We start from the raw sequence: 56077 nt of genomic DNA, 5'->3' as shown, positions 1-56077 counted from the left end.
AGCAGCAGCGCGCCCGACGACACGGCCTTGCCCGGCTTGGGCGAGAAAGAGAGGGCGGCATAGAGCGCGCCGAAGAAGAGCAGCAGGAAGAGGAGGACGAGGCCGTCCTTGATCGCGACCAATATGCGCCAGGCGCCCTTCACAAATGCCAAGTTGCTGCTTCCTTTTCGTTGGTCCGCCTGTGGCTATCGCATCGGCGGATCGACTGCAATGTGGGCGTCGCGCGACCGCTCGCAAGGCTTGCGCGCAGGATTTTGCCCGTTATGGGAAACGCATCATTCGCCGTTATCGTGCAGGAGACGCGCCCTATGCCCACTCTCGTCCTTATCCGCCATGGTCAGTCGACCTGGAATCTGGAAAACCGCTTCACCGGATGGTGGGACGTCGACGTGACCGAAAAGGGTGTCGAGGAAGCGCGCGCGGCCGGGCGCCTGCTGAAAGAAAAGGGGCTGGATTTCGACCAGTGCTATACGTCGGTGCAGAGCCGCGCGATCAAGACGCTGAATTTGGTGCTGGAAGAAATGGGCCGTCTGTGGCTGCCGGTCGAGAAGGACTGGCGCCTGAACGAGCGTCATTATGGCGGCCTTACGGGCCTCAACAAGGCGGAGACGGCGGCCAAGCACGGCGACGCGCAGGTCAAGATCTGGCGCCGCAGCTTCGACATTCCGCCGCCGGTGCTGGAAGCGGGCAGCGAATTCGATCTGGCGGCCGACCGCCGCTATGCCGGCATCCCCATCCCGTCGACCGAGTCCCTGAAGGACACGATCGCGCGCGTGCTGCCCTATTGGGAATCGACCATCGCGCCCGACCTGAAGGCCGGCAAGCGCGTCGTCATTTCCGCCCATGGCAATTCGCTGCGCGCGCTGGTGAAGCATCTGTCGAACATTCCCGACGATGAAATCACCGAACTGGAAATCCCGACCGGTCAGCCGATCGTCTATGAACTGGCGGACGATCTGAGCGCGATCGAGCGCTATTATCTGTCGGAGCGCTAAAGACAGCGCCGTTCGGTTCGAGCAGTTTCGCGTTTGGTCGAGAAGCCTACGCTGAGAACATTGTTTCAGCCATGGTTCTCGACACGCTCGAACTGAACGGTGGATGTGCATTTATACGCAATGCGTGATTGCCCCCTGGCGGCCCGGCCGCTAAGGGGCTTGGCTTTCCGGGCGGGTGCCAAGGCCGCCCTGTCAGGGGAATAGGCTATGAGCGGGGCAGTGACAGTCGGCATCATCATGGGGTCGCGGTCCGATTGGGACACGATGCGCCATGCGGCCGAGACGCTCGAAGCGCTGGGCGTCGCCCATGAATGCAAGGTGGTTTCCGCCCATCGCACCCCGCAACGCCTCTATGATTATGCCACCGGCGCGGTGGATCGCGGACTGAAAGTCATCATCGCCGGTGCCGGCGGCGCGGCGCATCTGCCGGGCATGGCGGCGTCCATGACCCGCCTGCCGGTGCTGGGCGTGCCGGTCGAATCCAAGGCGTTGAAGGGCATGGATTCGCTGCTGTCCATCGTCCAGATGCCGGGCGGTATTCCCGTCGCCACGCTGGCGATCGGCAAGCCCGGCGCGATCAACGCGGGCCTGCTGGCCGCCGCGATCCTGGCCACCAACGATCCCGAATTGGCCGACCGGCTGGACGCCTGGCGCAAGCGCCAGACCGATGCCGTCGCCGAAACCGTCGAAGACTGATAGAATTAGAGAGATATGACGACCATCGCGCCCGGTTCGACCATCGGTATTCTCGGCGGCGGCCAGCTTGGCCGGATGATCGCCATGGCGGCGGCGCAGCTGGGCTATCGCACCAGCATCTATGCGCCCGAAGACAGCGGCCCGGCCGCCGACGTGTCGCCGCTGTGGACGCGGGGCGCCTATGAGGACGCGGCTGCGCTGGCCGCCTTTGCCGATGGCGTCGATGTCGTTACCTATGAATTCGAGAATATCGACCCGTCCGCTGTCGAGGTGCTGGCATCGCACGGGCTGGTGCGTCCGGGCGCTCAGGCGTTGCGCGTGGCGCAGGATCGTCTGGCGGAGAAGCGTTTCGTCTGCGATCTTGGCGGCCTGACCGCGCCGTTCGCGCCGGTGGAAAGCCTGGACGATCTGGAAAGCGCGATCGAGCAGGTGGGCAGCCGCGCGATCCTGAAGACCAACCGCATGGGCTATGACGGCAAGGGGCAGGCGCGCCTGTCGGAGCCGGGCGACGCGGTGGGGGCGTGGAACGCCATCGGCCGGCAGAGCGCGATCCTGGAAGGGTTCGTGACGTTCGATCAGGAATTTTCCGTGATCCTGGTGCGTGGGGCTGACGGCGAAGTGCGCTTTTGGGATTCGGCGGCCAATGTGCATGTCGATGGCATCCTTGCGACGTCGACCGTGCCGGCGGGGGCGCTGATCGAGGGGCAGGTGGCGCAGGCGCGCGCCATGGCCAAGCAGATCGCCGATGCGCTGGACTATGTCGGCGTGTTGACCTGCGAATTTTTCGCCAGTGCCGATGGGCCGGTGTTCAACGAAATGGCGCCGCGCGTGCATAATAGCGGCCACTGGACGATCGAAGGCGCGGTGACGAGCCAGTTCGAGAACCATGTGCGCGCCATTTGCGGCCTGCCGCTGGGCGACACGGCGCTGGCGGCGAAGGGCGTGGATATGCGCAACCTTATCGGCGACGATGCGCATGAATGGCCGGCAATCTTGAGCGATCCGGCGAACCATCTGCATCTATATGGCAAGCATGAAGCGCGGCCCGGCCGCAAGATGGGGCATGTGACGCGGTTGAGCCTGTGAGTACTGCCTTTGCTGCACCTTTTGTCATTCCCGCCTTCGCGGGGATGACGAAGGGTTGGGAAGAATGAGCCGCGCCGGAATAACCCTGGTTCTCGCTCGCGCCGATAATGGCGTGATCGGCAAGGATGGCGACCTGCCCTGGCGGTTGCCGGCGGATTTGAAGCATTTCAAGGCGGTGACGCTGGGCCATCCGATGCTGATGGGGCGCAAGACGTTCGACAGCCTGCCGGGCCTGCTGCCCGATCGCCGCCATATCGTGCTGACCCGCGACCGGAACTGGCACGCGGAAGGGGCGGAGGTGGCGCATGATGTCGAAGCGGCGATCGCGCTGGCCGATGGGCCGACCATGATGGTGATCGGGGGGGCGGAGATATATCGGCTGTTCCTGGATCGCGCGGATCGGATCGAATTGACCGAGGTGCATGTCGATGCGGAGGGGGATGCGAGCATCGCCTATCCCGATCCGGCGGACTGGCGGGAAAGCGCGCGGGTGGACCATCCGGCGGTGGATGGGCGACCGGCCTATAGTTTCGTGACACTCGTGCGGCGATGACGATGGGGCTAGGGCATCGCGTCCATTGCCACGCCCTGTCCGCCCCCCTATAGGCCGCGCCATGGAGCGGCTTTCTAGCAGCGCCCCGATCCCCGCGCATTTGCGTGGGAGCGTCATGGCGCTCGGCAATTTCGATGGCTTTCATGCCGGTCATCAGGCGGTGGTCGGACGCGCCATCGCGTGTGCGCGGGCCGAGGGACGGCCGGTGATCGTCGCGACCTTCGACCCGCATCCGATGCGGCTGTTCCAGCCCGATACACCCAATTTCCGCCTGACCACGCTGGACCAGCGGGAGGCGCTGTTCGCCCGCGCGGGGGCCGACGCGATGCTGGTGTTCGATTTCACTGCCGCATTGGCCGCGCTCGATCCTGCCGCCTATGTCCGGTTGCTGACCGATCAGCTGGGCGTCAGCGCGGTGGTGACGGGCGAGGATTTCACCTTTGGGCGGGCGCGCAGCGGCACCATCGCCAGCTTTGCGCAGCTGGGCCTGTCGGCCGAAGCGGTCGCGCCGGTGACGGACGCGGAGGGGGTGATTTCCTCCAGCCGTATCCGCACCGCCTTGCAAGAGGGCGATTGCGCCACCGCGACGCGGCTGCTCACCCGGCCGTTCGCGGTCAGGGGGATCGTCCAGCATGGCGACAAGCTGGGGCGGACGATCGGCTTTCCAACGGCCAATATCGACATGGGCCCTTATTTGCGGCCGGCCTATGGCATTTATGCGGTGCGCGGGTTGCTGCCCGATGGGCGGGTGCTGGATGGGGCGGCCAATCTGGGCATAAGGCCCAGCTTCGATCCGCCCAAGGAATTGCTGGAGCCGCATTTCTTCGATTTTGCCGAAAGCCTGTATGAACTGGCGATCGAGGTGCAGCTGATCCACTATCTGCGGCCGGAGGCGAAATATGACGGGCTGGATCCGTTGATCGCACAGATTGCGGTGGACTGCGCCGATGCGCGGCAAATCCTTGCGGGAACGCCCCGGCTCGCTTAAGGCACGGCCCTGATTGACCCATCATCCGTTCGGTTCGAGCTTGTCGAGAACTGATCTTGAAGCCCCGTTCTCGACGGACGCTTCTCGGCTTCGCTCGAAGCTGCTCGAACCGAACGGATCTAGTATAAGCGCGCCCATGACCGACCAGCCCGATTACAAGTCCACCGTCTTCCTGCCCGTCACCGACTTTCCGATGAAGGCGGGCCTTGCGCAGAAGGAACCGGCGATCGCCGCGAAGTGGGCGGCGATGGACCTCTATGGCCAGCTGCGCGAGAAGCGCGCCGGGCGTGAACGTTTCATCCTGCATGACGGCCCGCCCTACGCCAATGGCGACATCCATATGGGCCATGCGATGAACAAGGTGCTGAAGGACATCATCGTCCGCAGCCAGTCGCTGCTGGGCAAGGATGCGCCTTATGTGCCCGGCTGGGATTGCCACGGCCTGCCGATCGAATGGAAGATCGAGGAGGAATATCGCAAGAAGAAGCTGAACAAGGATGAGGTGCCCGCCGCCGAATTCCGCGCCCAGTGCCGCGCCTATGCCGACAAATGGGTGGACGTGCAGAAGGAGCAGTTCAAGCGTTTGGGCGTGATGGGCGATTGGGCCGATCCGTACCTGACCATGAAGTTCGATGCCGAAGCGACGATCGTGGGCGAATTGCTGAAGTTCGCGGAAAGCGGCCAGCTCTATCGCGGCGCCAAGCCGGTGATGTGGTCGCCGGTCGAAAAGACCGCGCTGGCCGAAGCGGAAGTCGAATATGAAGATGTCACGTCGACCCAGATTGACGTGGCATTTGAGATTGTAGACGCGCCAAATGCGCCGGAACTGGTCGGTGCGCATGCGGTAATCTGGACGACCACGCCCTGGACGATCCCGGTTAACCAGGCGATCGCTTATGGCGAAGAAGTTGATTACGTAGCCATGCGGGCAGGTGGTCGTGTGATCCTGACGGCCGCTGACTTATGGAATGATTTTGCTGGGCGTGCCGGAACAAGTCCTTGGCTTTCCGAAGGATCGGGCTGGACCGTGATATGGGCTGGCAAAGGCACTGACCTCGCCGGCGCCATCGCGCGTCATCCGATGCACGCGCTTGGCGGTTTCTTCGCCAAGCCGCGTCCGCTGCTGCCGGCTGATCATGTCACGACCGATGCGGGTACCGGCCTCGTCCATATGGCGCCCGACCATGGTGAGGAGGATTTCATCGCCTGCAAGAAGCTGGGCATCGACCCGGTCTTCGCCGTGAACGATGCGGGCTTCTATCGCGACGATTGGGACTGGCTGCCGGGACAGGGCAGCGTCATCAACACCAAGTTCAACGGCGCCGAAGGCCCGATCTGCACCGATCTGCGCGCCGCTGGCGCACTGCTGTCGGCCAGCGACTTCCGCCACAGCTATCCGCACAGCTGGCGGTCGAAGGCGCGCATCATCTATCGCTGCACCCCGCAATGGTTCATTCCGATGGATAAGCCGCAGGAAGGCGGGGTCGCCGATGTCGATGGCGGCGTGATGCCGACCGCTGTGGTCAGCGGCAATGGCCCCACGCTGCGCGAAATCGCGGTCGATGCGATCGAACATACCCGCTGGGTGCCGGAGCGCTCGACCAACCGCATCCGCTCGATGGTGGAAGGGCGACCGGACTGGGTCATCAGCCGCCAGCGCGCCTGGGGCGTGCCGATCGCCCTCTATGTCCATCGCAAGAGTGGCCAGTATCTGATTGATCCGGCGGTCAATGCCCGCATCATCGCCGCGTTCAAGGGTGCGGGCGCGGATGCATGGTTCGGCGCGGATCATCAGGCGCTGCTCGGCCCCGATTACGATCTCAATGACTATGAGGTCGTGAATGACATTCTGGACGTATGGTTCGACAGCGGCTCCACCCACAGCTTCGTGGTCGAGGGCCGCTATGGCGAGGGGACGCGCGCCGACCTCTATATCGAGGGTTCGGATCAGCATCGCGGCTGGTTCCAGTCGTCGCTCCTCGAAAGCTGCGGCACCCGTGGTCAGGCGCCCTATAAGGCGGTGCTGACCCATGGTTTCGCGCTGGACGGCACGGGCAAGAAAATGTCCAAATCGCTGGGCAATGTCGTCGATCCGCTCAAGATCATGGCGGAGAGCGGCGCGGACATCTTGCGCGTCTGGGTCGCCAGCACCGACTATTTCGACGACGTGCGCATCGGCAAGGAAGTGCTGGCCGGTTCGTCCGACGCCTATCGCAAATTGCGCAATACATTCCGTTACATGCTGGGCGCTCTTTCCGACTATGATGAAGAGAGCGAAGCGGTGTCCTACGCCGACATGCCGGAGCTGGAGCGCTACATGCTCCATCGTCTGGCGCAACTGGACGCAGAGCTGCGCGCGGTGGTGGACAAGGCGGCGAAGAGCGAGAATTGGCTGGAGTTCAGCCGCTATACCCGCGCGATCTTCGATTTCGCCAATAGCGACCTTAGCGCCTTCTTCTTCGATATTCGCAAGGACTGCCTCTATTGCGATGCGAAGTCGGACCCCAAGCGGCGGGCCTATCGCACGCTGCTGGACACGCTGTTCCATGCGCTGGTGCGCTATGTGGCGCCGATCATCCCATTCACGGCGGAAGAAGTGTGGCAGAGCCGCTTCCCCAATGAGGAAGAGAGCGTCCATTTTCTGGAATGGCCGGAGATCGACACGCACTGGATCAACGGCGGTCTGGACGACAAATGGACGGAGCTGCGCAACCAGCGCGAGCAGGTGAACGAGGCGATCGAGCCGCTGCGCCGTGAGAAGATCGTGCGGTCCAGCCTGGACGCGGACGTCACCATGGGCGAATTGCTGCCGGTGGGCGACGTCGATTTTGCCGAAGTGGCGATCGTCGCGCGGGTGACCATGGGCGAAGGCGACGGCATCGTCGTGACGCCGAGCGAATGGCATAAATGCGGTCGCTGCTGGCGCAAGCTGCCCGAAGTCACCGAAGACGGCACGTTGTGCGACCGGTGTGACGAGGTGCTGAAGGCATGAGTGCCGTCAATCATCGTCCGCTGGGCCTGACCGTCGCGATCGTGACGCTGGCGCTGGATCAGCTGGTCAAATATAGCGTGACCTATCCACTGGCTCTGCAAAGCCGGTTGGAAGGCATTGATATATTGCCGTTCTTCCGCTTGCGCTGGCTGGAAAATCGCGGCGTTTCCATGGGCTTCTTCCATGCCGACACGGACGTGATGCGCTGGGCGCTGGTGGGCATGACCATCCTGATCGCCGGGTTCGTGGGCGTGTGGATGTGGCGTGAAAAGGCGCGGCAGGATGTCACGGCGCTCGGTCTGGTGCTGGGTGGGGCGATCGGCAATATCGTGGACCGGATGCGGCTGGGCTATGTCGTCGATTATGCGGACCTGCATTTCGGCGAGTGGCGGCCTTTCCTGATTTTCAACCTGGCGGACGCCGCCATCACCATCGGCGTGTTGATCCTGCTTGCGCGGGCGTTGCTGCTGCGCGACAAGGGCGCAAAGACGGAGACTTTGAAGTAATGCGTAAACTGATCCTCGCCGCTGGTCTGGTATCCACCCTGTCCGCATGCGGCGGCGGCGGCGGGCTGTTCAATCGCCAGCGCCCCGACGAATTCGCCGTTTCGCGCCAGGCTCCGCTGGTGATCCCGCCCGACTTCGCGCTGGTGCCGCCGGCGCCGGGCACGCCGGCCGCCGCATCGGTCGATTCGAGCAAGGCCGCGATGGACGCCATGTTCGGCGGCCCCGCCGCGCGTAGCGCGAGCGAAAGCGCCACGCTGAACGCGGCCGGCCGTGGCAATGCCGCCGCCGGCATCCGTTCGTCGGCGGGCGATCCGGGCACCGAAGTGGTGGACAAGGGTGCCACCACTCGCGACATCATCGCCGCGCCGGAAGGCGACGGTCAGGATGCGCGCGCCGCGACGCCGCAGCAATAATCATAGCGGCCGATAACTGATCTGTGCCTTGCCCGTCGCACGAACGGGCAGGTGCAGACCTTGGCCATAGGCATGGATCTGGCCGATGTCGAACCGGTCGGCACGGGCGTGGATGACGAAGTCGCCTTCCCGCTTTTGCGCGATCGCACGGCCGATCTTGCCTTTCAATTCCTCTATATCCTTGGCGAAATTCTGGCCCAGCGCGCTGGCGATCAGGTTGGAGAAGCCGGGACTTTGCCCGATCGCCAGCAATATCTCGCCGCTCAGCCCGTCGCTATTGCCGGTGATGACCGGATCGACGAAGCCCACGCGGGCGGAGTTGGCGGCATTGACCGGGCGCGCCGCCAGCCAGATGCGGCCATGAACCTCCTTCTGTGAATCGACGGGCCGCGCGGCGATATCGACGCCCACGGCAATGCGTCCGCCGGTCGCCCCATAACAGGTCACATTGGAAAAGCGCGCCGACACCGGGCCGATCCCCGGCAGGGCGAAGGGCCGAGACGCGCGTTTCGACAAGGCGCGCTGAATGACGGGTTGCAACTGGCGATAATCGGCCGTTACCGGCAGGTAGAAGGACAGGCGGTTGCGCGCCGGTGCCTGATCGAGCGGGGGCAGGGCCGTCGGCTTGGGTGGGGCTGGGCGATCGCCGACGAATGTTTCCGTTATCGCTTCCATGCCCAGATCCAGCCGGATCGTGCGGCCGCGCATCGTATAGCCATTGTAGAAGATCTTCTGCGGGCTGACGCGCATCCAGACTGGCGGGTTCTCCTTGTTCAGCGCCAGCGTGGCGAAGGCCTGACGCCATAGTTTTTCCGCCTCGCCGCGCAGGTTCATCTTGCTCAGTTCGCGCGGGAGGTCGCGCTCCAGCTTCGCGACGATGGGGCGCAACTTCTGATCGGCTTCGTCGGTGAAGCGGATGCGCTGGCCCAGGAAATCGATGCCCGGCGGCGTGGTCCAGTCATAATGGAGCCGCACCCGTCCCTTGGGCGTCCAGTCGCGCGCCAGATCGACGGTGATGCGCGCCTGTACCATGGCCGATCCGGTGGCGGTTTCTCCTTTCAGCACGCCGCCCACGTCGCGCGCGCTGATGCTGGCATGGATGGGGAGGTCGGCGATGATATCCCGCCCTTCGCCGCGCAGGCTGACCGCGCCGCGCGTGACGGTGCCCACGATGGTGCAGCCGATGGGCGGCGTGACCTTCACCGCGCTGCCGAATATCTTGACCTTTTGCGGGGCGACGCAGCGCGGCTCACGGCGGTTGATGGTCCACAATATGCGCGGCACCGCCTGCTCGATCGCTTCGCGCAGGGCGCTGGCGTCGGCATCGACCGGCACCGCGATCAGGGATTTTTCCTGCGGCGCCGGCACCGGATCGGTTGCGCGGGGCGGCGCGACGTCAGCGGGCTTTTGCTGGCATGCGGCGCAGAGGATGAGCGTAAGAAGGACAGGCGCGGTTTTATGCAAAGCCCGCAATGTCGCCTGATGATGCGCCGCCAACCGCTCCCTCCGCTCCTAATGGTCCGTGCCGTTCAACCTGATGACGGCACGGTTGATCCATTACGCTTGCGGAGGGAATTTGGTTCCTGAACGGTGCCAAGGCCCCGTCAGGCCCGCGCTTCCGTGCCGACGCTGTTGTGGCGGAGCGCGGTCAGGACCGTATCGACGATGGCGTCGGCGTCCAGCCGGGCATCGGCATATTGTTTTTCGGGCTTGTCCTGATCCTGGAAGATGTCGGGCAGGCGCATGGTGCGCAGCTTCAGGCCGTTGTCGATCAGGCCGAGGTCGCTGGCCAGCGTCAGCACATGAGCGCCAAGGCCGCCGATCGCGCCTTCCTCGATCGTGACGGCGATGTCGTGGCTGGTCAGCAGCTTGCGGATCAACGCTTCGTCCAACGGCTTGGCGAAGCGCAGGTCGGCGACGGTGGTGGTAAGGCCCTTGGCCTCCAGCACTTCGGCGGCCTTGAGCGCTTCTTCGAGACGGGTGCCGAGCGAGAGGATGGCGACCTGACGCCCTTCGCGCAACGTGCGGCCCTTGCCGATCGGCAGCGCTTCGGGGACGGTCGGCATGTCGACGCCGGTGCCGTTGCCGCGCGGGTAGCGCACGGCGATCGGGCCGCTGTCATGCACGGCGCAGGTGTGGACCATATGGACCAGTTCCGCTTCGTCCGCCGCCGCCATCACCACCATGTTGGGCAGAGTGGCGAGATAGGTCACGTCGAAACTGCCCGCATGGGTGGAGCCGTCGGCGCCGACCAGGCCTGCGCGATCGATGGCGAAGCGGACGGGCAGATTCTGGATCGCGACATCATGCACGACCTGATCATAGGCGCGTTGCAGGAAGGTCGAATAGATGGCGCAGAAGGGACGCATCCCCTCCGCCGCGAGGCCGGCCGCGAAGGTGACGGCATGTTGTTCGGCGATGCCGACGTCGAAGGTACGGTCGGGGAAGGCGAGTTCGAATTTGTCGAGGCCCGTGCCCGACGGCATGGCGGCCGTGATGGCGCACACCTTGGGGTCGCGCTGCGCCTCTGCGATCAGCGCCTGGGCGAATACATTGGTGTAGCTGGGCGGTCCGGGCGGGGCCTTTGCCTGCGTACCGGTGATGACGTCGAATTTCTGGACGCCATGATATTTGTCCGCCGCCGCTTCGGCCGGGCCGTAACCCTTGCCCTTTTGCGTGACGACATGCACGAGGCACGGCCCTTCGGCGGCATCGCGGACATTTTCGAGGACCGGGATCAACTGGTCCAGATTATGACCGTCGACCGGGCCGACATAATAGAAGCCCAGTTCTTCGAACAGGGTGCCGCCCATGGCCATGCCGCGGGCGAATTCGTCCGTCTTGCGGGCGGCATTGTGGAGCGGGCGGGGCAGTTTGCGGGCGAGGCGCTTGGCAAGGTCGCGCAGGCCGAGAAATTCGCGGCTGGAGACGAGGCGGGCGAGATAGGCGGACAGGCCACCGACCGGCGGCGCGATCGACATGTCATTGTCGTTCAGGATCACGACCAGGCGATTGCCGGCCGCGCGGGCATTGTTCATCGCCTCATAGGCCATGCCTGCCGACATGGCGCCGTCACCGATGACGGCGATGCCCTTGCCCGGACGATCCTGCATCTTGTTGGCGACGGCAAAGCCCAGCGCCGCGCTGATGGAAGTGGAGCTGTGCGCCGCGCCGAACGGGTCATATTCGCTCTCGGCCCGCTTGGTGAAGCCGGACAGGCCGCCACCCATGCGCAGCGTGCGGATGCGGTCGCGCCGCCCGGTCAGGATCTTGTGCGGATAGCATTGATGGCCGACGTCCCAGACCAGCTTGTCCTGGGGGGTGTCGAACACATAGTGAATGGCGGTGGTCAGTTCGACCACGCCCAGCCCCGAACCCAGATGGCCGCCGGTGACGCCGACGGCGGCGATCACTTCCTGCCGCAGCTCGTCCGCCAGCTGGCGCAGCTGTTCGGGCTTCAGGGTGCGCAGGTCCGACGGCCAGACGACCTGGTCGAGGAGCGGGGTTTGCGGGCGATCATTCATGAAAGACATAGACTCCCGAGGCCCTAGCGCCGTTCCGGATCAAAGCAAAGGCCGCTAGGCCGTTCGGCACGCAAGCGCAACGTTCCATCAGGCTGCGCATTTCGCGCACAGGCCCAGAATTTCTATCACCGGCCGTTCGGGATTGAAGCCTTCATGCTTCGCGACGGCCCGCACCTGGTTCGTCACCTTGTCGTCATCGACATGGGTGGCCTGCTTGCAGTTGCGGCATACCAGGAAGATGCAGTCATGATGACAGCCCGGATGCGCATTGGCGATATAGGCGTTGGCGCTTTCGACACGCATGGCGATGTTGTTGGTCACGAACAGGTCGAGGATGCGGTACACGCTGTTGGGCGCGACCCGCTTGCCGCGCGCCTTAGACACGGTATCGGCGATGTCATAGGCCGATGCCGGGCGTTCCTCCGCCGCGAGCGCGTCGAAGATGGCGGCGCGCATCGGCGTCCATTGCTCATCCTGCGCCTCCAATGTGGTGCGGGCGGCGTCGGCGAGGTTGGTGCCGGTCGGTTCGTGATGATGATGGTGGTCGGCCATGGCGTCAATCTAGGCTGGAGGGCGCCCAGGAGCAAGGGCAGGGGCAAAGGCGGCGCGCAAAGGCTCAGCGCTGGGCGAAGGTCCAGGCGGCCCAGAGCCAGCCCGCGATCATCAGCGTGCCGCCGATCGGGGTGATAGCGCCCAGCCATTTGGGACCGCCCAGTGCCATGACATAGAGGCTGATCGCGAAGATGGCGGCGCCGGCGAGCAGCAAGGCCGCCGCGCCGCGCGTGACGCCGGTGATCGCCAATGCCGCGACGGCATGGATCAGCTGATAAAGGCCGCCGGTGCGCAGCCATTCGGCCGCTTTGGGATCGGCGACGCCATGGGCGCCGAATGCGCCGGCGCCGATGGCCAGCGCCGCCGACAGGCAGGCCAGTATCGCGATCATGCTTCTTCTCCATCCCCTCTGCTGAGCAGGCGCATGCCCTTGCCCGGCCGATACATCAAGTCCTTGGCCGCGAGCAGATTGCCATGTTCGGTCTGAAGCGCGAGCCGTTGGGCGTCGTTGGCGCGATATTGACGCTCGACTTCCTCGACCTCTCCGTCGGGGACGCCCAGCGCCTGCATCGCCTGCACGCCCATGCAGATGGCCGATTCATAGACTTCGCGAACGGTGCCGGCGAGGTTCATGTCGTGCAATTCCAGCAATTGCCGCCGGTCGAAGACGCGGACCATGAGCGCCGCCTGCGGGAAGGCCTCCGCGATCGGCTGGAGCACGCGCGAATCGAGGGCGGGATCGTCGATGCAGAAGGCGATCAGGCGGGCCTCTTCGGCGCCGGCGCGGTGGAGCAGGTCCATGCGGGTGCCGTCGCCATAATAGACCTTCATATCGAAGCGGCTCGACACCTCGATCTGGGCGGGCTTCTTGTCGATCAGGGTGACGCCGAAGCCATGGCCCATCAACATCTGCGCCACGGTCTGACCGAAGCGGCCATAGCCCACGATGATGGCGGAGCCGCGCGGCGCATCCTCCGGCCCCGGCAGATCGTCATGATCCTTGGGTTTGGCGAATTCGAAGCGGCGGGCGAACAGCATCAGGAAAGGCGTCGTCGCCATGGAGAAGGTGACGATGGCGCTGAACAGGCTGGCGGCCTGCGGTGCGATCAGCAGGGCGTTCTGCGCCTGGGCGAAAAGGACGAAGCCGAATTCACCGCCTTGAGAGAGCAGCAGGCCCGCGCCCAGCGCCTGTTGCCAGGCCATGCCGAACAGGCGGGCAAGGCCTGTGATGATCGCCGCCTTGGTCGCGACGAGGATCGCGGCCATGGACAGGACGAACAAGGGGTTGGCGGCGACGGTACGCAGGTCCAGCACCATGCCCACGGCCAGGAAGAAGAGGCCGAGCAGGATCGAGCGGAACGGCTCGACGTCGGCCTCTATCTCATGCCGGTAGGGCGAATCGGCGAGCATCACGCCCGCGACGAACGCGCCGAGCGCGGTCGAGAGGTGCAGGCTGTGCATCAGCGCGGCGGCGGCCAGCACGGTGAAGAGGCCGACGGCGACGAACAATTCGCGCTCGCCCATGCGGCCGACGAGGCCGAGCAGCGGGCGCAGGATGAAGCGGCCGGCCAGGACAAGTCCGGCGATGGCGGCGACGGTATAGGCGGCCATCATCCATCCGGGCGGGCCGCCGGCATCGGCGGGATTGCGCGAAAGGGCGGCGACGATGGTGATCAGCGGGACGATCGAGAGATCCTGGAACAACAGGATCGAAAAGACCTTCTCACCAAAGGGCGAGTTGATGCGGCCGCTGGATTTGAGGCCCGGCAACACCTGCGCGGTGGAGGATAAAGCGAGCGGCAGGCCGAGCGCGATCGCCGCGCCCCAACTGAAGCCGGTCGAATAGAAGATGACGGCGGTCAGGACGCAGCCGCACAGCACCACCTGCGCCAGGCCGAGCGCGAAAATGTCTCGCTTCAGACGCCAGAGGCGCGAAGGGTGGAGTTCCAGGCCGACGAGGAACAGCAGCAGCACGATGCCGATTTCGGCGATGGCGAGCTTCGATTCCGCACCGCCGACAAGGCCGAGGCCCTGTGGCCCGACCAGCGCGCCGGCGACGAGATAGCCAAGGACCGCGCCCAGGCCGAAGCGGCGGAAGAGCATCACGAAGAGGACGGCGGCGCCAAGCAGGATGACGCCTTCGGAGAGCAGCACGTCGGTGGCGCTGATGGGTGCATGCGCCTCCATCAGGCGTCTGCCTGCCGGGCGGCGTCGGCAATGGCTTCGAAGCCGAGGCGGATCGAGGCGTGGCGGGCGGGATAGCCGCGCGCCGGGGCCAGCACGGCAAGGCCGGGCCAGAAGGCGAGATCTTCGCTCGTCCCCGCCAGATAGGCGGCGAGCTTGTCGCGGGCGTCGGCTAGTTCGTCTGCTGTCAGGCCGATCGCATGGCCGGCCATCAGGGCCGCCGACGCCTGGCCCAGGGCGCAGGCCTTCACGTCCAGCCCCATGTCGGACAGGCGGCCGCCTGTCATCTGCACATCCGCCGTCACCCGCGATCCGCAGGTGGGGGATCGCTTCTCCACGCTGGCCTGCGGGTCGGGCAGACGCTGGTGATGCGGGATGCTGGCCGCGAGCCGCAATATGTCCTTGTTATAGAGGGGGGCGTTCATGCCGACCATGTAGGGCAGGATGGAGGCGGGGTGAAGGCGGCGAATGACGATGTGAGAAAATAGACGGCATTGGGCCACTTTCCGGCCTAGCAGGTAGGCGTTCCCCGGCGAGGGCTGGGGGCCAGTTCTGAGGCTTGAGCTGGACCCCGGCCTTCGCCGGGGAATAAATTACCGGTTCGGGTGGCCGATTATCCTTTTGCAATCAGCAGCCGAGCCATTGTCTCAACCTGCCACCCGGCCTATCGCCCACGCCATGAAGATATTGGTCGATGCCGATGCCTGCCCCGTGAAGGAGGAGATCTACAAGGTCGCCTGGCGGCATGAAATTCCCGTGACGATCGTGAGCAACAGCCCGATCCGAATCCCTGCGCACCCGCTGCTGGACCGGGTGGTGGTGAGCGACGGGTTCGATGCGGCGGACGATTGGATCGCCGAGCGGGCGGATGGAGGGTCGGTGTGCATCACTGCCGATATCTTGCTGGCGGACCGGTGCCTGAAGGCCGGCGCGGTGGTGATCGCGCCCAATGGCAAGCCCTTTACGCTGAGTTCGATCGGGGCGGCGGTGGCGACGCGGGCGATCATGGCGGACCTGCGCGCAGGGGCCGTGGGCGATCCGATCGGCGGGCCGCCGCCATTCGGCAAGCTCGATCGATCGCGCTTTCTTCAGGCGCTGGACGAGGCGCTGGTGCGTTTGAAGCGGGGGCGGTGATGGCCGAATATGATGCAATAATTCTTGGCGCAGGCGCCGCCGGGATGATGTGCGCGGCGACCGCTGGGCAGCGGGGCAAGCGCGTGCTGCTGGTCGACCATGCCGAAGCGGTGGGCAAGAAGATCCTGATTTCCGGCGGCGGTCGGTGCAATTTCACCAATATCCACACCGCCGCTGATCGTTACCTTTCGGCCAATCCGCATTTCGCCAAGTCGGCGCTGGGGCGCTATAGCGCGCAGGATTTCATCGGGCTGGTCGATCGCTATGGCATCGCCTGGCATGAAAAGACGCTGGGGCAGCTATTTTGCGACGGGTCGGCAAAGCAGATCGTCGCGATGCTGGAAGAGGAATGCACCAAGGGCGGCGTGACGCTGGCCTTGGGGCAGGCGGTTGCCGATATCGATCATGGCGATGGCCTCTATCGAGTGACGATCGGCGGAACGGTGCATCGCGCGCCAGCGCTGGTGCTAGCGACTGGTGGGCCGTCCATCCCCAAGATGGGCGCGACCGGCTTTGCCTATGATGTGGCACGGCATTTCGGCCTCTCCATCGTGCAGCCGCGTCCGGCGCTGGTGCCCTTCACCCTGGGGCCCGAAGAGCAGTTGTTCCAGTCGCTCTCGGGCGTGTCGGCCGATGTGGAGGTGCGGTGGAACAAGACGCGCTTTCGCGAGGCGGCCTTGTTCACCCATCGCGGGCTGTCAGGACCGGCGATGTTGCAGATATCTTCCTACTGGCAGCATCGCACGGCCATTCAGGTGAATTTCCTGCCGGATCGAGCAACGGACTGGTTGCTGGCCGAAAAGGCGGAGCGGCCGCGCACTAGTCTGCGCCGGGTGCTGGCGCAGGCGCTGACCGAGCGGTTGGCCGATGCGCTGCTGGAGCGGATCGAGGTACAGGGGGAAATGGGTGCGCTGACCGACAAGGTGCTGCGGCAGGTGGGGACGCGGCTCAGCGATTGGGCGTTCGCGCCGTCGGGGACGGAAGGCTATGCCAAGGCCGAGGTGACGGTGGGCGGGATCGCCACTGCTGGCCTGTCTTCGCGCACGATGGAGGCGGCCAAGGTGCCGGGGCTCTATGCGATTGGTGAGGCGGTGGACGTCACCGGATGGCTGGGGGGCTATAATTTCCAATGGGCGTGGGCCAGTGGCGTAGCGGCCGGGCAGGCGGTTTGAAATTCAGCCCATGCGGGCCTGCAAAGCGCGATTTTCTGCGCTCCGGTGCTCACGTACTTGAAGTACGCTGCGCTCCGGTGCTCAAAAATCACGCTTTTAGCTAACGCTGGCCGTCGGCTCGGCTCCACCTGAACTGAATTTCAAAACCGCCTGGCCTTTGTTGTTTACCGCCCCGTCATGGCCCGTGCGTTGGCCAGGAAGGTGCGGCCGATGCGGATTTCCCCGCCGTCGGTGAGGGCCGCGAACCACACGCCGCTGCCGTCGTGGCGCAGGCGGGCGATATGGTCGCGGCGCACGATATGGCTGCGGTGCAGGCGGACGAATTGCTGCGGGTCCAGCCGTTCCTCCAGGCTGCTGATCGTCTGGTGCAGCAGATAGCTGTGGGTGCCGACATGCAGGCGCATATAGTCGCGCTCCGCTTCGATCCGGTCGATCTGGTCGGTCGCGATGCGGATCAGTTCGGACCGGTGCGGCACCCAAAATTCCTCCGCCCATTCAGGGCTGGGTTCGCTGGTGATGGCGGGCGCGTCGCTGTTGGACTGGTTGCGCAGCGCGGCTTCCACCCGGTCGACCGCGCGGGTCAGCCGGTCGTGGGCGACGGGCTTCAACATATAGTCGACGGCGGCCAGGTCGAACGCCTCGACCGCAAACCCCTCGAACGCGGTGACGAAGATGACGGCAGGGCGGATGCCCATGCGGCCGACGGCGCGGGCGACGCCGATCCCGTCGAGCAAGGGCATGGCGATATCGAGCAGCACGAGGTCGGGCTTCAACCCCTCGATCAGGCGGAGCGCGGCTTCGCCATCGGTGGCGGTGCCGACCAGCGCGATGCGCGGTTCGCGGGCGCAGAGCATCTGGAGCCGTTCGACGGCGAGCGGTTCGTCATCGACGATCATGGTGCGTATAGACATGCGCGTCAGCAACCCCGGCGGATGATGGGCAAGGTGAGGAGGACGGAGAAACCGTCCCCTTCGCGCGGACCATAAACGATGCGGCCCTGATCGCCAAAGCGGGCGGTCAGCCGGTCGCGCACATTGACAAGGCCGATGCCGCTGCCGGCGTCCGCGTCGCTGGGCGGATTGTCGCCATCGTCGGTCACGGCGATGTGGATGAGGTCGCCATCCTCCCGCGCGGTGATGGTGATGGTCACGGGGCTGGAGGTGCGGGATACCCCATATTTGATCGCATTTTCGACCAGGGGCTGCAGGATGAGGCCGGGGACGCAGGCATTCATCAGCGCGGGTGGAATGTCGATCACCGTGCTCAGCCGGTCGGGGAAACGGACCGCCTCAATATCCAGATAGAGTTTCTGGAGATGGACTTCCTCCTCCAGCGGGACGTCGTCCAGCGGGTCGCCGGTCAGGCTGGTGCGGTAGAAGTTGGAGAGCGACATGATCATCTGCTCCGCATCGTCCGGCTTGTTGCGCATGACCAGGGTGGAAAGCGAGTTCAACGTGTTGAACAGGAAATGCGGGTTCACCTGATACCGCAGGGATCGCAGTTCGGCCTGCTGCGCGGCGCGTTCCAGCCGGGCGGCGCGGCGTTCGGTGCGATGCGCTTCGCTGGCGTAGGAGAGGGCGAGATAGAGGCCGGCCCAGGCGGCGAGGAAGAAATAGCGCGTCATCGCATCTTCGACGATGGAGATCAGCACATAGCCTTCCTCGATCGCCTTCTTCTTCATTTCCGCGTCGGGAAACAGGCTGATCGGATCATAGACGTTGAAGATATAATAGTTGGCCGCCGCCATGGCGAGCGCGAAGGGCGCGGCGAGCGAGAAGGCGGCGACGAAGCGGACCGCCAGCGGCTTATAGTCGAACCGGCGCAGCGCCAGATAGAGGATCCAGGTGACGATGATGCCGATCACCGCCACGACCATGCGGCGGGCCGCCATTTCCCACTGCGCGTCGAAGCCGACGACGATGGCGCGCAGGGTCACGATGATGGTGTAGAAGAACCAGAAGCCCAGAATCGAATAGAGCGCGATCGACGGCGCGACGCCGCGATCGTCTTCGGGAAGATCAGTCATGATGCCTGTCTACGCCGGGGGGCGGCGAAAGTCTTTAGGCGCCCGTGTTGCTGATCGAACTGGCGGCGGTGTTGGTCGAAGGGCGGCGGGCGGAACCGCGCTGCCGGGCCGTCCGTTGATCCTGCGAAACCAGAGGAGAGAGACGATGACGGACAAGCAGAAGGATGTGCGTCCGAACAGCCGCGAAGAGGCGGGCGACGACAGGGCGAGCGACGCGCAGGACCATGTGCTGCACCCCGATGAGAAGCGCGACGAGAGTTTGAAGGATTCGATGGACGCGTCCGACCCGCCATCGATCGCCAAGCCCGGCGACAAGGGTGATCCGGTGCCGTCTTCGGGTTTCAGCGCGGGCGAGGACCGATAGCTCCCTCCGAAACGATATGCTATCCTGACAGGCGGAAGAGCGACAAAGCGCCGCCCCCTTTTTTGAGAGGAGTATGCCATCCATGCCGACATCCACCACCCCCGCCATCGAACGTATCGCCCGTGTACTGGCCGGTCGTCAGTTGAGCCTGAACGGGGGCGGGCATGATCCGCATGCGGCCGGCGCGGTGGACGCCGCCTGGCCGGACCATGTGGACGATGCCTATGCCATTCTCCATACGTTGCGGGAACCGGACGCGCAGATGGCGCAGGCCGGCGATGTGGCCGTGTGGCGGGCGATGATCGGCGCCGTTCTGGAGCGGCGGGCGGGCGCCTGAACCCGACGGGGTGGCTGGTCTTGGCCGCCCCTAACCGCTAAAGCGCGGCGGGCCGATGCTGAAGATCAAGATCCAGATATATTGCGGCGACCAGATCGCCATGGGGCCGGGCAAGGCCGACCTGCTCGATGCGATTGCGGCCGAAGGGTCGATATCGGCCGCCGGGCGGAAGCTGGGCATGAGTTATCGGCGCTGCTGGCTGCTGGTCGATGTGATGAACCGTTGTTGGGCCGAACCGCTGGTCGCGACGTCGAGCGAGGGCGCGCAGTTGACCGAGAGTGGCTTTGCGATTCTGTCGGCCTATCGCGGATTGCAGGCGAACATGGAAGGGATCAGCACGCAGGGTGCAGTAGCGCTGGAACGGCAGTTGCGGGACGTGCCGTTGGAGGCGCAAGTCGTTCCGTCGCATAGATAATCTTTCGGTAATGCCTGTTCGGCATGGAGAGCGGCGGAGGCTTTCCCATGTACGACATCCGATTCCGCCACGACATCAATCTGCTCGACATCGCCTGGCACGGCCAGTTCACCAGCGAGGGCGTCGCCGCCTATGCCCGTGAGGTGAAGGGGCGATTCATGGCCGAAGGGTTCGTGCCCGGCTATCTGCTGCGGATGGACATGAGCGGCAGCGCGGTGCAGCCACAGGATGCGGTCGCGGCATTCCGCGAGCATCTGGGCGATGGGCTGTTCCCGCGCGCATCGCGGATCGCCATCGTCACCCCCAGCATCATCGCCACCATGCAGGTACGGCGGGAAATGACGCAGGATTATATGCGGATCTTCGCGAACGCCGACGAGGCGCTGGCGTGGTTGCTGGGATGAAGGGCAGCGATAGGGCGCCGATAGCTTTTTGTTCCCCGGCGTAGGCCGGGGTCCAGTTGAGAGCTGGGAACTGGGCCCCGGCCTACGCCGGGGAACGGAAAGTCTTCGGTTCACAACAGCGCTGGTTGGTATGAGACAGCGAGTTGGACAATGTAGAAGCAGGATATATGTGACATTAGTTGGCTAACTAACCATATTGATGATCATGATATTCATGCCTTTCAACGGCCTGCCGCAGTCACAGAAGTTTCATGTTGCGCCGCAAAAAGAAATCTGGTCCGTTGTGAACAGCGGTGGAACAGGCGCTTAAGCCTTCGGTAACCATAGAGGGCGCATGTTCCATCCTAAGACTTCAAGTCGGAGGGCATGAACATGGGTACGAGTGCAAGACCGGCGGATGGGGCGATCACCCTGGCGGAACTGCGTGAATTCGCGAGTTTCCCGTCTGCCACGCAACGCTATATTCGCCGATCGCTGGATATCGGGCTGCATCGCCGCGACGCGATGAAGCTGTGGTCCCGCGACATGGTGGAGGAAGCGTCGATCCGCGCGCAGGCGCGCATCTACGGGCGGCTGGACGAGATCAAGGCGCGCGTGCCCGATGACAGTGGCCTGGAACAGGTGGAGCCGTTCATGGCGCCGCTGGTGACCATTTCCGCTTTCGACCTGGGGCAGGATCGGCTGAGCAGCTTTTCCGCCTATCGCTTCCTTTACGAACGACTGCTGGGTGCGGGGTCGCGGCCCTGGTTGCCCGGCGCCTTCTGTGCCGCCGCCAGCCTGCCGCATTTGCATCCCGAAAAGCGGCGTGCGCTGCTCCAGTCGATCAGCGAAGCGGCGGCGACGGCGGTGGGCTGGTCCAACCGCGAACCGACCTTCTACCCCGAATGGGTGGAAAAGGTGGATCTGTCCAAGGCGAATTGAGCCGGATCATCATGGCTGAAAAGGCCGCGCGGAGTGGGGGCTTCGCGCGGCCTTTTTCATGGGCGGGTGGCGGTTAGTGGTTGAGGCGAGAGCGCCGGCCGATTGCGGATGCGGATTGCGGCGCCATCATCGTCGCGCAGGCGGCGGAAGCCGAGCGCTGCGATCAGGCCCATGATGCCGACCAGCGCGAGGGCGGTGCGGATGTCGGTGGCGCCGGCCTGACCATCCTGGCGCAACAGCATGGCTAGTTGGACCAGCAGCGTGGCGATGCTGACGCCCAGGCTTTGCGCCAGTTCCTGCGACATGCTGGCAAAGCCGCTGGCCCGCGCCATGGCGGCGTCCGGTATGTCGGCGAAGGCGAGCGTGCCGAGGCTGGTATATTGCAGCGAGCGCGAGACGCCGCCCAGGAACAGCGCGGCGACCAGCAGCCAGAGCGGCGATCCGGCATCGAACAGCGCGTAGCTGCCGGCGAAAAAGGCCGAGACGACGGCATTGGCGATCATCACCCGGCGAAAGCCGTAGCGGTGGAGCAGCGTGCCGGCGACCGCCTTCATCGCGAGTGCACCGGCCGCGCTGGTGAAGAGGATGAGGCCGCTGGCAAGCGGGCCGAGGCCGAGCGAGAGTTGCAGCAGCAGGGCGAGCAGCACCGGCAGACCCGCGACGGTCGAACGCCAGATGGTGCCATGCTGCATCACGATCCGGAAGCTGCGGATGCGCAGCAGGCCGAGATCGAGCAGCGGATGCGCGGTACGGCGGGCGTGCAGGACGGCAAGGGGGAGGGCGGCGAGGCTGGCGGCGGCGAGCAGGATGACGATGCGCAGCGGGATCGACCCGCCGATCCCGGCGAGCGCCAGCGTGCCGCAGGACAGGCCGATGCCCAGCAAGAGGAAACCGAGCAGGTCGAACGGGCCGGGCGGAGAGGCGGGCAGCGCCGGGATATGGCGCAGCGTGGCGGCGATGCCGATCAGGCCGAGCGGCAGGTTGATGAAGAAGATCCAGTGCCAGGAGGCGATTTCGACGATCAGCCCGCCGAGCGGCGCACCAAGCACCGGGCCGATCAGGGCCGGCGCGGTGTAGAGGGATATGGCGCGGACATAATCGTGGCGCGGCACGGCGCGCAGCAGGACGACGCGCCCCACCGGCGCCATCAGTGCGCCGCCCATGCCCTGAAGGATGCGCGCCGCGACCAGTTGCGGCAGGGAGGTGGCAAGGCCGCAGAGCAGCGAGGCGAGCATGAACAGGGCGATGGCCCAGCAGAAGGTGGTGCGAGCGCCGAACCGATCGCCGATCCAGCCACTGGCGGGAATGAACACCGCGATGCTGAGCAGATAGGCGCTGACCGCCAGGTTCATGCGCAGCACGTCGGTGCCGAGCGAATGGGCCATGGCGGGCAGGGCGACGGTGATGGCGGTGCCGTCTATCCCCTGCATCAGCAGCGCGGAACCGATGATGAGCGGCGCGGCGGCGGACAGGCGTGGAAGAGGCGCGGCGATCGTACCGCTGCTGAGCATGTCCAAAGGCTTTTTCCCGAAAGAGACAGGTCCGCCTGTCGCTGCCGGAGGGCGGTTCTGGCAAGGCGATGCTTATTGGAATTTCTGGACGATGGATGGCCCGCGCAAATAGGCGGTACGAGTCGCGGGGCTCTCGGCCGCGATCGTTGAGCGCGGCGCATATAAGCTATGAAAAACTCTCATTGGTCGGCCGACGCGCCGCATTTACACTGCGATCCCATGGTGTGACCGGTCGGAAATATAGGGCGGCCCGCCGGTAATATGCCCTGCGCCTCTTGGCAAAAGGGTGCGCGACATGGACCATCATCGCCCGACAACCGATCATCATGGAGGCCAGTTCATGACCATCGAAACCAGGCTCAATGCCCTGAAGTCGCGGATTTCCGCGATATTGAACGACGATCTTCGCTATGCCCTGGCGGAACGTATCCGCGAATTGGGCTACATCGACCTGCGCGACTTCTTCCAGGCGCGGCCGGTGCTGGCGCATGTGCATGCGCTGGAACGGATGCTGCTGGTGGCGCGCGCCTGAACGGAAGGGGCTGCCGGTCATGCCGGCAGCCCCGCCCATCAGTTCAAATATCCTGATTTCCTATCGCGCATCGTCATCCTGAACCAAGTTCAGCATGACGCGCTCTTGTAAACCGGCGGGGTCAAAAGGCCGGTAGCACCGCGCCCTTGTAGCGGTCCGCGATGAAGGCCTTTACGTCGTCGCTGTGCAGCGCGGCGATCAGCTTCTGGACGCGGGCGTCCTTTTCGCTGCCGGGCTTGCCGACCACGAAATTGACATAGGGCGACTGGCCATCCTCGATCGCCAGCGCGTCGCGGGTGGGATTGAGCTTCGCGTCCAGCGCATAATTGGTGTTGATGAGCGCCAGGTCGACCTCCCCCAAAGTGCGGGGCAGAGTGGCCGCTTCCAGTTCGCGCAGCACGATCTTCTTTGGATTGGCGGTGATGTCGCGGACCGAGGCGAGCGGATTGGCCGGGTTTTTCAGCTGAATGAGGCCCGTCTTCTGAAGCAGCAGCAGGGCGCGGCCGCCATTGCTGGCGTCATTGGGGATGGCGACGGTGGCGCCGGCGGGCAGCTGGTCCAGGCTCTTCCACTTGCGCGAATAGGCGCCCAGCGGTTCGATATGGATGCCGGCGATCTTTTGCAGGTCGGCATGCTGCGCCTTGTTGAATTCGTCCAGATAGGGGCCGGTCTGGAAATAATTGACCAGGATCTGCCCCTGCGCGACCTGCTGATTGGGCTGCACATAATCGTTGAAGACTCGGACATCGAGCTTCACGCCCTGCTTTTCCAGCGCGAAGCGGACATGGTCCAGGATTTCCGCATGGGGCACGGCGGTGGCGGCGACGGTCAGCGTGTCGCCATCGGCAGTGCCGGTCTTGCCGCCACAGGCCGCAAGCAGCAGGGCGGGGGCGAGGAGAAGGAGCGAGCGACGGTTCATGGGATATTCCCCTTAACGATGGTCGACCCGGCGGGCGAGCCAGTCGCCGGACCATTGGATCAGTTGTACGAGCAGGACGAGCAGGGCGACGGTGACGAGCATGACGTCGGCCTGAAAGCGTTGATAGCCGTAGCGGATAGCCAGATCGCCCAGGCCGCCCGCGCCCACGACGCCCGCCATGGCGGTGAAGGAGACGAGGGCGATGGCGGTGACGGTGGCGCCGGACACGAGGCCGGGCAGCGCTTCGGGCAACAAGACTTTGCCGATGATCTGAAGCCGGGTGGCACCCATGGCCTGCGCCGCTTCGATCGTGCTGCGCGGAATGTCGCGCAGCGCGGTTTCGACGAGGCGGGCGTAGAAGGGCGCGGCGCCCGCGACCAGCGGCGGGATGGCGCCGGCAACGCCCAGCGACGTGCCCATCATCGCCAGGGTCAGCGGGATCATGACGATCAGCAGGATGACGAAGGGGATGGAGCGCAGGATATTGACGATGACGCCCAGCAGGCGATTGGCGATCAGGCTCTGCCCGATCTGGCCGCGCGCGGTGAGGAAGAGCAGCACGCCGAGCGGAATGCCCAGAATGAGCGTCAGCAGCAGCGATCCGCCCAGCATCAGCAGCGTGTCGAACGTCGCCTGACCGATATCGGGCCAGGAGATATTCTGAAAGAAACCGTCCTGCATCAGCGATCCTCCCCCAGCAAGGCGAGGGTCGCCTGTTCGCGCGAGGCGGCAAAGACGGTATCGACCGGCCCGGATTCGACCAGGCGGCCATGGTCGAGCACGGCGACATGGTCGCAAATGGCGCGGACCACCTCCATCTCATGGGTGATCAGGATGATGGTCAGGCCCATGTCGCGGTTGAGATCGGCCAGCAGCGCCAGCACGGAGCGGGTAGTTTCCGGGTCGAGCGCGCTGGTCGCTTCGTCGCAGAGCAATATGTCGGGGCGGGTCGCGAGCGCGCGGGCGATGCCGACACGCTGACGCTGGCCGCCCGATAGGCTGGCGGGATAAGCCTGCGCCTTGGCCGCGATGCCGACATGGTCGAGCAGCTGCGCCACGCGGGCGTCGCGATGGGCCCTGGGCATGCCGGCCAGTTCCAGCGGTAGGGCGACATTGCCGGCGATGCTACGGTTGGCGAGCAGGCCGAAGGATTGGAAGATCATCCCGATCCGCTGCCGCAGCGCGCGCAGGCCCGCCGGTTTCAGCGTGGCGATGGACGTGCCGTCGATCAGCACTTCGCCGGACGTCGGCCGCTCCAGCCCGTTGATGAGGCGCAGCAGGGTCGATTTGCCCGCACCCGACCGGCCGATGATGCCGAACACCGACCCGCGCGGAATGACGAGGTCGATGTCGGTGAGCGCTGCGGTTCCGTCCGGGAAGCGCTTCGATATGGATTTAAGTTCGATCATGGAGAGGGGCGTGAATTCAGCTCGGCTGGCGGATGATGGGGTGGGGGGCTTCGACGATGCTGCCGGCCGGCACGTCGCTGCGCAGCCACAGATTGCCGCCGATACGCGATCCCGCGCCAATCGTCACCCGTCCAATGATGCTGGCATTGGCATGGACGATCACATCGTCGCCCAGGATGGGGTGGCGGAGTACGTCGTGGCGGCCCTCCACATCGGGATCGCCGCCCAGCGTGACGCCCTGATAGAGGCGGACCCGGTCGCCGATGATGGTTGTTTCGCCGATCACGACGCCGGTGCCATGGTCGATGAAGAAGCTGCGGCCGATGGTGGCGCCGGGATGAATGTCGATGCCGGTGCGTTCATGCGCGATTTCCGCGATCACTCGCGCGACGATCGGCGCGCCGAGGCGATAGAGGAGATGGGCGATGCGGTGATGGATGACGGCGGTGAGGGAAGGGTAGGCGAGCAGCACTTCATCGACGCTGCGCGCGGCTGGATCGGCGGCATAGCCGGCCTCCACATCGCTATCGAGCAGGCGGCGGATATCGGGCAGGCGCGCGGCGAAGATGCCGATCGCCCGTTCGACATTCAATGCGATCGCTTTCTGGTCGCTGTCGGGCGCGTCATAGCCCAGTTCCAGCCGGATCTGCGCGGCCAGTTGTGACAGGGTCGATTCGAGCGAGGCGCCGACATAATTATTTTCATTCTGCGCGGTGAGTTCGGGCGGGCCGAAGCGCAGGGGGAAGAGGGCGATGGCCAGTTCGTTGCTGATCCGCTTCAACGATTGGCGCGAGGGGAAATAGACGCCCTGTTCGGCATGACGGGCATGGCCCGCGCGCCAGTCCAGCCGCGCCTGATGCAGCGCGTCGACCACCAGGTCGATCTGTTGCGGAAACTGGATGCCGTCGGCGGGCAGGGAAGAGCTGGTCATGAAACGTCTCGGATGATGATGCACTGCGGCCGGTTATATCAATTGAAATGGTAGTGAATGGAGCGCTTTTATCCATGGGGCCGGAAAGCTGGGGTTTCAGGCGGGGCATGTTTCAGGTGGAGGGCTGGGGCGGGAAGCGGACCGTGATGCGGGTGCCCGGCGCGGCGTTGGATATGCTGACATGCGCGCCCATGCGCTGGGCGGCCGACTGCACGATGGCAAGGCCAAGGCCGGTGCCGTCCGGCCCGGTCTGTCCGGCGGCGCGGAAGAAGCGTTCGAACACGCGGGATCGGTTTTCCGGCGCGATGCCGGGGCCGTCATCCTGCACAGATAGCGTGATGTCGCTATCGCTGCGCGCCAGTGCGACCGTGACCGCGCCGCCGCGCTGATTGTAGCGGATGCCATTGTCGATCAGGTTGGCGAGGATTTCGAAGATCAGCGTCCGGTGCGCCTGAACGGGGTAACTGGCGCCATCCTGCGCGTCGAGATTGAGTTCGACATCGGCCGCGATCGCCTGGTTGATGAGGCGGCCTATCACGGCCTGGCTCACTTCCTTGAGGTCGACGGCTTCGAGTGGGGGCGACACGCCGCCTTCCTCCGCGCGGGCGAGGGCGAGCAGCTGCGTCACCAGTCGTTCCAGGCGCTGCACCGCATCGGCAATTTCGTCCAGCGCCTCATGCGAGCCGCGCCGCGCGAGTTCCACCTGCACCCGCAGCACGGACAAGGGGGTGCGCATCTGATGCGAGGCGTCGGCGGTGAAGCGGCGCATGCCGCCGGTCGCGGTGTCGAGTTGCGCCAGCATATGGTCGAAGGCGATGGCGAGCGGTTGCAGCTCGTTGGGCAGCGGCCCGGCGTCGAGCGGGGAGAAATCCGCGCGGACATTGCCGTCGCGTGCCTCCACGGTGCGGCGCAGGCGGGCGAGCGGGCGTAGGCTCCAGCCCAGCGCCGGGCGCAGCAGCAGCACGGCGACGCCGACCAGCGCGACTTCGCCCAGCAGCAGGGCGATGGTCAGTTGCCCGGCCAGCGTCTTGCGATTGTCCAATGTTTCGGCGACCTGGATGACGACCGGCTGGGCGATGCGGGGGAGCATCCGCTTCACCTCCGCGATGCGGATGCCCTGATCGCGATAGCGGGCGAAGCGGAAGCGGGGCTGGTCGACGGTCATGGTCGCCGGATCGGGCGCGGGCAGATCGGCATAGCCGGTCAGCAATGCGCCGCCCACCGCGATGCGATAATAGACATTGTCGCGTTCGCTATTTTCCAACATGCCAAAGGCGGCGGGCGGCAGGTCCAGCGTCACTTCGCCCCGTTCCACCTGTACCGTTTCGGCGATGGCGCCCAGCGCGCCGCCCAGCACGCGGTCGTTGGTGCGGCGCACGACGTCGGAAATCAGAGTCGCGCCGCCCACGCCGATGATCGCCGCCGCGCCGAGCAGCGGCCCCAGCATCGCGGCGAGCAGCCGGGTGCGCAGCGCGATCGCCTGAGACTTACCCGGCATCGAGCATGTAACCCACGCCGCGCACGGTGCGGATGCCGGGGCCATCGGGCGCCAGCTTGCCGCGCAGGCGCGTCACATGCACTTCGATAGCGTTGCCGCCGACCGGCTCGTCAAAGCCGAAGACTTCGCCGATCAGCAGTTCGCGCGGCACCACCTGCCCGGCACGGGTGGCCAGCGCCTCCAGCACGGCCAGTTCGCGGCGGCGCAGATCGAGCGCGCGGCCCGCCACCTCCACGGTGCCGGTGGAGCGATTGATGGTGAGCGTGCCGACGACCAGTTCCGGCGTCGGATCGCCACCGCGCCGCCGCCCCAGCGCCCGCACTCGGGCTTCCAGCTCCTCCGGGTCGAAGGGTTTGCGCAGATAATCGTCGGCGCCCAGGTCCAGCCCGCGCACCCGATCGTCCAGCGCGTCGCGCGCGGTCAGCATCAGGACCGCGACCTTCTCCCCTCGGCGGCGCAGTTCGGCCAGGACGGCGAAACCGTCCATGTCGGGCAGGCCGACGTCCAAGATGACCAGCGCATAGGGTTCGCTGCCCACGACGGACAGGGCATCTTCCCCGGTCGCGACATGATCCACGGCATGGCCCCCCGCACGGAGCAGGGCGGAAATGCTGCGCGCCAGCGCGGCGTCGTCCTCGATCATCAAAATCCGAATGGGGCACCCGATGCTGAAAGGTTGATGACAGCTTGGCTTCGTAACTGAGCCTCACATCTTATCCGGCGATAGAAACGGAAGGCGAGGAGCAGGGTTCGTGCGACGGGTTATTCAGATTGTTTCCCTCTTGGCAAGTCTGGCGGTGCCGACGGCCGTAGCGGTGGCGGAACGGCCGGCAGGCTATCCGCGATCCTATGACCAGTTGATCGCCGACGCGCAGGCGGAACGGCAGGTCGTCGTCTACGCCAATGCCGACACATCGGAAATGGCGCCGGTCATCCTGGCGTTCCAGCGCCGCTATCCGGGCGTCACGGTGCGCTATGCCGACCTTGGCTCCAACGAGATGTATCGCCGTTTCGTTACGGTATCGCGGGGGCGCAAGCCATCGGCCGATCTGGTCTGGTCGTCGGCGATGGACCAGCAGGTCAAGCTGATCAACGACGGGTTCGCGCAAAGCTATACCAGCCCGGAAAAGCCGGCTCTGCCCGCATCGGCGGTGTGGAAGAATATGGGGTTCGGCGTTACGGCCGAACCGATCGCCTATGTCTACAACAAGAAGGCGATCCCCAATCCACCGCGCACCCGCGCCGCGCTGGAAGCGATGCTGCGCAAGGATCGCCGCGCGCTGACGGGCAAGGTCGCGACCTTCGATCCCGCGCGCTCGAACACCGGCTATCTGTATCTGACGCAGGATTTCGCGATCACCGGCGATACGCGGTCGCTGGTGGAAGCGATGGCGGCGACGCGGCCGGTCCTGTCGATCACCACCGAGCCGATGTTGCGCGGTGTGGCGGAGGGCAAGCTGTCCATCGCCTATAATGTCATCGGTTCCTATGCGGTGGAACGGGCGCGGCGTGACCCGCGCATCGGTGTCATCTTCCCGCAGGACTATACCATCGTGATGTCTCGCATCGCCTTCATCGCGCGGGAGGCGCGGCATCCCGCCGCCGCCAAATTGTTCCTCGATTTCCTGCTGTCGCGTCAGGGCCAGTCCCTGCTCGCGCAGCATAGCCTCTGGCCGGTCCGCACCGACATACGCGGTCGCCGGCTTCCTGCGGCTCAGGCGCGCCCGGTGCGCGTCGGCCCGCAGCTTCTCGCCAATCTCGATCGCCTGAAACAGCAGCGCTTCCTGCGCGACTGGAACGCGATCCTCGCTTCTGGAGCCCAATAATGACGTCCCTGATGTTGCGCGGCAGTTGCGCCGCGCTGGCGCTGATCGCCGCCACCCCTGCGCTGGCCCAGACGCCGAGTGCCGACGAACTGGCCGCGCTGGTGAAGGCGCAGGCCGCCGAAATCGCCTCGCTCAAGGCGCGGCTCGACAAGATCGAAGGGCAGGCGGTCGCGCAGGCGGCAGCGCCCGGACCCGCACCGCAAGTCGCGCAGCAGCAGGCCACGCCGCCGCTGGTCGTCACGCCCTTCGCGCCGCAGATCGTGCCGCCCGGTCCCGCCGATATCGACGTCGGCCAGGCCCGCGCCATCGCGCGGGAAGTCGGCGTCAAGACCGAGTGGGGGGCGGGCCTGCCCGTGTTCCGATCGGCCGACGGCGTCTTCACCTACAAGCCGCGCGGGCGCATCCTGGTCGATGTCAGCTCGACCATGGGGTCCGATTATAAGGGCCGCAACACGACCACGACGGGCATGCGCGCGCTGCGCCTGGGCCTGGAAGGCGGGGTCGGGCCGCATTTCTTCTACCAGTTCGAAAGCGATTTTTCGGAAAATGAAGTCGATATCGTCACCGCCTTTCTGGGCTGGCGCAATCGGCTGAGCGGCAAGGTCGATTACGACATTCGCGTCGGCCATCTGTTCAACGACCGCGCGTTCGAAGGCAGCACCGGGTCGGATTCCACGCCCTTCCTGGAGCGCAGCACGGTATCGACCGCGATCATCCCGCAGCGCGGCTTCTACGGCATCGGCATCATGGGCCGCATGTTCGGTCCCAACTGGCATGCGTCGGTCAGCGTGACCGGCGACCGGATCGATGGGCAGCAGGCGACGAACGACAGCCGCACCGCTTCCTTCCGCGCGCATTGGAACCCGATCAAGACCGACCGGTCGCTGCTGCATGTCGGCGCATGGGGCTTTGACGAGGCGCTGTCGGCCGCCGCGACGTCTCTGACGCGCAGCACGGTGATCGGCGGTCGTTTCAACGGCGCGGTGCGGGTGTCGACCGGCGAATTGCTGGGCGGGCGTTCCACCACCGGCTATGGCGCGGAACTGGGCGGCTATAGCGGCAGCCTGTGGGTCATGGGCGAAGCAGGCCGCCGCGTCGCGCGCCTGACCGGCGACCGCCCGAATTTCGAGAGCAAGGCGTGGAGCGTATCGACCGGCTTCTTCCTGACCGGTGAATTGCCGCCTTACAACCCGCGCCTCGGCAGCTTTGGCCAGCCCAACGTGCTGCGCCCCACTTTCGACGGTGGACCGGGCGCGATCGAGCTGACCGCGCGCTACGAAAATCTGGATTATACCGATCTGGTGCTGGGCGGCGACGGCTGGGCCGCGACGGTCGGCGTGAACTGGTATCTCAACAGCTTCACCCGGCTTCAGCTCAACGGCATCCACTGGCGCACCGACAATCGCGCCGGCGCCTTCACCGGCAGCGACGACGGCCAGACCGTCAGCGCGCGTGTCGGCGTGACTTTCTGATCCTTCTTCTCCTCGCCTCTTCAAGGATGCAGCGATGAATCTTGCCCTGCTCGGCTTCCTGATGGTCGCCACCTTCATGACGCTGATCATGACCAAAAAGATGACGCCGCTGGTGGCGTTGATCGTCATCCCGTCCCTGTTCGGCGTCATCGCCGGGCAGGCCGCGGGCCTGGGCGACATGATGATCGACGGCATCAAGAATCTGGCGCCGACCGGCGTGATGCTGCTGTTCGCCATCCTGTTCTTTTCGACGATGACGGACACGGGATTGTTCGATCCGCTGGTCGGCCGGCTGGTGAAGCTGGTCCATGGCGATCCGCTGCTGATCCTGCTGGGATCGGTGGTGCTATGTGCGGTCGTCAGTTTGGATGGCGATGGATCGACCACCTACATCATCACCTGCGCCGCGCTGCTGCCGCTATACAAGCGCTTCGACATGAAGCGCATCTACCTGGTCTGCCTGTTGATGGTGACGAGCGGGATCATGAACCTGACGCCATGGGGCGGCCCGACCGCGCGTGCGGCCAGTGCGCTCAAGCTCGATCCCGCCACCCTGTTCCTGCCGCTTATCCCCGGCATGATCGCGGGCCTCGCCTTCCTGCTGGGTCTGGCCTTCTGGTTCGGGATCAAGGAGCGTCGGCGGCTCGGCCATGTCCACCTGCCGCAGCGTGAGGCAGTGGATGTCGCCGACCTTGGCGTGTCGCAATATCCCGAAGCGCGTCGTCCGCATCTGCGCTGGTTCAATGCCGCGCTGGTAGTCGTGCTGCTGGGCCTGCTGGTCTGGGGAATCCTGCCCCTGTCGGTGCTGATGATGATCGCCTTCGCCATTGCGATGATCGTCAACTATCCGGGCGTCGCACAGCAGAAGGAGCGGATCGCCGCCCATGCCGGCAATGTTCTGTCGGTCGTGTCGCTGATCTTCGCCGCGGGTATCTTCACCGGCATATTGGGCGGCACCGGCATGGTGGAGGCGATGAGCGAGGAAGTGGTGGGCTTCATCCCGCCCGCATTGGGGCCGTATATGGCGCCGATCACGGCTTTGCTGTCCATGCCCTTCACCTTCTTCATCTCCAACGACGCCTTTTACTTCGGCATGTTGCCGATCCTGGCGGAGGCCGGGGCCCATTATGGCGTCGATCCGATGGCGATCGCCCGCGCGTCGCTGATGGGCCAGCCGGTCCATCTGCTCAGCCCGCTGGTGCCGTCCACCTATCTGCTCGTCAGCCTGGCCGGGATCGACCTGGCCGATCATCAGCGCTTCACCTTGCTGCCGGCGGCCGCCGTCTGCATCGTCATGACGCTGGTCGGCATGATCGCGCTGGCTTTCCCCTTCGTTGCCTGACGGGTCGCAACCGGTCAAACACCGGGCAACGCAGGCCGCCCTCCGCTTCCTGGCAGCGATCGCTGTCGGGGCAGCGGGGGGCGCACTGTTTCTGGAGATCGGCGCGCCTTTGCCTTGGGTGCTGGGGTCCATGGCCGCCTGTGCCATCGCCAGCGTCATCGGCTTGCCGATACAGGCCTCATCCGCCACGCGCCGGCCGATGGCGGCGGTGATCGGCGTGGTGCTGGGCAGCAGTTTCGGCCCGCATCTGTTGCCGCAGGCGCGCGAGTGGATCATTCCGCTTGTCGCGCTGCCCTTCTTCCTTGCGACGGCCGCGCTGCTGTGCGTGACCTATTTCCGCAAGGTTGCCAAATTCGATCCCGCCACCGCCTATTTCGCCGGCATGCCCGGCGGCATCGCCGAAATGGTGGTGATGGGGGCGGAGCGCGGCGCCGACGAGCGGACCATCGGCCTGATCCATGGCGCGCGCATCTTTCTGGTCGTCTTCATCCTGCCATTCCTGATCCGGCTGGACCATGCGCCGGTCGCCATTGCGCCAGCCGCTGCGGTGACGGGCGGGGTGGCGGACTGGTCGCTGCTATTATGGGCGGTCGGCTGCGTGGTTGTGGGTCTGTCGATCGGCAGGCTGCTGCGCCTGCCGGCCTGGCATCTGGTCGGGCCGCTGGCGGTGAGCGCGACCGTGCATATGAGCGGGCTGGCCGATTTCCGGATTCCTGGCTGGGCACTGGCGGCCGCGCAGGTGGGGCTGGGCGCCACTATCGGTTGCCGCTTCGTTGGGCTGACGCTGAAGACTTTGCTGCGCACCGTGGCGCTGGCGGCGGGATCGACGCTGATCTTGCTGGCGGTGACATTTGCCTGGGCAGCGGGGATCGGCGCGCTGACCGGGCTGGACCCGGTGTTGCTGACGCTGGCCTATTCGCCCGGCGGCCTGGCCGAAATGAGCATGGTGGCGCTCAGTCTGGCGTTGGAGCCGGGCGTGGTCATCGTCCATCACCTGACCCGTGTGGTGCTGGTCCTGATCGGGGCACCACTCGGGTTCAGGTCTATGGATATTAGAACAAAGTCATGAGGCCCGTAGCCGGGTCGATCACGCCTTCATAGATCATCTTGCCAGCGACATAGAGGATCACCACCAGGCCGAAATAGGCGATGGCACGATAGCGTTCGATCACGCGGGCCAGCAGGTTCGCCGCCACGCCCATCAGCGCGACTGACAGGATCAGGCCGACGACCAGGATGCCCGGATGCTCGCGCGCGGCGCCGGCGACGGCCAGCACATTGTCCAGGCTCATGGACACGTCGGCGATGGCCACGGCCCAGGCGGCTTGCGCGAAGCCCTTGGGTGCGGCCTTGCCGGCGATATCGTCGGCATCTTCGGCTTCGCCGCCCGAACGCAGTTCGCGCCACATCTTCCACGCGACCCAGACGAGCAGCAGGCCACCGGCAAAGACGAGGCCGACCAGCTGCATCAGCTGTGTCACGAGCAGGGCGAAGGCGATGCGCAGCACCAAGGCGGCGATCACGCCGATCGCGATCACCTTGCGGCGCGAGGCGGGGGGCAGGCCGGCGGCCAGCGCGCCGACGACGATCGCATTGTCCGCCGCCAGCATGATGTCGATCAGCACGACCTGACCGAAGGCGGCCAGAGCGGCGGGGGAACCGATATTGGAAAAATCGGCCACGATATGGGTCCAGATGTCGTTCATAAATCCTCTCATGGGCGACGACCGGGGGCGTCGGTTTGACGGCTGATTTCGAGCGAAACAGCGTGGATCGCCACAGGAGGGCGACCGGCGGCGCATAGGACAGGAAGCTGTCACCCACCTTTCAGCCCGAACGGCGGCATGCGCAGCCCCGACAAGACGATTGTTATTTGATAGTGACTTGCAATAGCTAATCTGTATAGGAGGCGCCCTTCAACAGGGAGGTCCAATTGATCCGTATACATCCGTCCGCCGCCAGCCTGTCCATATTGGCTTTTGCGACCCTGACTATGTCGAGCGCCGCCATGGCAGCCGATGCCGCCTATGACGATAGCGGCGATCGCGCCGACATCATCGTGCTGGGCAAAAGCTATGGGCAGGAAGTCGGCAAGACGGTCACGCCGCTGAAGGATGTGCCCAACACCGTCGCCGTCATCGACCGCGAGCAGATCGAGGCGCAGAATCTCTTCACGCTGGAAGATGCGCTGACCGCGACCAACGGCATCACCGTCAACGGGGTCGGCAGCGAAGGCGCGACCTTCTATTCGCGCGGCTTTGCCATCAACAATTATCTGGTCGATGGCACGCCGACACGGGCCTATGATTCGCCCGCCGTCATTCCCGACCTGTTCTTCTACGAACGGTTGGAAGTGTTGCGCGGCCCGGCCGGCCTGTTCAGCGGATCGGGCAATCCGGCCGGCAGCATCAATCTGGTGCGCAAGCGGCCGCTGGACGAATTCAAATTGCAGGGGTCGGTCGGCTACGGAAGTTACAAGAACAAGCGCGGCGAGATCGACCTGTCCGCGCCGCTGGCCCAGGGCGTCGCCGTCCGCTTCGGCGCGATGGTGCAGGATCAGGATCAGTTTTACGACATCGCCCATCGCAACCGCGTCGGCGCGTTCGGCGTGGGCAAGATCGACATTGGCGATCGCACCACCTTCACCGTGGGCGGCACATGGGAGCGGTTCAAGCCGTCGATCCAGACCGGCTTGCCCGGCCTGATCGGCGGGGCGGACGGCAGCGATGGGCAGTTGCTGGACGTGCCCCGCTCCACCTATGTCGGGGCGGACTGGAACCGCTTCCGGTCGGAAAGCTGGTCGGCCTTTGCCGAGTTGACCCACAAGATCAGCGACCGCTGGACGCTGCGGGCGACGGGGCTTTACACCGAAGTCGATCGTATCGACGTCTACAGCTATATCGGCAGCGCGCCGGTGACGGAAACGAACGGGGTCACCTCACACATCGCCTATCGCGGCGACAATACTTATAGCACCCGCTCTTTCGACTTTAACGGCGTGGGTAGCTTTCCGCTGTTCGGGCGCGACCAGACGCTGATTTTGGGCATGGATTATCAGGCCAGTTCCGCGCGGACCTATTACACGCGCCTCAGCCGCTATGCGCAGATCGACGTCTATAATCCCGTCTCGCCGGCCGAGCCGCCGCTCGATCCCTATGGCGATTTGCCGGCCTATAACGGTCCCTATGGTCCGGTGAAGCAGGTCTATGGCGCCAGCGATACGCAGGTCGAGCAATATGGCATATACGGCCAGATGCGGATCAGCCCGATCGCGGGCCTGTCGCTGGTCGGCGGCGGTCGCATGACATGGTGGTCGACGGATTCGCAGACGCTGTTGCCCAACAGGCTGGCACCGACCGGATACAGCATGGACGCGCAGTTCACGCCCTATGGCGGCATCGTGTGGGATGTGACGTCCAACTGGAACATCTATGGCAGCTATGCCGACAGTTTCACGCCGCAGACTTCGACCATGCCGCGTTCCGACGGCGGGCGGATCGAGCCGCTGATCGGCGATCAATATGAGGGCGGCACGAAGCTGTCGCTGTTCCAGGACAAGCTGCTGCTGTCGCTGGCAGCCTATCAGATCACCCAGTCGAACCGGCTGTTCAACGACCCTGACCTGCCCGACGTGGTGCTTCAGATCGGCAAGGTGCGCTCGCGCGGGATCGAGTTCGATGCGGGCGGCGAAATCACACCCGGCTGGCGGATCAATGGCGGATATAGTTACAATAAGAACAAATATCTGCGCGACACCAATGCGCTGTATGAAGGGATTTCGGTCGTGCCGGTCATCCCGAAACATTCGGCCAAGGTCTTTACCAACTATGCGCCAACCGGCGGCCTGCTCGACGGATTCAGCATCGGTGGCGGCCTGACCTGGCTCAGCTCCACTTTCGGCGGCAATGCGGCGATATGGAATGCGGACGGAACGTTGCGCACCCGATCGACCATCGTGCGGCAGGGCGCCTATGTCATCGCGGACCTGCGGGGCGGGTATAAGGTGAACGAACGGCTGTCTCTTTCGGTGAACGTCAACAATCTGTTCGACCGTAGCTATTATGCGCGGATATCATCGACCGGGCGCGGCAATTTCTATGGCAGCCCGCGCACCATATTCGCGACGCTGCGCTTCGCCTACCCATAAAGACGGGCGGTCGGTCGGGCCGGCTTTTCCGGCTGAGCGTCGGCATGGCGGCAAATGTCGTCAGTTTGTAAAACTCGCGGCCTACTCGCGCGCTCTCTATACCGGAGTGTGCGTTGAGTTGGCTGCGTGACATAGATCGTTGGTTCATGGCCGAAGTGCTGCCCCATGCGGCGGCCTATCGTGCCAGGGCTGCGCATTTCTGCGGCCGGGCGGATGCGGACGATCTGGTGCAGGAAGCCTATGCGCGCGTGCTGGGCACGGCCGATTACCGGGCGATCGCCGCGCCGCGCAGCTTCGTGCTGACGATCGTGCACAATCTTGCGCTGGAGCGTTTGCGGCGGGCGAATGTGGTGCGGATCGACTTCCTGGCGTCCATGGAGGTGCTGGACGTGGCCGATGGCGCGCCGGATGCCTTTGCGGTGGCGGCTGGCCGGTCCGACCTGCAACAGATGTTGCAGTTGATGAGCGCCCTGCCACCGCAATGCGCCCGCGTCCTACACATGCGGAAAATCCAGGGGATGCCGCCTGCCGCCATATCGGAAGCGCTTTCAATATCCATCTCGACCGTGGAAAAACATGTCGCTAAGGGTCTTGCCCTCATCACAAAGGCCCGGCGCGACAATGAAGCCCAGGTGGAGGATTTTTGTCCGGCAGTCATGACATCTCTCAGCCATGCGCTGACCTGACCGACGTGGCCGCCGGCTGGCTGGCCGCGCTCGATGCAGGATCGGCCGACATGGCCGCGTTCGAGGCATGGCGGGATGCGGATGTTCGGCATGCGATCGCCTTTGCCGAAGTGGCGGCGAGTTGGCGCGACATGGACAGCCTGCGTCTGGTGCAAGGCGACATGGCCGCGCCCGAAAAAGCGCCCGAACCGGCACGACCCGATCGGCGGCATGTCATCCGCGCTGCGGCCGGCGTGGCCGCGGTGATGGTGGCCGGCGGTGGCTTTGCCTATCGCGCCTATGCGCGCGACACGGCCAGCACGGACCTGGGCGAACGACGCACGGTCGCGGTGCGCGATGGCCTGGCGGTAGACCTCAACACCGACAGTCGCATTCATTGGAAGACCGGGGAAACGACCCGCATCTGGCTGGAACGCGGGGAAGTGGCGATCCGTCTGGCGTCCGCGCAGAAGGTCGATTTGCAAACGCCGGGCGGCGCGTTCCAGTTGATGCCCGGCATCTACAATGCGCGGCTGCGTGATGCGAGTTGCGAACTGGCGGTCGTGAAGGGCAGCATAACCGGGGTCGGCGCAACCCCGATCGGCGCGGGCGCGATCGTGCTGGCAACGGCCGGCCGGATCGCGTCGCGCGCGGGCGAGGATGCGGATCTGGATCGGGTGACGGCCTGGCAGCGGGACATATTGGTGCTGAACGGCGAAAGCCTGGACTATGCCCTGTCGGAGATAAACCGCTATCTGCCCAAGAAGATCGTGATCGGCGATCCGGCGCTGTCGCGCATCCGGTTGGGCGGCACATTTGCCACGACGAACCCGGATGAATTTCTTCAGGCGCTGCATACATCCTTCGGCGTTCGCGCCACGCCCAATGCCGGCGGCGGTATCATTTTGACCCGCACCTGATTTTTTTGCAGCGGCAATGGCGGATCGTCGCCGCTCATCCATCCATGCCCCGACACCTTATCCAAGCGGGGACATTCATGCTGAAGTTACTGACGACGACCGCCATCGTGGCGGCCGCGATGCCGGCTGCCGCCTATGCCCAGGGGCAGCAGGCGCGCGTGAATTTCGAGATCAAGGCCGGCGATACCGCCACCGCCCTCAACCAGTTCGCCGATCAGGCGCATGTCCATGTCGTCTTTCCCTATGACGCGATCGCCAATCGCCGGGTGGCCGGATTGCGTGGGAGCTTCACCCGTAGCGAGGGGCTGCGCCGCCTGATCGCGGGACAGGGGCTGGTGATCGCCAGCGAGACGGCCGGCATGATTTCGCTCAAGGCCGCGCCGGTCGCGCCGGATGCCCCGGCCAAGGCCATCGCCGACAACAGCCCGCAAACCGACATCGTGGTCCTGGGGCAGGGCGAATCCCGCCAGGTCCAGACCGTCGCGCCCAAGGCGATGGGCAAGGCGACCGCCGGTTCGTCGCCGCTGCGGGCGCTCAGCCGCCTGCCGGGCGTGAATTTCGATTCTTCCGATGCGCACGGTACCTACGAAGCCGCGACCCAGCTGTCGATCCGCGGCTTTCTGTCCGACCAGATGGGCTATACGCTGGACGGCGTGCCGCTCGGCAATATGCAGTATCGCAACAATAACGGCCTTTCGATCAACCGCGCGCTGCTGACCGAGAATAACGGCCCTGCCACCCTGTCGCAGGGCAGCGGCGCGCTGGGCACCGCGTCCACCAGCAATATCGGCGGCACCGTCGACTTTTCCTCCATCGACCCGACCAGAGAGTTCGGCATCGACCTGGAGCAAAGCTATGGCAGCGAGGATAGCTGGCGCAGTTTCGTGCGGGTGAACAGCGGCGAACTGCCCTGGGGCGGGCGGCTGGCATTATCCTATGCGCATGACCGACAGGGTAAATGGCGTGGATGGGGCAAGCAGGAGCAGGACCAGATCAACGCCAAATATGTGCAGCCGATTGGCGACAGCGTGACATCGACCAGCTTCCTCAACCTGATCGACCGGCGCGAAGATGACTATAACGACGTCTCGCTCGCCAAGCTGAAGGCCTATGGCTGGGACTTCGACAATGTCCCGACATTCGCGCTGGCCGAACAGCTGGCGCTGATCGTGCAGAATGGCGGCACGCCGCCGGCCCCCTATGTGAATGCCGACGACAGCGTCTATCAGGGTGGCGGCGTACGGCGCGACCTTCTGGCCTATGAGAAGCTGGAATATCGCATCTCGCCGCGCCTGTCGGGCTTCACCACCGGCTATATGCACCTCGACAAGGGCATCGGTACCTGGGCCGATCCCTATGATCCGACCCCGGCTGCTTTCGGAGGATCGCCGGTGTCCGTGTCGGCGCTGCGCTATGACATCGATCGCAAGGGCGTGGTGTCGCGGCTGACATTCGAAGCGGGCGATCATAAGATCGAGGGCGGGATCTGGTACGAACGCAATGTCTTCAATCAAGGCTCCTATCTCTACGGGCTGAAGGCCGGCGTCACGCCCGAACAGTTTCAGCAATTTTACGACGATCCGTTCAAGACGACCTTCCGCAACCGCTATGTCACCAACACGCTTCAGCTGGATATCGGCGACACATGGCAGGCGACCAGCCATCTGCGCCTGAACGCCGGGGTCAAGGGCGTCGTATCCACGAATAAGGCGCACAGCATCGTCAGCACAAAGCCGATCGACGGTTCGATCCAGGCGAAGAACTGGTTCCTGCCGACGGCCGGCATCCTCTACACGCTGGACGGCGGCAGCGAATTTTTCGCCGGCTACACCCGCAACATGGCCGCGTTCGTGGCGTCCACGTCGAGCGGTCCCTTCTCCAGCAGTTCGCAGGCCGGGTTCGATTATATCCGCGACGACCTGAAGCCGGAAATGACCAATACGTTCGAGGCGGGCTATCGCTTCCACACCCGCAACCTGCAACTGTCGCTGGCCGGCTATTATGTGAAGTTCACCAATCGCCTGCTGGCTTCGTCGATCAGCGCTACGGTCGTCGGCAACCAGAATGTGTTGCAGAATGTCGGCAGCGTGTCGTCGCGCGGCGTGGAAGCGGCGGCGAACTGGAAGTTCGCGCCCTTCTGGTCGCTCTATGGCAGTTGGGCCTATAATGACGCGACCTATGACGATGACGTCCAGCCGCTGGGTGGCGCGATCATCGCGACCAAGGGCAAGCAGGTCGTCGCGTCGCCCAAACATGTCGGCAATGTCGAAATCAATTATGACGACGGCAAGCTGTGGGGGCAGGCCACGGCGCATTATCGCAGCAAACGCTATTACAGCTATCTGAACGACGCGCCCTTGCCGGGCGCCGTCAACGTCAATCTTTCGGGCGGCTATCGTTTCAGCGAGAGGCTGGACGTCCAGCTCAACGTGATGAACCTGTTCGACAAGCGCTATATCGCCTCGACAGGTACGGCCGGGTTCGTGACGTCCGACCCGAACGGCACCTACACGACATTGCAGTCGGCCGCGCCCCGGCAGGTGTTCGGCACCGTGCGCGTGCATTTCTGAAATCGGCAGAACCCTGGTCCCGGCGCGCGTCGGGACCAGGGTTCGCCATAAGCAAAACTGGGCCTGTCATGGATCGTCGCACTTTACTCAAGGCCGCCATCGGCGCGCCGCTTGTCGCCTCCGCCGCAACGGCAGCCGCCGTCGACAGACCATTGGACAGAGACGGGTTCAGCTTCGCCTTCATCAGCGATTGCCATATCCGGCCGGAACTGAACGCGGACAAGGGATGCGCCGCCTGTTTCGAGCAAATTTCGGCATCCGACCATGATTTCGTCATCAATGGCGGCGATCATATCGAAGATGCGCTGGAAGCAAGCCGTGCGCGGGCGACGATGCTGATGGACCTGTATCAGCGCACCGAACGCCGTCATCTGCGCAAGCCCGTGCATCATGTGCTGGGCAATCATGATTGTCTGGGCGTGTTCGCCAAGAGCGGGATCGATCCGTCAGCGCCCGATTATGGCAAGCAATTCTACATGGATCGGTTCGGGCCGCGCTATTATGCGTTCGATCACAAGGGGGTGCATTTCGTCGTCCTCGATTCCGTCGGGCTGACGGACGATCGCAATTATGAAGGGCGGGTCGATGCGGCGCAGCTGGCATGGCTGAAGGCCGACCTTGCCGCCCAGCCCAAGGGTGTGCGCATCATCGTCGTGACCCACATTCCGCTGATCACGGCGATGCAATGTTATGAACCGGAATCCTGGCTGAATACGCCGCACAACTGGACCTTCGTGGCCAATGGCCGCGACGTGCTGCGCATCCTGCGCGAGCATGACGTGCTGGCCGTGCTTCAGGGGCATAGCCATGTGTTCGAGCAGATCGAGCTGAACGGCATCCGCTTCATCAGCACCGGGGCCGTCGCCGGCGCGGACTGGCGTGGTTCCTTTCTGGGCACGCCCGAGGGCTATAGCGAAATCTTCATATCCGGTCGGAGCGTGGAGGCGCGATACCGCACCTATGGCTTTGCCGCCGTAGACAGGGAAGACGTGCCGATATGAGCATTTCTGGCGCGAGGCCGGCTGCACGCCGGGCCGTCATCTATTTGCGCCGGTATCGGAAGTACCAGACTTCGTGGCCGATGCGGCGGGCCTTGGCTTCGTAGCGGGTTTCGGGCCAGCCGCCGGGGCGGGTCTGGAAATCCTTGGCTTCGCTGGCCAGCCAGTCGAAATCGGGATGGCCGTTCATCACCATCAGCGCCCAGCGCAGATAGACCGGATGGTCCGTGCCGAAGCGGAATTCGCCGCCGGGCTTGAGTTTGCGCGCGATCATCGCGACCGGGCCGAGGTTCATCATCCGGCGCTTGGCATGGCGCGCCTTGGGCCATGGGTCGGGATGGAGGAGATAGACGAAGCTCAAGGAGCCGTCGGGGATGCGGCTAAGCACGTCGAGCGCATCGCCCATGTGAAGGCGGACGTTGCCGAGCGCGCCGTCGCGAATATGGCCGAGCGCCTGCACCACGCCATTGAGGAAAGGTTCGCAGCCGATAAAGCCATGATCGGGCAGCATGTCGGCGCGATAGGCCATATGCTCGCCGCCGCCGAAGCCGATTTCGAAATGGAGGGGGCGGTCGTATCCGAACAGGTCTGCGGCTGTCACTTCGCCTTCCGCCGGGACCGATACGGCGGGCAGGAGTGTGTCGACCAGTTCCTGCTGGCCCTTGCGGAGTTTTGGTCCCGACTGGCGGCCGTAGAGGCGGTTGAGGGTCGTGGGATCGCCGGATTTATGCGCTGTCATGGGCAGCGCCGATAGCGGGGCGGAGCCGTGGGGGCAAGCGGGCAGCGGGTCCTAGTTCGTCTTCATGGCGTCGGGCGATATGTTGATGCGGCTACCACCCTTGCCATCGAGGATGGTTGAGGAAAGGGGCGCTTCATTTTGAACAATCTCGATCGCCTGGTCGGGCGGCGGAATGATGGCGTAGCTGGGATATTGTACCCACCGGTCGAGCTTCTTCACGGTGACGGACCATGGCGCAGGCGTGGCGGCCTTGTCCTTTTCAGTCGCCAGCAGGCCGATCAGGGCATCCTGCGCGACGTCCAGTAGCACGCCGGAATCGCCAAGCGGGATGATGTAGCCGACATTGTCGCCTTCGCCCTGATAGATGGGCAGGCGCCCGCCGATCCGATCGGAATGGACGCATAGGGCGGGAGCCGTTGGTGCCTTGCCCTCCTTGCGGGCCTTTTGCCGGCTTTCGGTCGCCATACTGCCCATCATCGCACCAAGGAGCGTGGCGGCGTTGTCCTGCATGATCTTGCTGGCGCGGGGGCCAAAGCGGCGTGGCTGAGCGCAGGGTAACAGCGTGGTGGCGGCTGACAGAGGCGGAAGTGTCCCGGGCCAGCCGATCTGCTGGATAAGCCGATCCATCGCGGCGTCGAGTTGGACAACGTCGTGGACAGGGGAGGTCATGCGCAGCTTCACCACCCAGTCGCCCAGTGCGATCAGGGCGACGCCGCTGCTGCGACCGATCTGGGTGATGGTGAAACTCTGGCGCAGGCCGGCGGCAACGCTGGCGCCGGGGATGGTGAAGGCCGTAGGATCGCCCTGCGGCGTGACCGTGCCGAACTTGTCGTTGGTGGCGATCATGGTCGCCGCGACATCGAACCAGAGCCCAGTCGAAGGCTCTGCGGCATGATAGATGTAGATATTGACGTGGGTGTGGCCGATCGGGTCGTCATAGGCGACCGAGACGTCGAGCAGGCCGCCTTCGCTGAGATCCTGCACCTCGCTGCGCGCAAAGCCGTCGATCGCGCTGGGGAAGGCAATGGCGCTGGGCTTATGGGTCCAGGGCTTATTCGCCTTGGTCGCGATCCCGATCGGCGCGGCAGGTTGCGCTGCGGCGGGCCTGGCGAGGACGAATGCTGTCAGTGCGAGGGTCAGAGCCAATGATGTGATACGCATGAACTGCCCCCTCCCGAAACCCTACGGTGCAGCAGGGTAGCGGGAAGGGGCGGAATGACAAGAGGTTGGCGACGATGTTTGAGGAGAAGCATCGCCGGATTTCGACGGGCATTGGCTGGAAGCCGCCCACCGCCACATCCTTCGTCAGGTCATTTGCACTTGATGAAACGACCCTTCGCATCCTTGCAGGGCGCCTTTTTGACGGGCGGCTTGGGTGCGCATTTGACGAATTTGCCCTTCGCGTCCTTGCATGGCGCGGCAGATGCAGGAGCAACATTGCCGACCATCAGGGAAAGGCCGAGGAGAGCTATGGCAACCGTCTTTGTCATGATGTGCCTCTTTGGGGAGAGGAGGGTGTCGGGTTTGACAGGGGTTGCAAACCCGACTTGGCTTTTATGCGCCGGACAGGGGCGGTTGCCTAATGAACTTTTCGTCATTTTCCGGACAGGTGGGCATGAGAAAGGGCGCCGAAGGCTGGTGCCCTGGCGCCCTTTAATGATGGGTATGGAGGCTCGCGCCCCACCCCGCTGCGACTAACGCGCTGCGCGCGTAAGTCTCGCTACCCCTCCCGCTAGCGGGAGGGGAGCAGGTCAGGCCAGCGCGGCCTTGAGCTGATCGACCAGGTCGGTCTTTTCCCAGGGGAAATAGTCGCCGTCGGGGGTGCGGCCGAAATGGCCGTAGGCGGCGGTCTTCTGGTAGATCGGCTTGTTGAGGCCGAGATGCGTGCGGATGCCCTTGGGGGTCAGGCGCACGAGGGTCGGCAGGACGGCTTCGATCGCCGAGGCCTCGACAGTGCCGGTGCCGTGCAGGTCGACATAGAGCGAGAGCGGCTCGGCAACGCCGATGGCGTAGCTGAGCTGGATCGTGCAGCGGCGGGCGAGACCGGCGGCGACGATGTTCTTCGCCAGATAGCGGGTGATGTAGGCCGCCGAACGATCGACCTTCGTGGGATCCTTGCCCGAGAAGGCGCCGCCGCCATGGGGCGAAGCGCCGCCATAGGTGTCGACGATGATCTTGCGGCCGGTGAGGCCGGCGTCGCCGTCAGGGCCGCCGATTTCGAACAGACCGGTCGGGTTGACGTAGATGCTTTCGTCGCCGGGCAGCCAGCCTTCGGGCAGGACGTCGGCCATCACGCCCTTGACATAGGCGCGCAGTTCCGCGCGGCTGTCATCATTGTCCATGCCGGCGGCATGCTGGGTCGAAACGACGAGGGCGGTCGCGCGGACCGGCTTTTCATCGATATATTCGAGCGTCACCTGGCTCTTGGCGTCAGGCTCCAGGAAGGGCACGACCTTGTTGTGGCGGTCGTCCGCCATGCGTTCCAGGATCTTGTGGCTGTAATAGAGGGTGGCGGGCATGAGGTCGGGGGTTTCGTCCGACGCATAGCCGAACATGATGCCCTGATCGCCGGCGCCTTCATCCTTGTTGCCGCTTTCATCGACGCCCTGGGCGATGTGGGCGGACTGGCCGTGGAGGTTGTTTTCGAAGCGGAAGGTCTGCCAATGGAAGCCGTCCTGCTCGTAACCGATACGCTTGACCGTTTCGCGGACGGTGGCTTCGATTTCTTCCTGCGCGCCCGGTGCCCAGGCGCCGTTTTCGTAGACGCCCTTGCAGCGGATTTCGCCGGCGAGGACGACGAGCTGGGTCGTGGTCAGCGTTTCGCAGGCGATGCGGGCTTCGGGGTCTTTCGACAGGAAAAGATCGACGATCGAGTCGGAAATCTGGTCAGCGACCTTGTCGGGATGGCCTTCGGATACGGATTCCGAGGTGAAGAGAAATTGATTGCGCATAGGACTCCCGTAAGGTGCTTGGGCAGGTTGCGATATAAAGAAATGTTTATGTGGCTATTAGCTTTTGGCTCTGCGGAGCGCAAGAGCCGCGCCCAGGAGCATAAGCATCAGCAGGCCGGGCGCCCAATTGCCCAGCCGCGCGAAGAGCGTGGGGGGGAGCGCGGGGGGCATGCCGGCGTCGAGGAAACCGGCGCGATTGAGGCCGAGCGCATGGACCACATGGCCGCGCGCGTCGACGATCGCGGAGACGCCGGTGGGGGTAGAGCGGATGATGGGCACGCCTTCTTCCAGCGCGCGCAGGCGGGCCTGGGCCAGATGCTGGACCGGGCCCCAACTGCCGAACCAGGCGTCGTTGGAGGGATTGAAGAGGAAGTCGGGGCGGTTCGCCGGGTCGATCACCTGCCCTGAAAAGATGATTTCGTAGCAGATCTGGATGCCCATTTTGAGCGCGGGATGGCCGGGATTGGCGGGCAGGGTCAGACTTTGCGGGCCGGGGCCGGGCCAGAAATCAGCGTCGCCGGGCACGAGACGGGACAGGCCGATGGGTTCGAGAATGTTCCGCATCGGCAGATATTCGCCATAGGGGACCAGATGTGCCTTGGAATAGCGGCCGGCGATGGTGGCGGCGGGGGTGACGATCCAGACGCTGTTATTGGCGCCGGAGAGTTTGTTCACCAGTGCGCCGTTTTCCTCGACGGGTTTGAAATAGACCTTGTCCCCGCCGGTCATCAGCAGGTCGTTGGGGCCGAGCAGATGGGCGAGCCGGGCGCGCCAGTCGGGTTCCATGTCGAGATAGGCGGGGATCGCGGCTTCGGGCCAGAAGATGAGGCGCGGGGCCGGGCGGGGCTGGCCCGACAGGGTCGAAAGCTTGCGGAAGTTGCGATATTCCGCCTCGACCGAATATTTTTCGTCCTGGCCGATATTGGGCTGGACCACGCGGATGCGGGGCGCGCCAACAGGGGTGGCAGGCGCCGGGGAGAGCAGGCCCCAGAGGGCGAGCAGGGCGAGGGGGGCGGCGAGGATGACGGCAGGGCGGAACCGGCGTCGGACGGCGAGCAGGAAAGCGCTCGCGGCAAGGATGGTGAGCGCGCCAAGGCCGTAGGTGCCGATAAGGGTTGCGCCGATAGCTGCGCCAGTCGGCAGCAAGGTGACGCCGAGCGGGTTCCAGGCGAAGCCGGTGAAGAGGGTGGAGCGCAGAAATTCGGTGGCGAGCCACAGGGCGGAGAAGAGGAGGGGGAAGGATAGAGGCTCGCTTCGCTCGCCTACCCACCCCCGGCCCCTCCCTGAAAGGGAGGGGAGTTTGGTACGGGAGAGCCACCATGTGCCCAGCGTTGCCAGCCCCGGATAGACCGCCAGATAGAGCGAGAGCAGGAGGACCGCGCCATAGCCGAACCAGTGCGGCATGCTGTCCTGAAAGGTGAAGGCGTGGGCGATCCAGTTGAGGCCGAGGGTGAAGTGACCAAGGCCGAACATCCAGCCGCGCGAGAAGGCGGCGCGACGGTCGGGCGCGCGTTCGATCAGGACCAGTAATGCGGCCAGGCAGGCGAGCGTCACCGGCCAGAGGTTGAGCGGGGCGAAGCCGGTGGCCGAGGCGAAGCCGGCCAGCAGCGCCGCGATTTTCGGGTGGCGAGCGAAGGCTTGCTTCAGCACGTCAGCGGATCGATTCCAGCGTGGCGCCGGAGCATTTGTCGCTCTTGTGCCCGCCGCCGGTCAGCATCGAGGCGGCGAGGAAACCGCCGATAATGAGGACGAGGAAGAAAGCGGAGAGGAGGGCCAGATATTTTTCGATGAAGGCTTTGATCGGTCGGCCGAATTTCCAGAAGAGGAAGCCCACCAGCATGAACTGCAAAGCGCGGCTGACGATGCTGGCCCACAGGAAGGTGAAGAGCGGCAGGCCGATAAAGCCCGCCGTGATCGTGATGAGCTTGAACGGGATGGGCGTCGCGCCCTTGATCAGGATGATTTCCGCGCCGTAATCGCGCAGATAACAGGCCGCGACGGGGAATTTGGCGGCGAGGCCGAGCGCGGTCAGGATCTGCTGCCCGACGGTTTCATAGAGGAAATGGCCGATGGCGTAGCCCAGCAGGCCGCCCAGCACGGAGGCGAGGGTGCAGATGAAGCCGAAGCGGATCGCGCGTTCCGGGCGGGCAAGGCACATGAGGCCGAGCAGCGGATGCGGCGGGATCGGGAAGAAGCTCGATTCCATGAAGCTGATGGCGAAGAGCCACCGTTCGGCGTGGCGGTGCGCGGCCTTTGCCAGCGTCCATTGGTAGAGCCTGTTGAGCATCGCGGCGGGCCTAGCCGAGATCGTTTCGGGTCGCCAGCGCTTTTGCGTGACGGTGATGCGACAGGAGGGATGCGACAGGGAGCGGGCGGACGGGGTTGATTGTTTGGCGCCGTCTGGGCATGACCCCATCCCAATAGCCCTGTCCGGTCGCCCTGTTTTGAATATTCCCCCTATCCCATGGTCGAAGGTGCGGCAGCGCGCGGGCGGTATCGTCTTTGCGCTGGTGCTGAACCTGTTGCTGTTGCTGGCCCTGTTCACCCTGTCGCCCCGGTTCGAGCCGCCCAAAGTGGACGACCGCCTGCCGGTGACGTTCGATGTGGAGACGGGCCAGAAGACCGACCAGCAGCAGGCCAAGGCCGAGAAGACGGAGAAGCGGGAGACGCAATCTTCGCCGCAGAAGCAGGCCGACCCGGTGGTGCGGCCGCCGGTCGCTGTCGAGAAGCCCGCCGAGCAGCCGCCGTCGCCCTTTCCCTTCCTGACGCTCAATCGCGAGCAGATGGCGTCGGCCGATATCGGCAACCTGCCCAAGGGGACGCAGGGCGTGGGCGAAGGCAAGGGCAATAGTTCTGCGGTGCAGGGGGCGGGCGAAGGGCCGGGCGGGGTGCAGCTGTACGAGGCGGAATGGTATCGGCGGCCGACCCATGCGGAGCTGTCCACCTATTTGCCGGCCAATGCGCCGGCGCGGGGCTATGGCCTGGTCGCTTGCAAGACGATCGACCATTATCATGTCGAAAATTGTCAGATATTGGGGGAATATCCGCTGGGGTCGGGCTTTGCCAAGGCGGTGCGACTGGCGGCCTGGCAGTTTCTGGTGATGCCGCCGCGGGTCGATGGCAAGAAGATGGTGGGAAGCTGGGTGCGGATCCGCATCGATTATACCCGGACGATGGTGCCGGGTGGTCCGAGGGCGGGGTCTGATCCTGGACCGGGCGATGAGGCCGGATCGCCATCGCGGCCGGCGCCCAAGCCGCTGGCGCCAGGGGTTTCCGGACCGCAATTCTGAAAAGGCGCCAATTCGTTGCGAGCGGATCGGGCGGGGTGGCGGAAAATCCGTCAAGATGCCGGCAGTTTAACCTTTCGTCATTCCCGCGAAGGCGGGAACCCATCTCTCCACATATTCTGGTTGCGAGGTCCGGAGATGGATCCCCGCCTTCGCGGGGATGACGGAGCTGTTGATGAAGGTGCGATGATGCGGGTGGCGGTGGTTTCGTTCGATGGATTCAACGAGTTGGACAGTTTCGTGGCGCTGGCGCTGCTGAACCGGGTACCGGGCTGGCGGGCCGAGATTTGCGGGCCGGGCGAGACGGTGACGTCGATGAATGGCGTGCAGGTCGCGGTGCAGCAACCGCTTGAATATGCTGGTGAAGCCGATGTCGTTCTGATCGGGAGCGGGGTGCGGACGCGTGAGGTCGTTTCGGATTCGAAACTGATGGCGCGGTTGCGGCTGGACCCGGCGCGGCAGATTATCGGGGCGCAATGTTCGGGTGCGCTGGTGCTGGCGCGGCTGGGGCTGCTGGAGGGCGTGCCGGTCTGTACCGATGTGACCAGCAAGCCCTGGGTCGTGGCGACCGGGGCGCGGGTGGTCGAGGCGCCCTTTCATGCGACAGGCAATGTGGCGAGCGCGGGCGGGTGCATGGCGGCGCATTATCTGAGCGCCTGGGCGATCGCGCGGGGGGCGGGCGAAGAGGCCGCGCGGGAGGTGATCGACTATGTCGCCCCGGTGGGGGAGAAAGCGGAGACGGTCGCGCGGGTGATGGGCGTGGTGGCGCCGTTTCTGGTGGTCGATGCACATGGTGATGTGGTTGTTCCAGCGGCATAATGCGCCGGACATTCTTTACCCCAATCGTCGCGCTGCGGTGCGCGGGCGGGAGATGTCGGAGAGAGTCACGTGCCTCTCTCCGACCCGCTTTCGCGGGAATGACGAAGAAGGGTGCGTATAAATAGATTGCATATTGCTACTGGATTGGCAGAGTGCCGCCACCCGACCTGACGACAGAAGGAGAGAAATATGATCATCCATGGGGCGCGGCCGTCGCCATTCGTGCGCAAGGTCATTGTGTTTGCGGCGGAAAAGGGGATCGATGTCGACGTGCAGACGGCCGGTTTCGGACGTGGGGGCGAAGGCTATCTGAAGGGGTCGCCCTTCGGCAAGATCCCGGCGCTGGAGGATGGCGATTTCCTGCTGTGCGATTCGACCGCGATCATCACCTATATGGATGCCCTGCACCCTGGCACACAGATGATCCCGGCCGAACCCAGAGCGCGCGCCCGGACCATATGGTTCGAGGAATTCGGCGATACGGTGGTGCAGGCGGCAGGGCAGAAGATCTTCTTCAACCGGGCGGTGGCGAAGCGATTGAAGCGCGAGCCGGACCTGGCGGCGGCGGACGCGGCCGAGGCCGGCGAAATGCCGAAAATCTACGATTATCTGGAGGATGTGCTGCCGGAAAGTGGCTGGCTGGTGGAGGATCGCTTCACGCTGGCGGATCTGGCGGCGGCTTGCCCGATCATCAATGTGGTCTATGTGTCGGATGGGCTGAGTGCCGATCGCTGGCCCAAGGTGGCGGCGTGGATCGCGCGGGTGAAGGCGCGTCCGAGCGTGGCGGCGGCTTTGGCGGAAGAAGCGCCGATGATCCAGGCGATGACTGAAAAATAACCCATATGGAACATTTATATTGACATCGTCACGCTGATCTGACAGAGATTGGCGCAGTGGAAAAATGTGAGTCGCCAACGCGCTGATGCAGGTGACGGCAATAAGGGCTGGTCCGAAAGGGCTGGCCCTTTTTGTTTGCGCGGTTTTTGGGGGCGGGTTTCGGGCCGAATTTTCAGGGCGGGGGAGGCAGGGATGGCGGGCGGGAGAGCGCAGGACGGGGCGGCCGGGAACGGGGGCATGGTGGAGAAGGCTGTGGAGGACGGGGCCGTGAAGAGCGGGGCGCGATTGGTGCCGGGGCGGCAGCGGGCGGGCGGCAAGGCCAAGGGGCAGATGCGCAACGGGCGAAGCGATAGCTGGACGGCGAAGAAGGAAGGCATCTTCTTCGCGACGCTGGCGCAGACCTGCAATGCGAGCGAGGCGGCGCGCGAGGCAGGCGTGTGCCGGGCGAGCGCCTATCGGCGCAAGGCGATCGATCCTGCCTTTGCGGAACGTTGGGAGGATGCGTTGGCGGAAGGCTATGGCGAAATCGAATTGATGCTGATGCGCGCGGCGCTGTTCGGCCATGAGAGCGAGGAGACGGTGCGCGACGGCGAGGGCGTGGTGAAGACGCACAAGGTGACGCGCAAGCAGGATGTGGGCGTCGCGGTGCGCCTGTTGATGGCCCATCGCGATACGGTGGCGGCGATCCGCAAGGCGCGGATGGACCGCGCGGCGGCGGGCGTGGTCGAGGATGACGGCGCGGTGCGGCAACGCGTGCATGCGGCGCTGGATGTCGCGCATGCGCGGTTGCGGGGTGGGGGGTGAGTTGGATTGGGGGCAAGTTTCATCTCCCTGCCGCTCGGTCCATCGATTTCGCTAAGGGCGAACGGCGCTGGGGAACATCAGGACGAGCAAGGGGGCATATCAAGACGTCCCATGGGTAGCGTTCCCCGGCGGCGGCCGGGGCCCAGGCGCACGCTGTGAACTGGGCCCCGGCTTCGGCCGGGGAACGGGTCGCTTTAGGTTCGCATCATGAATTGGGCGCTGCCTCGTTTCTCGCCCCTTCGACAGGCTCGGGACGGCTTCGCTCGAAACGAACGGGCAGCGGAATATCAAGGACGGAAAAAGGGGCATGACAAGACGCCTCATAGGTCGCGTTCCCCGGCGTAGGCCGGGGTCCAGGCGCACGCTTTGAACTGGGCCCCGGCCTACGCCGGGGAACGGGTAGCTTTAGGTTCGCATCTTCGCTTGTTCGATAATTTGTCTCGCGCGGACCATGGCAAAGTCTTTCGGGACTGATGCAGCAGGTACCCAATAGAGAGGGAGGACAAATATGGCGCTTTCCGAATTTGAGCGGCTGGCGCTGGAGCCGGGGGATGTGCGGGACGCGGTGTTGCGGCAGCTGGACCGGCAGGCATTGATGGCGCTGGAGCAGGACTGGGCATTTCTGGCGCGGCCGGGGCAGTTGGCGCCGGCGGGCGACTGGCGCATCTGGTTGATGATGGCGGGGCGTGGCTATGGCAAGACGCGCGCCGGGGCGGAATGGGTGCGCGCCATCGCGCAGGCCGACCCGCAGGCGCGGATCGCGCTGGTGGGCGCGACGCTGGGCGAGGCGCGCAGCGTGATGGTGGAAGGGGCGAGCGGGCTGCTGGCGATCGCGCCCTGGTGGGATCGACCGGCTTATGCGCCGGCGCTGCGTACGTTGCGCTGGCCCAATGGGGCGATGGCGACGCTGTTCGGCGCGGCGGAGCCGGAAAGTTTGCGCGGGCCGCAGTTCAGCCATGGTTGGGCCGACGAGATCGCCAAATGGGCGTGCGGACAGGCGGCCTGGGACAATCTGATGATGGGATTGCGGCTGGGGACGCGTCCACAGGTGCTGGCGACGACGACGCCGCGACCGGTGCCGTTGGTGCGCGGGCTGGTGGCGCGCGATGGCGCCGACGTCGTGGTGACGCGGGGGCGGACGGCGGAGAATGCGGCGCATCTGGCCGACGGCTTCGTTACGGCGATGGCGGAACGCTATGGCGGCACGCGGCTGGGGCGGCAGGAGCTGGACGGCGAACTGATGGAGGAGGTGGAGGGCGCTTTGTGGTCGCGCGCGCTGGTCGAGCGGTGCCGGGTGGCACATGTGCCGGGCATGCTGGTGCGGGTCGTGGTGGCGGTCGATCCGCCGGCGTCGGCGGGCGGCGACGCCTGCGGGATCGTGGTGGCGGGGCTGGGCAGCGACGGGCGCGGCTATGTGATTGCAGATGCCAGCGTTTCGGGGCTGTCGCCCGAAGGCTGGGCACGGGCGGTCGCGGCGGCGGCTTTGGTCCATGGCGCCGACCGGGTGGTGGCCGAGGCGAATAATGGCGGGGCGATGGTGGAAAGCGTGCTGGTGGCGGCGCAGGAAACGATGCCGGTGAAGCTGGTCCATGCGAGCCGGGGCAAGGCGGCGCGGGCGGAGCCGGTGGCGGCGCTGTATGAGGCCGGGCGCGTGGCGCATCGCGGCGCCTTCCCGGAATTGGAGGACCAGATGTGCGGCCTGCTGGCGGGGGGCGGTTATGTCGGGCCGGGGCGGTCGCCCGATCGGGCCGATGCGCTGGTGTGGGCGCTGAGCGAACTGATGCTGGGGAAGAAGGGCGAGGCGCGGGTGCGGGCGATGTGACGGGTGATTTGGCAAGGCCGGCGCGGGGGTGATCCGCGCCGGCCTTTGGGGTCAGTTGGCTTTGATTTCGAGGGACGGATCGACCAGCGAGGTCTTGGTCGCGGCCGGGGTCGCGGCTGCCGGAGCTACGGCAGGTCTGGCGACAGGCGTGGCCGCCACGGGGGCGGTTGGCGCAGCCGCCGCGAAGGCGACGCTGATATCTTCGTCGATGAAGGCGTTGACCGGCGCGCCGAGCGGGATGCGGGCGCTGGTGCCGGTGGTGAAGAAGCCGGCGATCGGCACCAAGGCGATGGCGGCGACCACGCCGGCGGTGCCGGTGACGCCCTTGTCATCGAAGCTGCCGGTCAGGCGGATCTGGTTACCGTTGGCGCGGACATAAAGGACGCGGCCGGTGATGTGGCCGGACTTGCCCCACATGCCCTTGTTACGGACGTCGGTAATTTCGCCGACGACCGGGCTGCCGATCGGAATGACGGTCTGGCCATTGAGCGTGACGGCTTCGGCGACTTCCATCTGGACGCGCTGGCCGACGCGCAGCTTCTTGCCTTCGGTCGAGATCGCTTCGGATGTCTTGAGCGCGATCTGGGTGCCGGCGCGCAGGACATTGCCGGCGGGCGCAGCGAGGATCGTGGCGACGGGTGCGGCAGGCATAATGGTGGCCTGAGCAAAAACGGACGGCGCGCAGGCGCAGACGATCACGCCTGCAAGGGCGCTGGTAACGGACTTCATGAGTGTAGACCCCCGAGTTAAAGACTCAACTCCCCCCGGAGCCGAGATATGCTCTGGTGCATTTGCGATGGCCCAGTCGTCAAGGGGATAAATATTTGAACTTTATTGGGGTTTATTATGTGGTGGCGAGCAAGGCGGAGGGTGCTTTACAGATGTGCGACAGGCGGTAGACCGGGCGGCATGAAAAACATCCTCCTGCTGACCGCAGCTTCCGCCCTGTATGTTCTTCCCGCCGCCGCGCAGACGCGGGCGCCCGATGCGGCTCGGTTGAAGGCGAATGTCGAGAAACTGGTTAGCTTCGGGACGCGGCACACGCTGTCTTCGGCAACCGATCCCAAGCGTGGGATCGGGGCGGCGCGCACATGGGGCGCGGCGGAATTTGCGAAGATCGGCAAGGGGTGTGGCGGGTGCCTGACGGTGGAGACGATCGCGGATCGCTTTACCGGGCCGCGCGCGCCCGACGGTGTGGAGGTGGTGGATGTGCTGGCGATCCAGAAGGGGACCGGTGATCCGTCGCAGGTGGTGATCGTCGCGGGGCATATCGATAGCCGCGTGACCGATGTGATGAACATCACCGACGATGCGCCGGGCGCGAACGACAATGCGTCGGGCACGGCGCTGGTGATGGAGGCGGCGCGGGTGCTGGCCGGCGAAAAGTTCGACGGGACGATCGTCTACGCGCTGCTGTCAGGTGAGGAGCAGGGGCTGTGGGGCGCCAAGCTGCTGGCGGCGACCGCCAAGGCGCGCGGGTGGCAGGTGCGCGCTATGCTGAACAACGATATCGTCGGCAATACGGTGGGCCAGAATGGCCAGAGGGTGGCCGACCGGGTGCGGGTGTTTTCCGAAGGGATACGCGGCGCCGAGGATGGCAAGGCGACCCTGACGCGCCGGGCGATCGGCGGCGAGGATGATGGGCCGTCCCGCGCGCTGGCCAAGGCGATCGACGGGATTGCGAAGGCCGATCGGGGGATCGGGCTGGACGTGTTTGCGGTACGGCGGTTCGATCGCTTCGGGCGTGGGGGCGATCATTCGCCGTTTCTGGACCTGGGCTTTCCCGCCGTGCGCTTTTCGGTGGGGATCGAAAATTACGACCGGCAGCATCAGGATCTGCGCACGGAAAACGGCCGCGTCTTCGGCGATACGGTCGAGGGGATGGACTTTCCCTATCTGGCGAAGGTGACGGCGCTGAATGTCGCGACGCTGCGGCAGTTGGCGAGCGCGCCGGCGGCGCCGGCGAGCGTGTCACTGGATGGCGCGCTGTCGATGGATACGCGGGCCTTCTGGGACGCGGTGCCGGGGGCGGTTTCGTACAAAGTCTATTGGCGCCGGGCCGATGCGCAGGACTGGACGCAGAGCCGCGCAGTGAGCGGGGCGACGGAGACGGTGCTGAAGGATATCGTAGTGGACGATCATTTCATCGGCGTGGCGGCCGTGGCGAAAAATGGCGCGGAAAGCCTGGTGACGTTCGGGGGCATGGCGCCCAGAAAATAAGGGCCGGGGATAAGACCATCCCCTCCCCATGGTGGGGAGGGGATGGATAAAGGTTAACGGCAGACCTGATGCCAGCGTCCGCCATCGTAGGTGGTGCGGCAATGCTGGCCACCGCGCTGGCCGCCCCGGTCGGCATAGCCGCGGCGGTCGTCGCGATCGCGGCGGACGTCATGCCGGCGGCGCTGATCGTAGCGGCGCTCGGCCGCCTGACGCCGCTGTTCCGCGCGATAACGATCCGATCGGTGATCGTCATAGTGACGCGCGGAGGGGCGATGATCGCGGTCGGGCCGGGCCATCGCAGGCGCGGTCGTCATCGTCAGGGCGGCGATGGCCGCGGCAAGGGCGGTAAGGCGGGTGAACTTCATATAAACTCCCATATCTCGTGCCGATACAACGTCGCAGTGCGCGGTCGGTTGCATGGGGCGACCGGTCGGGTTTTGATATGATACCTTTAACAGGTTGCGGAAAAAGGCTCTTTCCTTGAGCCGCTTGAGGTGATTCAGACGCCTTCAACTGAGGTTGAAGGATTTGAGATGCGGGGCGGCGATTACCGGAGCGAAGGGTTGTTTTCCTACGTGAGCTGCGAAGCTCGGGTT

General features: G+C 64.9%; 55 protein-coding genes (1 of these 55 cut by a window edge). 31 read left to right on the top strand and 24 right to left on the bottom strand.

Features of this window, described 5'->3' with window-relative positions:
- On the bottom strand, window positions 1-152 hold the 5' portion of the coding sequence (gene sppA, locus F4U95_RS14180) for a signal peptide peptidase SppA (protein WP_150426133.1). The gene continues 1735 nt to the left of window position 1, outside the view; 152 of the gene's 1887 nt are visible here — the first part of the coding sequence; the start codon lies at window positions 150-152; its stop codon lies beyond the left edge, outside the window.
- A 156-nt stretch (window positions 153-308) separates the two neighbouring features.
- Here sppA and gpmA point away from each other — a divergent pair, with 156 nt between their 5' ends.
- The 8 genes from gpmA (at window position 309) to F4U95_RS14140 (ending at window position 8229) form a co-directional block, all read left to right on the top strand.
- Window positions 309-995 (top strand): 2,3-diphosphoglycerate-dependent phosphoglycerate mutase, encoded by a 687-nt coding sequence (gene gpmA, locus F4U95_RS14175; RefSeq protein WP_120250424.1) that lies wholly within the window; start codon window positions 309-311, stop codon window positions 993-995.
- A 207-nt stretch (window positions 996-1202) separates the two neighbouring features.
- Entirely contained in the window at window positions 1203-1691 is a 489-nt protein-coding gene (gene purE, locus F4U95_RS14170; protein ID WP_120250423.1) for a 5-(carboxyamino)imidazole ribonucleotide mutase, read from the top strand.
- Between the two features lie 15 nt (window positions 1692-1706).
- Window positions 1707-2777 (top strand): 5-(carboxyamino)imidazole ribonucleotide synthase, encoded by a 1071-nt coding sequence (locus F4U95_RS14165; RefSeq protein ID WP_150426132.1) that lies wholly within the window; start codon window positions 1707-1709, stop codon window positions 2775-2777.
- 64 nt (window positions 2778-2841) lie between these two features.
- Entirely contained in the window at window positions 2842-3330 is a 489-nt protein-coding gene (locus F4U95_RS14160) for a dihydrofolate reductase (RefSeq protein WP_150426131.1), read from the top strand.
- 61 nt (window positions 3331-3391) lie between these two features.
- Window positions 3392-4318, top strand: a complete 927-nt coding sequence (locus F4U95_RS14155; protein WP_150426130.1) for a bifunctional riboflavin kinase/FAD synthetase — start codon at window positions 3392-3394, stop codon at window positions 4316-4318.
- A 136-nt stretch (window positions 4319-4454) separates the two neighbouring features.
- Window positions 4455-7310, top strand: a complete 2856-nt coding sequence (gene ileS, locus F4U95_RS14150) for an isoleucine--tRNA ligase (RefSeq protein WP_150426129.1) — start codon at window positions 4455-4457, stop codon at window positions 7308-7310.
- Window positions 7307-7816, top strand: coding sequence for a signal peptidase II (gene lspA / locus F4U95_RS14145; protein ID WP_150426128.1), 510 nt, complete (start codon window positions 7307-7309; stop codon window positions 7814-7816). The genes ileS and lspA overlap by 4 nt, the downstream gene beginning before the upstream one ends.
- Window positions 7816-8229 (top strand): DUF3035 domain-containing protein, encoded by a 414-nt coding sequence (locus tag F4U95_RS14140; RefSeq protein WP_120250417.1) that lies wholly within the window; start codon window positions 7816-7818, stop codon window positions 8227-8229. Before lspA ends, F4U95_RS14140 begins: the two co-directional genes overlap by 1 nt.
- Here the strand turns inward: F4U95_RS14140 and F4U95_RS14135 are convergent, their stop codons facing one another.
- The 6 genes from F4U95_RS14135 to F4U95_RS14110 all read right to left on the bottom strand — a co-directional run bounded on the left by F4U95_RS14135 (window position 8230) and on the right by F4U95_RS14110 (window position 14914).
- Window positions 8230-9726, bottom strand: a complete 1497-nt coding sequence (locus F4U95_RS14135) for a DUF4403 family protein (RefSeq protein WP_246171600.1) — start codon at window positions 9724-9726, stop codon at window positions 8230-8232.
- A gap of 107 nt (window positions 9727-9833) precedes the next feature.
- Window positions 9834-11762, bottom strand: a complete 1929-nt coding sequence (gene dxs / locus F4U95_RS14130; RefSeq protein WP_211363985.1) for a 1-deoxy-D-xylulose-5-phosphate synthase — start codon at window positions 11760-11762, stop codon at window positions 9834-9836.
- Between the two features lie 78 nt (window positions 11763-11840).
- A complete protein-coding gene (locus F4U95_RS14125) occupies window positions 11841-12305 on the bottom strand; it encodes a Fur family transcriptional regulator (RefSeq protein ID WP_150426126.1) in 465 nt (154 codons plus the stop codon).
- A gap of 64 nt (window positions 12306-12369) precedes the next feature.
- On the bottom strand, window positions 12370-12696 hold the full coding sequence (locus F4U95_RS14120; protein WP_150426125.1) for a DUF423 domain-containing protein: 327 nt from the start codon (window positions 12694-12696) through the stop codon (window positions 12370-12372).
- A complete protein-coding gene (locus F4U95_RS14115) occupies window positions 12693-14492 on the bottom strand; it encodes a cation:proton antiporter domain-containing protein (protein ID WP_150426124.1) in 1800 nt (599 codons plus the stop codon). Before F4U95_RS14115 ends, F4U95_RS14120 begins: the two co-directional genes overlap by 4 nt.
- Window positions 14492-14914 (bottom strand): iron-sulfur cluster assembly scaffold protein, encoded by a 423-nt coding sequence (locus F4U95_RS14110; protein WP_150426232.1) that lies wholly within the window; start codon window positions 14912-14914, stop codon window positions 14492-14494. Before F4U95_RS14110 ends, F4U95_RS14115 begins: the two co-directional genes overlap by 1 nt.
- A 253-nt stretch (window positions 14915-15167) precedes the next feature.
- Here F4U95_RS14110 and F4U95_RS14105 point away from each other — a divergent pair, with 253 nt between their 5' ends.
- Window positions 15168-15623, top strand: a complete 456-nt coding sequence (locus F4U95_RS14105) for a YaiI/YqxD family protein (RefSeq protein ID WP_150426231.1) — start codon at window positions 15168-15170, stop codon at window positions 15621-15623.
- Window positions 15623-16795: a BaiN/RdsA family NAD(P)/FAD-dependent oxidoreductase gene (locus F4U95_RS14100; RefSeq protein WP_150426123.1), complete on the top strand. Its 1173-nt coding sequence runs from the start codon at window positions 15623-15625 to the stop codon at window positions 16793-16795. Before F4U95_RS14105 ends, F4U95_RS14100 begins: the two co-directional genes overlap by 1 nt.
- Before the next feature lie 164 nt (window positions 16796-16959).
- Here F4U95_RS14100 and F4U95_RS14095 read toward each other — a convergent pair whose 3' ends face one another.
- On the bottom strand, window positions 16960-17706 hold the full coding sequence (locus tag F4U95_RS14095) for a LytR/AlgR family response regulator transcription factor (RefSeq protein ID WP_150426122.1): 747 nt from the start codon (window positions 17704-17706) through the stop codon (window positions 16960-16962).
- Window positions 17707-17711: 5 nt separating this feature from the next.
- Complete coding sequence (locus F4U95_RS14090; protein WP_120250410.1) at window positions 17712-18821, bottom strand: sensor histidine kinase; 1110 nt, start codon at window positions 18819-18821, stop codon at window positions 17712-17714.
- Between the two features lie 145 nt (window positions 18822-18966).
- Between F4U95_RS14090 and F4U95_RS14085 the strand changes: the two genes are divergently transcribed.
- From F4U95_RS14085 to F4U95_RS14065, 5 genes are all read left to right on the top strand, one after another.
- The gene (locus F4U95_RS14085) at window positions 18967-19185 is read left to right on the top strand and encodes a hypothetical protein (RefSeq protein WP_150426121.1); all 219 of its coding nucleotides are present in this window, start codon (window positions 18967-18969) and stop codon (window positions 19183-19185) included.
- Between the two features lie 82 nt (window positions 19186-19267).
- Window positions 19268-19522 (top strand): hypothetical protein, encoded by a 255-nt coding sequence (locus tag F4U95_RS14080; RefSeq protein ID WP_150426120.1) that lies wholly within the window; start codon window positions 19268-19270, stop codon window positions 19520-19522.
- Window positions 19523-19577: 55 nt separating this feature from the next.
- Window positions 19578-19937 (top strand): winged helix-turn-helix domain-containing protein, encoded by a 360-nt coding sequence (locus tag F4U95_RS14075; RefSeq protein WP_150426119.1) that lies wholly within the window; start codon window positions 19578-19580, stop codon window positions 19935-19937.
- A gap of 47 nt (window positions 19938-19984) precedes the next feature.
- Complete coding sequence (locus F4U95_RS14070; RefSeq protein WP_150426118.1) at window positions 19985-20341, top strand: STAS/SEC14 domain-containing protein; 357 nt, start codon at window positions 19985-19987, stop codon at window positions 20339-20341.
- Between the two features lie 372 nt (window positions 20342-20713).
- A complete protein-coding gene (locus F4U95_RS14065) occupies window positions 20714-21262 on the top strand; it encodes a hypothetical protein (RefSeq protein ID WP_120252089.1) in 549 nt (182 codons plus the stop codon).
- A gap of 56 nt (window positions 21263-21318) precedes the next feature.
- On the opposite strand, the gene F4U95_RS14060 is transcribed toward F4U95_RS14065, so the two are convergent.
- Window positions 21319-22773 (bottom strand): MFS transporter, encoded by a 1455-nt coding sequence (locus F4U95_RS14060; protein ID WP_246171604.1) that lies wholly within the window; start codon window positions 22771-22773, stop codon window positions 21319-21321.
- Between the two features lie 340 nt (window positions 22774-23113).
- On the opposite strand from F4U95_RS14060, the gene F4U95_RS14055 reads away from it, so the two are divergent.
- Window positions 23114-23305: a hypothetical protein gene (locus tag F4U95_RS14055; protein WP_145986212.1), complete on the top strand. Its 192-nt coding sequence runs from the start codon at window positions 23114-23116 to the stop codon at window positions 23303-23305.
- Between the two features lie 121 nt (window positions 23306-23426).
- Here the strand turns inward: F4U95_RS14055 and F4U95_RS14050 are convergent, their stop codons facing one another.
- The 6 genes from F4U95_RS14050 to F4U95_RS14025 all read right to left on the bottom strand — a co-directional run bounded on the left by F4U95_RS14050 (window position 23427) and on the right by F4U95_RS14025 (window position 28705).
- Window positions 23427-24224 (bottom strand): MetQ/NlpA family ABC transporter substrate-binding protein, encoded by a 798-nt coding sequence (locus tag F4U95_RS14050; protein ID WP_150426116.1) that lies wholly within the window; start codon window positions 24222-24224, stop codon window positions 23427-23429.
- Window positions 24225-24236: 12 nt separating this feature from the next.
- Window positions 24237-24905: a methionine ABC transporter permease gene (locus F4U95_RS14045; protein WP_150426115.1), complete on the bottom strand. Its 669-nt coding sequence runs from the start codon at window positions 24903-24905 to the stop codon at window positions 24237-24239.
- The gene (locus tag F4U95_RS14040) at window positions 24905-25633 is read right to left on the bottom strand and encodes a methionine ABC transporter ATP-binding protein (RefSeq protein WP_150426114.1); all 729 of its coding nucleotides are present in this window, start codon (window positions 25631-25633) and stop codon (window positions 24905-24907) included. The genes F4U95_RS14045 and F4U95_RS14040 overlap by 1 nt, the downstream gene beginning before the upstream one ends.
- Before the next feature lie 16 nt (window positions 25634-25649).
- On the bottom strand, window positions 25650-26564 hold the full coding sequence (gene epsC, locus F4U95_RS14035; RefSeq protein ID WP_150426113.1) for a serine O-acetyltransferase EpsC: 915 nt from the start codon (window positions 26562-26564) through the stop codon (window positions 25650-25652).
- Window positions 26565-26676: 112 nt separating this feature from the next.
- Window positions 26677-28062 carry a sensor histidine kinase gene (locus tag F4U95_RS14030; RefSeq protein WP_150426112.1) on the bottom strand — a complete coding sequence of 462 codons (1386 nt, stop codon included), beginning with the start codon at window positions 28060-28062 and terminating at the stop codon, window positions 26677-26679.
- Window positions 28052-28705 (bottom strand): response regulator, encoded by a 654-nt coding sequence (locus F4U95_RS14025; RefSeq protein WP_120250399.1) that lies wholly within the window; start codon window positions 28703-28705, stop codon window positions 28052-28054. Before F4U95_RS14025 ends, F4U95_RS14030 begins: the two co-directional genes overlap by 11 nt.
- Window positions 28706-28814: 109 nt before the next feature.
- Here F4U95_RS14025 and F4U95_RS14020 point away from each other — a divergent pair, with 109 nt between their 5' ends.
- Genes F4U95_RS14020 through F4U95_RS14005 form a run of 4 tightly spaced genes read left to right on the top strand, consistent with a single transcriptional unit; the run spans window position 28815 to window position 33771 of the window.
- The gene (locus tag F4U95_RS14020) at window positions 28815-29888 is read left to right on the top strand and encodes an ABC transporter substrate-binding protein (RefSeq protein ID WP_150426111.1); all 1074 of its coding nucleotides are present in this window, start codon (window positions 28815-28817) and stop codon (window positions 29886-29888) included.
- Window positions 29888-31360 (top strand): OprO/OprP family phosphate-selective porin, encoded by a 1473-nt coding sequence (locus F4U95_RS14015; RefSeq protein WP_150426110.1) that lies wholly within the window; start codon window positions 29888-29890, stop codon window positions 31358-31360. The genes F4U95_RS14020 and F4U95_RS14015 overlap by 1 nt, the downstream gene beginning before the upstream one ends.
- A gap of 34 nt (window positions 31361-31394) precedes the next feature.
- Window positions 31395-32702: a CitMHS family transporter gene (locus F4U95_RS14010; RefSeq protein ID WP_150426109.1), complete on the top strand. Its 1308-nt coding sequence runs from the start codon at window positions 31395-31397 to the stop codon at window positions 32700-32702.
- The gene (locus F4U95_RS14005) at window positions 32695-33771 is read left to right on the top strand and encodes an AbrB family transcriptional regulator (protein ID WP_150426108.1); all 1077 of its coding nucleotides are present in this window, start codon (window positions 32695-32697) and stop codon (window positions 33769-33771) included. Before F4U95_RS14010 ends, F4U95_RS14005 begins: the two co-directional genes overlap by 8 nt.
- Here the strand turns inward: F4U95_RS14005 and F4U95_RS14000 are convergent.
- Window positions 33755-34408 carry a YjbE family putative metal transport protein gene (locus tag F4U95_RS14000; protein WP_120250394.1) on the bottom strand — a complete coding sequence of 218 codons (654 nt, stop codon included), beginning with the start codon at window positions 34406-34408 and terminating at the stop codon, window positions 33755-33757. The two genes, F4U95_RS14005 and F4U95_RS14000, sit on opposite strands and share 17 nt — an antisense overlap.
- A gap of 227 nt (window positions 34409-34635) precedes the next feature.
- On the opposite strand from F4U95_RS14000, the gene F4U95_RS13995 reads away from it, so the two are divergent.
- The 5 genes from F4U95_RS13995 to F4U95_RS13975 all read left to right on the top strand — a co-directional run bounded on the left by F4U95_RS13995 (window position 34636) and on the right by F4U95_RS13975 (window position 42005).
- Entirely contained in the window at window positions 34636-36849 is a 2214-nt protein-coding gene (locus F4U95_RS13995) for a TonB-dependent siderophore receptor (protein WP_246171599.1), read from the top strand.
- A 146-nt stretch (window positions 36850-36995) separates the two neighbouring features.
- Window positions 36996-37535: an RNA polymerase sigma factor gene (locus F4U95_RS13990; RefSeq protein WP_246171598.1), complete on the top strand. Its 540-nt coding sequence runs from the start codon at window positions 36996-36998 to the stop codon at window positions 37533-37535.
- Between the two features lie 5 nt (window positions 37536-37540).
- On the top strand, window positions 37541-38434 hold the full coding sequence (locus tag F4U95_RS13985) for a FecR family protein (protein WP_211363984.1): 894 nt from the start codon (window positions 37541-37543) through the stop codon (window positions 38432-38434).
- Window positions 38435-38511: 77 nt separating this feature from the next.
- Window positions 38512-41004 carry a TonB-dependent receptor gene (locus tag F4U95_RS13980; RefSeq protein WP_150426105.1) on the top strand — a complete coding sequence of 831 codons (2493 nt, stop codon included), beginning with the start codon at window positions 38512-38514 and terminating at the stop codon, window positions 41002-41004.
- A gap of 68 nt (window positions 41005-41072) precedes the next feature.
- On the top strand, window positions 41073-42005 hold the full coding sequence (locus tag F4U95_RS13975) for a metallophosphoesterase family protein (protein WP_150426104.1): 933 nt from the start codon (window positions 41073-41075) through the stop codon (window positions 42003-42005).
- 40 nt (window positions 42006-42045) lie between these two features.
- Here F4U95_RS13975 and trmB read toward each other — a convergent pair whose 3' ends face one another.
- The 5 genes from trmB to F4U95_RS13945 all read right to left on the bottom strand — a co-directional run bounded on the left by trmB (window position 42046) and on the right by F4U95_RS13945 (window position 47979).
- Complete coding sequence (gene trmB, locus F4U95_RS13970; RefSeq protein ID WP_150426103.1) at window positions 42046-42741, bottom strand: tRNA (guanine(46)-N(7))-methyltransferase TrmB; 696 nt, start codon at window positions 42739-42741, stop codon at window positions 42046-42048.
- Between the two features lie 51 nt (window positions 42742-42792).
- Complete coding sequence (locus F4U95_RS13965; protein WP_150426102.1) at window positions 42793-43902, bottom strand: hypothetical protein; 1110 nt, start codon at window positions 43900-43902, stop codon at window positions 42793-42795.
- Window positions 43903-44492: 590 nt separating this feature from the next.
- Complete coding sequence (gene metK, locus F4U95_RS13955) at window positions 44493-45692, bottom strand: methionine adenosyltransferase (RefSeq protein ID WP_150426101.1); 1200 nt, start codon at window positions 45690-45692, stop codon at window positions 44493-44495.
- A 57-nt stretch (window positions 45693-45749) separates the two neighbouring features.
- The gene (lnt, locus tag F4U95_RS13950; protein ID WP_211363983.1) at window positions 45750-47342 is read right to left on the bottom strand and encodes an apolipoprotein N-acyltransferase; all 1593 of its coding nucleotides are present in this window, start codon (window positions 47340-47342) and stop codon (window positions 45750-45752) included.
- A gap of 1 nt (window position 47343) precedes the next feature.
- Window positions 47344-47979, bottom strand: a complete 636-nt coding sequence (locus F4U95_RS13945; RefSeq protein WP_150426100.1) for a YqaA family protein — start codon at window positions 47977-47979, stop codon at window positions 47344-47346.
- 187 nt (window positions 47980-48166) lie between these two features.
- Here F4U95_RS13945 and F4U95_RS13940 point away from each other — a divergent pair, with 187 nt between their 5' ends.
- The 5 genes from F4U95_RS13940 to F4U95_RS13920 all read left to right on the top strand — a co-directional run bounded on the left by F4U95_RS13940 (window position 48167) and on the right by F4U95_RS13920 (window position 53261).
- Complete coding sequence (locus F4U95_RS13940) at window positions 48167-48982, top strand: hypothetical protein (RefSeq protein ID WP_425505062.1); 816 nt, start codon at window positions 48167-48169, stop codon at window positions 48980-48982.
- Between the two features lie 186 nt (window positions 48983-49168).
- Window positions 49169-49798: a DJ-1/PfpI family protein gene (locus F4U95_RS13935; protein WP_150426228.1), complete on the top strand. Its 630-nt coding sequence runs from the start codon at window positions 49169-49171 to the stop codon at window positions 49796-49798.
- 189 nt (window positions 49799-49987) lie between these two features.
- Entirely contained in the window at window positions 49988-50635 is a 648-nt protein-coding gene (locus F4U95_RS13930; RefSeq protein WP_150426099.1) for a glutathione S-transferase family protein, read from the top strand.
- A 237-nt stretch (window positions 50636-50872) separates the two neighbouring features.
- Entirely contained in the window at window positions 50873-51439 is a 567-nt protein-coding gene (locus tag F4U95_RS13925) for a hypothetical protein (RefSeq protein ID WP_150426098.1), read from the top strand.
- A gap of 508 nt (window positions 51440-51947) precedes the next feature.
- On the top strand, window positions 51948-53261 hold the full coding sequence (locus tag F4U95_RS13920) for a DNA-packaging protein (RefSeq protein WP_150426097.1): 1314 nt from the start codon (window positions 51948-51950) through the stop codon (window positions 53259-53261).
- Window positions 53262-53312: 51 nt separating this feature from the next.
- On the opposite strand, the gene F4U95_RS13915 is transcribed toward F4U95_RS13920, so the two are convergent.
- Window positions 53313-53912: a hypothetical protein gene (locus tag F4U95_RS13915; RefSeq protein WP_211364658.1), complete on the bottom strand. Its 600-nt coding sequence runs from the start codon at window positions 53910-53912 to the stop codon at window positions 53313-53315.
- A 258-nt stretch (window positions 53913-54170) separates the two neighbouring features.
- On the opposite strand from F4U95_RS13915, the gene F4U95_RS13910 reads away from it, so the two are divergent.
- On the top strand, window positions 54171-55481 hold the full coding sequence (locus F4U95_RS13910) for a M20/M25/M40 family metallo-hydrolase (RefSeq protein WP_150426096.1): 1311 nt from the start codon (window positions 54171-54173) through the stop codon (window positions 55479-55481).
- A 53-nt stretch (window positions 55482-55534) separates the two neighbouring features.
- Here the strand turns inward: F4U95_RS13910 and F4U95_RS13905 are convergent, their stop codons facing one another.
- Entirely contained in the window at window positions 55535-55846 is a 312-nt protein-coding gene (locus F4U95_RS13905) for a hypothetical protein (protein ID WP_150426095.1), read from the bottom strand.
- Window positions 55847-56077 lie beyond the last annotated feature (231 nt).

The sequence above is a fragment of the Sphingobium limneticum genome (assembly GCF_008710165.1).
Lineage (GTDB): Bacteria > Pseudomonadota > Alphaproteobacteria > Sphingomonadales > Sphingomonadaceae > Sphingobium > Sphingobium limneticum.
The sequence above is the reverse complement of the archived record's forward strand: the minus strand, read 5'-3'. Positions and strand labels throughout refer to the sequence as shown.

Excerpts from the sequence above, each read along its gene's own strand:
- F4U95_RS14025 (WP_120250399.1), bottom strand. The coding sequence starts at position 28,705 with ATGATCGAGGACGACGCCGCGCTGGCGCGCAGCATTTCCGCCCTGCTC.
- purE (WP_120250423.1), top strand. The coding sequence starts at position 1,203 with ATGAGCGGGGCAGTGACAGTCGGCATCATCATGGGGTCGCGGTCCGAT.
- F4U95_RS14125 (WP_150426126.1), bottom strand. The coding sequence starts at position 12,305 with ATGGCCGACCACCATCATCATCACGAACCGACCGGCACCAACCTCGCC.
- F4U95_RS14160 (WP_150426131.1), top strand. The coding sequence starts at position 2,842 with ATGAGCCGCGCCGGAATAACCCTGGTTCTCGCTCGCGCCGATAATGGC.
- F4U95_RS14105 (WP_150426231.1), top strand. The coding sequence starts at position 15,168 with ATGAAGATATTGGTCGATGCCGATGCCTGCCCCGTGAAGGAGGAGATC.
- trmB (WP_150426103.1), bottom strand. The coding sequence starts at position 42,741 with ATGACAGCGCATAAATCCGGCGATCCCACGACCCTCAACCGCCTCTAC.
- F4U95_RS13935 (WP_150426228.1), top strand. The coding sequence starts at position 49,169 with ATGCGGGTGGCGGTGGTTTCGTTCGATGGATTCAACGAGTTGGACAGT.
- F4U95_RS14090 (WP_120250410.1), bottom strand. The coding sequence starts at position 18,821 with ATGACTGATCTTCCCGAAGACGATCGCGGCGTCGCGCCGTCGATCGCG.
- epsC (WP_150426113.1), bottom strand. The coding sequence starts at position 26,564 with ATGACCAGCTCTTCCCTGCCCGCCGACGGCATCCAGTTTCCGCAACAG.
- F4U95_RS14095 (WP_150426122.1), bottom strand. The coding sequence starts at position 17,706 with ATGTCTATACGCACCATGATCGTCGATGACGAACCGCTCGCCGTCGAA.
- F4U95_RS14055 (WP_145986212.1), top strand. The coding sequence starts at position 23,114 with ATGACCATCGAAACCAGGCTCAATGCCCTGAAGTCGCGGATTTCCGCG.
- F4U95_RS14030 (WP_150426112.1), bottom strand. The coding sequence starts at position 28,062 with ATGCCGGGTAAGTCTCAGGCGATCGCGCTGCGCACCCGGCTGCTCGCC.
- F4U95_RS13980 (WP_150426105.1), top strand. The coding sequence starts at position 38,512 with ATGCTGAAGTTACTGACGACGACCGCCATCGTGGCGGCCGCGATGCCG.
- F4U95_RS14080 (WP_150426120.1), top strand. The coding sequence starts at position 19,268 with ATGCCGACATCCACCACCCCCGCCATCGAACGTATCGCCCGTGTACTG.
- F4U95_RS13965 (WP_150426102.1), bottom strand. The coding sequence starts at position 43,902 with ATGCGTATCACATCATTGGCTCTGACCCTCGCACTGACAGCATTCGTC.
- F4U95_RS14000 (WP_120250394.1), bottom strand. The coding sequence starts at position 34,408 with ATGAACGACATCTGGACCCATATCGTGGCCGATTTTTCCAATATCGGT.
- F4U95_RS13990 (WP_246171598.1), top strand. The coding sequence starts at position 36,996 with ATGGCCGAAGTGCTGCCCCATGCGGCGGCCTATCGTGCCAGGGCTGCG.
- F4U95_RS14040 (WP_150426114.1), bottom strand. The coding sequence starts at position 25,633 with ATGATCGAACTTAAATCCATATCGAAGCGCTTCCCGGACGGAACCGCA.
- F4U95_RS14165 (WP_150426132.1), top strand. The coding sequence starts at position 1,707 with ATGACGACCATCGCGCCCGGTTCGACCATCGGTATTCTCGGCGGCGGC.
- F4U95_RS14115 (WP_150426124.1), bottom strand. The coding sequence starts at position 14,492 with ATGGAGGCGCATGCACCCATCAGCGCCACCGACGTGCTGCTCTCCGAA.
- F4U95_RS14120 (WP_150426125.1), bottom strand. The coding sequence starts at position 12,696 with ATGATCGCGATACTGGCCTGCCTGTCGGCGGCGCTGGCCATCGGCGCC.
- F4U95_RS14010 (WP_150426109.1), top strand. The coding sequence starts at position 31,395 with ATGAATCTTGCCCTGCTCGGCTTCCTGATGGTCGCCACCTTCATGACG.
- F4U95_RS14060 (WP_246171604.1), bottom strand. The coding sequence starts at position 22,773 with ATGCTCAGCAGCGGTACGATCGCCGCGCCTCTTCCACGCCTGTCCGCC.
- F4U95_RS14045 (WP_150426115.1), bottom strand. The coding sequence starts at position 24,905 with ATGCAGGACGGTTTCTTTCAGAATATCTCCTGGCCCGATATCGGTCAG.
- F4U95_RS14110 (WP_150426232.1), bottom strand. The coding sequence starts at position 14,914 with ATGAACGCCCCCCTCTATAACAAGGACATATTGCGGCTCGCGGCCAGC.
- F4U95_RS14075 (WP_150426119.1), top strand. The coding sequence starts at position 19,578 with ATGCTGAAGATCAAGATCCAGATATATTGCGGCGACCAGATCGCCATG.
- F4U95_RS14100 (WP_150426123.1), top strand. The coding sequence starts at position 15,623 with ATGGCCGAATATGATGCAATAATTCTTGGCGCAGGCGCCGCCGGGATG.
- ileS (WP_150426129.1), top strand. The coding sequence starts at position 4,455 with ATGACCGACCAGCCCGATTACAAGTCCACCGTCTTCCTGCCCGTCACC.
- F4U95_RS13945 (WP_150426100.1), bottom strand. The coding sequence starts at position 47,979 with ATGCTCAACAGGCTCTACCAATGGACGCTGGCAAAGGCCGCGCACCGC.
- F4U95_RS13930 (WP_150426099.1), top strand. The coding sequence starts at position 49,988 with ATGATCATCCATGGGGCGCGGCCGTCGCCATTCGTGCGCAAGGTCATT.
- dxs (WP_211363985.1), bottom strand. The coding sequence starts at position 11,762 with ATGTCTTTCATGAATGATCGCCCGCAAACCCCGCTCCTCGACCAGGTC.
- F4U95_RS13915 (WP_211364658.1), bottom strand. The coding sequence starts at position 53,912 with ATGCCTGCCGCACCCGTCGCCACGATCCTCGCTGCGCCCGCCGGCAAT.
- gpmA (WP_120250424.1), top strand. The coding sequence starts at position 309 with ATGCCCACTCTCGTCCTTATCCGCCATGGTCAGTCGACCTGGAATCTG.
- F4U95_RS14085 (WP_150426121.1), top strand. The coding sequence starts at position 18,967 with ATGACGGACAAGCAGAAGGATGTGCGTCCGAACAGCCGCGAAGAGGCG.
- F4U95_RS14140 (WP_120250417.1), top strand. The coding sequence starts at position 7,816 with ATGCGTAAACTGATCCTCGCCGCTGGTCTGGTATCCACCCTGTCCGCA.
- metK (WP_150426101.1), bottom strand. The coding sequence starts at position 45,692 with ATGCGCAATCAATTTCTCTTCACCTCGGAATCCGTATCCGAAGGCCAT.
- lspA (WP_150426128.1), top strand. The coding sequence starts at position 7,307 with ATGAGTGCCGTCAATCATCGTCCGCTGGGCCTGACCGTCGCGATCGTG.
- F4U95_RS13910 (WP_150426096.1), top strand. The coding sequence starts at position 54,171 with ATGAAAAACATCCTCCTGCTGACCGCAGCTTCCGCCCTGTATGTTCTT.
- F4U95_RS13925 (WP_150426098.1), top strand. The coding sequence starts at position 50,873 with ATGGTGGAGAAGGCTGTGGAGGACGGGGCCGTGAAGAGCGGGGCGCGA.
- F4U95_RS14155 (WP_150426130.1), top strand. The coding sequence starts at position 3,392 with ATGGAGCGGCTTTCTAGCAGCGCCCCGATCCCCGCGCATTTGCGTGGG.
- F4U95_RS14050 (WP_150426116.1), bottom strand. The coding sequence starts at position 24,224 with ATGAACCGTCGCTCGCTCCTTCTCCTCGCCCCCGCCCTGCTGCTTGCG.
- F4U95_RS14070 (WP_150426118.1), top strand. The coding sequence starts at position 19,985 with ATGTACGACATCCGATTCCGCCACGACATCAATCTGCTCGACATCGCC.
- F4U95_RS13975 (WP_150426104.1), top strand. The coding sequence starts at position 41,073 with ATGGATCGTCGCACTTTACTCAAGGCCGCCATCGGCGCGCCGCTTGTC.
- F4U95_RS13905 (WP_150426095.1), bottom strand. The coding sequence starts at position 55,846 with ATGAAGTTCACCCGCCTTACCGCCCTTGCCGCGGCCATCGCCGCCCTG.
- F4U95_RS14015 (WP_150426110.1), top strand. The coding sequence starts at position 29,888 with ATGACGTCCCTGATGTTGCGCGGCAGTTGCGCCGCGCTGGCGCTGATC.
- F4U95_RS13920 (WP_150426097.1), top strand. The coding sequence starts at position 51,948 with ATGGCGCTTTCCGAATTTGAGCGGCTGGCGCTGGAGCCGGGGGATGTG.
- F4U95_RS14065 (WP_120252089.1), top strand. The coding sequence starts at position 20,714 with ATGGGTACGAGTGCAAGACCGGCGGATGGGGCGATCACCCTGGCGGAA.